43 protein-coding genes, 2 tRNA genes, 1 pseudogene and 1 riboswitch are annotated in these 49,855 nt (G+C 30.2%); of the genes and pseudogenes, 41 read left to right on the top strand and 5 right to left on the bottom strand.

Annotated features, from left to right (window positions below):
• Positions 1-191, bottom strand: a pseudogene (locus KQI42_RS18240) (CsxC family protein); the annotation flags it as partial.
• A 347-nt stretch (positions 192-538) separates the two neighbouring features.
• A riboswitch (cyclic di-AMP (ydaO/yuaA leader) is annotated at positions 539-666 on the top strand.
• A gap of 241 nt (positions 667-907) precedes the next feature.
• On the opposite strand from KQI42_RS18240, the gene KQI42_RS18245 reads away from it, so the two are divergent.
• From KQI42_RS18245 to KQI42_RS18270, 6 genes are all read left to right on the top strand, one after another.
• Positions 908-2,026 (top strand): NAD/NADP-dependent octopine/nopaline dehydrogenase family protein, encoded by a 1,119-nt coding sequence (locus KQI42_RS18245; RefSeq protein ID WP_216521854.1) that lies wholly within the window; start codon positions 908-910, stop codon positions 2,024-2,026.
• Positions 2,026-3,675, top strand: coding sequence for a cobalamin B12-binding domain-containing protein (locus KQI42_RS18250; protein ID WP_216521856.1), 1,650 nt, complete (start codon positions 2,026-2,028; stop codon positions 3,673-3,675). The genes KQI42_RS18245 and KQI42_RS18250 overlap by 1 nt, the downstream gene beginning before the upstream one ends.
• Positions 3,676-3,976: 301 nt before the next feature.
• Positions 3,977-4,369: a hypothetical protein gene (locus KQI42_RS18255; RefSeq protein ID WP_216521857.1), complete on the top strand. Its 393-nt coding sequence runs from the start codon at positions 3,977-3,979 to the stop codon at positions 4,367-4,369.
• Positions 4,370-4,497: 128 nt separating this feature from the next.
• Positions 4,498-5,838 (top strand): sigma-54 interaction domain-containing protein, encoded by a 1,341-nt coding sequence (locus tag KQI42_RS18260; RefSeq protein WP_216521859.1) that lies wholly within the window; start codon positions 4,498-4,500, stop codon positions 5,836-5,838.
• A 187-nt stretch (positions 5,839-6,025) separates the two neighbouring features.
• Positions 6,026-7,432, top strand: coding sequence for an amino acid permease (locus tag KQI42_RS18265; protein WP_216521861.1), 1,407 nt, complete (start codon positions 6,026-6,028; stop codon positions 7,430-7,432).
• 40 nt (positions 7,433-7,472) lie between these two features.
• Positions 7,473-9,131: a M20/M25/M40 family metallo-hydrolase gene (locus tag KQI42_RS18270; protein WP_216521863.1), complete on the top strand. Its 1,659-nt coding sequence runs from the start codon at positions 7,473-7,475 to the stop codon at positions 9,129-9,131.
• A 60-nt stretch (positions 9,132-9,191) separates the two neighbouring features.
• Here KQI42_RS18270 and fabZ read toward each other — a convergent pair whose 3' ends face one another.
• Positions 9,192-9,623 (bottom strand): 3-hydroxyacyl-ACP dehydratase FabZ, encoded by a 432-nt coding sequence (gene fabZ / locus KQI42_RS18275; RefSeq protein ID WP_216521864.1) that lies wholly within the window; start codon positions 9,621-9,623, stop codon positions 9,192-9,194.
• Between the two features lie 241 nt (positions 9,624-9,864).
• Between fabZ and KQI42_RS18280 the strand changes: the two genes are divergently transcribed.
• From KQI42_RS18280 to yihA, 23 genes are all read left to right on the top strand, one after another.
• Positions 9,865-10,866: a beta-ketoacyl-ACP synthase III gene (locus KQI42_RS18280; RefSeq protein ID WP_216521865.1), complete on the top strand. Its 1,002-nt coding sequence runs from the start codon at positions 9,865-9,867 to the stop codon at positions 10,864-10,866.
• Positions 10,867-10,869: 3 nt separating this feature from the next.
• Entirely contained in the window at positions 10,870-11,829 is a 960-nt protein-coding gene (gene fabK / locus KQI42_RS18285) for an enoyl-[acyl-carrier-protein] reductase FabK (RefSeq protein WP_216521866.1), read from the top strand.
• Positions 11,822-12,781 (top strand): ACP S-malonyltransferase, encoded by a 960-nt coding sequence (fabD, locus tag KQI42_RS18290; protein WP_216521867.1) that lies wholly within the window; start codon positions 11,822-11,824, stop codon positions 12,779-12,781. The genes fabK and fabD overlap by 8 nt, the downstream gene beginning before the upstream one ends.
• Positions 12,778-13,521 carry a 3-oxoacyl-[acyl-carrier-protein] reductase gene (gene fabG / locus KQI42_RS18295; protein ID WP_216521868.1) on the top strand — a complete coding sequence of 248 codons (744 nt, stop codon included), beginning with the start codon at positions 12,778-12,780 and terminating at the stop codon, positions 13,519-13,521. The genes fabD and fabG overlap by 4 nt, the downstream gene beginning before the upstream one ends.
• Before the next feature lie 20 nt (positions 13,522-13,541).
• Complete coding sequence (gene acpP / locus KQI42_RS18300) at positions 13,542-13,775, top strand: acyl carrier protein (RefSeq protein ID WP_216521869.1); 234 nt, start codon at positions 13,542-13,544, stop codon at positions 13,773-13,775.
• A gap of 25 nt (positions 13,776-13,800) precedes the next feature.
• Positions 13,801-15,039 (top strand): beta-ketoacyl-ACP synthase II, encoded by a 1,239-nt coding sequence (gene fabF, locus KQI42_RS18305; protein ID WP_216521871.1) that lies wholly within the window; start codon positions 13,801-13,803, stop codon positions 15,037-15,039.
• A gap of 112 nt (positions 15,040-15,151) precedes the next feature.
• A complete protein-coding gene (locus KQI42_RS18310) occupies positions 15,152-16,492 on the top strand; it encodes a CCA tRNA nucleotidyltransferase (RefSeq protein ID WP_216521873.1) in 1,341 nt (446 codons plus the stop codon).
• A gap of 83 nt (positions 16,493-16,575) precedes the next feature.
• Positions 16,576-17,928 carry a phosphoglucosamine mutase gene (gene glmM / locus KQI42_RS18315; RefSeq protein WP_216521874.1) on the top strand — a complete coding sequence of 451 codons (1,353 nt, stop codon included), beginning with the start codon at positions 16,576-16,578 and terminating at the stop codon, positions 17,926-17,928.
• A 30-nt stretch (positions 17,929-17,958) separates the two neighbouring features.
• Positions 17,959-18,795, top strand: a complete 837-nt coding sequence (locus tag KQI42_RS18320) for a DegV family protein (RefSeq protein ID WP_216521875.1) — start codon at positions 17,959-17,961, stop codon at positions 18,793-18,795.
• A gap of 20 nt (positions 18,796-18,815) precedes the next feature.
• Positions 18,816-19,826, top strand: coding sequence for a 2-hydroxyacid dehydrogenase (locus KQI42_RS18325; protein ID WP_216521876.1), 1,011 nt, complete (start codon positions 18,816-18,818; stop codon positions 19,824-19,826).
• Positions 19,826-20,929 (top strand): tRNA 2-thiouridine(34) synthase MnmA, encoded by a 1,104-nt coding sequence (gene mnmA / locus KQI42_RS18330; RefSeq protein WP_343231724.1) that lies wholly within the window; start codon positions 19,826-19,828, stop codon positions 20,927-20,929. The genes KQI42_RS18325 and mnmA overlap by 1 nt, the downstream gene beginning before the upstream one ends.
• Before the next feature lie 482 nt (positions 20,930-21,411).
• A complete protein-coding gene (locus KQI42_RS18335; protein WP_216521878.1) occupies positions 21,412-23,115 on the top strand; it encodes an ABC transporter substrate-binding protein in 1,704 nt (567 codons plus the stop codon).
• Positions 23,116-23,248: 133 nt separating this feature from the next.
• On the top strand, positions 23,249-24,211 hold the full coding sequence (locus KQI42_RS18340; protein WP_216521879.1) for an ABC transporter permease: 963 nt from the start codon (positions 23,249-23,251) through the stop codon (positions 24,209-24,211).
• Between the two features lie 18 nt (positions 24,212-24,229).
• The gene (gene opp4C, locus KQI42_RS18345; protein WP_216521881.1) at positions 24,230-25,156 is read left to right on the top strand and encodes an oligopeptide ABC transporter permease; all 927 of its coding nucleotides are present in this window, start codon (positions 24,230-24,232) and stop codon (positions 25,154-25,156) included.
• 13 nt (positions 25,157-25,169) lie between these two features.
• Positions 25,170-26,147 (top strand): ABC transporter ATP-binding protein, encoded by a 978-nt coding sequence (locus tag KQI42_RS18350; RefSeq protein WP_216521883.1) that lies wholly within the window; start codon positions 25,170-25,172, stop codon positions 26,145-26,147.
• The gene (locus tag KQI42_RS18355) at positions 26,147-27,118 is read left to right on the top strand and encodes an ABC transporter ATP-binding protein (protein WP_216521885.1); all 972 of its coding nucleotides are present in this window, start codon (positions 26,147-26,149) and stop codon (positions 27,116-27,118) included. Before KQI42_RS18350 ends, KQI42_RS18355 begins: the two co-directional genes overlap by 1 nt.
• On the top strand, positions 27,093-27,317 hold the full coding sequence (locus KQI42_RS18360; RefSeq protein ID WP_216521886.1) for a hypothetical protein: 225 nt from the start codon (positions 27,093-27,095) through the stop codon (positions 27,315-27,317). Before KQI42_RS18355 ends, KQI42_RS18360 begins: the two co-directional genes overlap by 26 nt.
• A 140-nt stretch (positions 27,318-27,457) precedes the next feature.
• Positions 27,458-27,541, top strand: a tRNA-Leu gene (locus tag KQI42_RS18365).
• A 236-nt stretch (positions 27,542-27,777) separates the two neighbouring features.
• Complete coding sequence (gene tig / locus KQI42_RS18370; protein WP_216521887.1) at positions 27,778-29,067, top strand: trigger factor; 1,290 nt, start codon at positions 27,778-27,780, stop codon at positions 29,065-29,067.
• Positions 29,068-29,089: 22 nt separating this feature from the next.
• On the top strand, positions 29,090-29,680 hold the full coding sequence (clpP, locus tag KQI42_RS18375; RefSeq protein WP_216521888.1) for an ATP-dependent Clp endopeptidase proteolytic subunit ClpP: 591 nt from the start codon (positions 29,090-29,092) through the stop codon (positions 29,678-29,680).
• Positions 29,681-29,693: 13 nt separating this feature from the next.
• Positions 29,694-30,974: an ATP-dependent Clp protease ATP-binding subunit ClpX gene (gene clpX / locus KQI42_RS18380; protein ID WP_216521889.1), complete on the top strand. Its 1,281-nt coding sequence runs from the start codon at positions 29,694-29,696 to the stop codon at positions 30,972-30,974.
• Positions 30,975-31,090: 116 nt separating this feature from the next.
• Positions 31,091-33,451, top strand: coding sequence for an endopeptidase La (gene lon / locus KQI42_RS18385; protein ID WP_216521891.1), 2,361 nt, complete (start codon positions 31,091-31,093; stop codon positions 33,449-33,451).
• On the top strand, positions 33,438-34,046 hold the full coding sequence (gene yihA, locus KQI42_RS18390) for a ribosome biogenesis GTP-binding protein YihA/YsxC (RefSeq protein WP_216521893.1): 609 nt from the start codon (positions 33,438-33,440) through the stop codon (positions 34,044-34,046). Before lon ends, yihA begins: the two co-directional genes overlap by 14 nt.
• A gap of 22 nt (positions 34,047-34,068) precedes the next feature.
• On the opposite strand, the gene rd is transcribed toward yihA, so the two are convergent.
• Positions 34,069-34,227: a rubredoxin gene (rd, locus tag KQI42_RS18395; RefSeq protein WP_216521895.1), complete on the bottom strand. Its 159-nt coding sequence runs from the start codon at positions 34,225-34,227 to the stop codon at positions 34,069-34,071.
• A gap of 194 nt (positions 34,228-34,421) precedes the next feature.
• On the opposite strand from rd, the gene KQI42_RS18400 reads away from it, so the two are divergent.
• From KQI42_RS18400 to KQI42_RS18430, 7 genes are all read left to right on the top strand, one after another.
• Positions 34,422-34,811, top strand: a complete 390-nt coding sequence (locus KQI42_RS18400) for an ATP-binding protein (RefSeq protein WP_216521896.1) — start codon at positions 34,422-34,424, stop codon at positions 34,809-34,811.
• An 11-nt stretch (positions 34,812-34,822) separates the two neighbouring features.
• Positions 34,823-36,907: a YcdB/YcdC domain-containing protein gene (locus KQI42_RS18405; RefSeq protein ID WP_216521897.1), complete on the top strand. Its 2,085-nt coding sequence runs from the start codon at positions 34,823-34,825 to the stop codon at positions 36,905-36,907.
• 123 nt (positions 36,908-37,030) lie between these two features.
• On the top strand, positions 37,031-38,857 hold the full coding sequence (gene typA, locus KQI42_RS18410; RefSeq protein WP_216521898.1) for a translational GTPase TypA: 1,827 nt from the start codon (positions 37,031-37,033) through the stop codon (positions 38,855-38,857).
• Positions 38,858-38,884: 27 nt separating this feature from the next.
• Positions 38,885-40,345: a cardiolipin synthase gene (gene cls / locus KQI42_RS18415; RefSeq protein ID WP_246566738.1), complete on the top strand. Its 1,461-nt coding sequence runs from the start codon at positions 38,885-38,887 to the stop codon at positions 40,343-40,345.
• A 46-nt stretch (positions 40,346-40,391) separates the two neighbouring features.
• Positions 40,392-41,249, top strand: a complete 858-nt coding sequence (locus KQI42_RS18420; protein WP_216521899.1) for a hypothetical protein — start codon at positions 40,392-40,394, stop codon at positions 41,247-41,249.
• A gap of 29 nt (positions 41,250-41,278) precedes the next feature.
• Positions 41,279-42,121, top strand: a complete 843-nt coding sequence (locus KQI42_RS18425; RefSeq protein WP_216521900.1) for an aminotransferase class IV — start codon at positions 41,279-41,281, stop codon at positions 42,119-42,121.
• 32 nt (positions 42,122-42,153) lie between these two features.
• Entirely contained in the window at positions 42,154-43,176 is a 1,023-nt protein-coding gene (locus KQI42_RS18430; RefSeq protein ID WP_216521902.1) for a lysylphosphatidylglycerol synthase transmembrane domain-containing protein, read from the top strand.
• Positions 43,177-43,212: 36 nt separating this feature from the next.
• Here the strand turns inward: KQI42_RS18430 and pepT are convergent, their stop codons facing one another.
• A complete protein-coding gene (pepT, locus tag KQI42_RS18435) occupies positions 43,213-44,445 on the bottom strand; it encodes a peptidase T (protein ID WP_216521904.1) in 1,233 nt (410 codons plus the stop codon).
• 1,480 nt (positions 44,446-45,925) lie between these two features.
• Here pepT and KQI42_RS18440 point away from each other — a divergent pair.
• Both KQI42_RS18440 and KQI42_RS18445 read left to right on the top strand, forming a co-directional pair.
• Entirely contained in the window at positions 45,926-46,141 is a 216-nt protein-coding gene (locus tag KQI42_RS18440; protein ID WP_216521906.1) for a hypothetical protein, read from the top strand.
• 100 nt (positions 46,142-46,241) lie between these two features.
• Entirely contained in the window at positions 46,242-46,427 is a 186-nt protein-coding gene (locus KQI42_RS18445; RefSeq protein WP_216521907.1) for an aspartyl-phosphate phosphatase Spo0E family protein, read from the top strand.
• Positions 46,428-46,448: 21 nt separating this feature from the next.
• Here KQI42_RS18445 and KQI42_RS18450 read toward each other — a convergent pair whose 3' ends face one another.
• Positions 46,449-47,213: a ZIP family metal transporter gene (locus KQI42_RS18450; protein WP_216521915.1), complete on the bottom strand. Its 765-nt coding sequence runs from the start codon at positions 47,211-47,213 to the stop codon at positions 46,449-46,451.
• A gap of 310 nt (positions 47,214-47,523) precedes the next feature.
• Here KQI42_RS18450 and KQI42_RS18455 point away from each other — a divergent pair, with 310 nt between their 5' ends.
• The 3 genes from KQI42_RS18455 (at position 47,524) to KQI42_RS18465 (ending at position 49,782) form a co-directional block, all read left to right on the top strand.
• Entirely contained in the window at positions 47,524-48,393 is an 870-nt protein-coding gene (locus KQI42_RS18455; protein WP_216521909.1) for a DegV family protein, read from the top strand.
• A gap of 179 nt (positions 48,394-48,572) precedes the next feature.
• Positions 48,573-49,628: an endonuclease/exonuclease/phosphatase family protein gene (locus tag KQI42_RS18460; protein WP_216521911.1), complete on the top strand. Its 1,056-nt coding sequence runs from the start codon at positions 48,573-48,575 to the stop codon at positions 49,626-49,628.
• A 78-nt stretch (positions 49,629-49,706) separates the two neighbouring features.
• Positions 49,707-49,782, top strand: a tRNA-Lys gene (locus KQI42_RS18465).
• The last annotated feature ends 73 nt before the right edge of the window (positions 49,783-49,855 follow it).

The raw sequence follows: 49,855 nt of genomic DNA on the forward strand, positions 1-49,855 counted from the left end.
CTTAACTGAGCTAAAACTACAGGTATCTTTGCTACAACACCATTTGTAATTCCAACTGGTGTTTCTGGGGAGTTTGGACAATCACCTAAGTTTCTACTATCAACATCAACGCAAGATGGTGGGCAATTCCCAAATCCATTATCGAAAACTTGAATATTATTAACATTACCAGTTTCATTTTGCATACCCATTTTTGTTTCCTCCTTTAATATTAGTTGTTTTGGCTGCTGATAACTCTGCTGTCCTTTTTCCTACTACATGATATTCTTATAGCCTAATTAGGTGATAATAATTTTTATATTAAGCTAAAATAGCTTATAAAGTGCTTTTTTAATAAATTCTTGTATCCTATAGTTAAATATGGTATAATATTCTTTACATACTGTTCTAAGAGTTTGCATTTCGTTAAGCTCTTTTTTAACTTATTTTTACATATCATTTATTCTCTAGTTAATTTTGTTGTATTATAAAAAATTATCATAAAATCAAATATATAGTCATATGACCTTAGATTAAATTATTTTCTATCTTTAAAATTATATATTAATCGCTGAATTCTCTTAGAAACGGGGGAACCAATTTTTTGGGGTGAATCCTTTTTGGGACGGGAAAATCCCTTTAACCCGAACCCGCCAGCTAACCTCGTAAGCGTTCTAAAGGGGGATTGATATTGTGCTGTTTTCAGGACTATGGAATCCCATAGTCTTTTCTTATTCAAAAAATCAAGTTGACATAAAACGGGATTAAATCTAGGTAGTATTCTAGTTCTATCTAAACTTAAAGTCATCTAATTACCCTGGAGTAACCAATTTAAAGATTATATAACTTTTAATTTTAGTTGTTGTAATTTGCATTTTTAGGGTTATTAGCCATGGGATAAAAAAGATCTTGAAAGGAGAAATTTTATATGATAAGAGATATAACTTATTGTGTTATAGGAGCAGGCAATGGTGGTATGGCTATGGCAGGATATTTAGCTAAAAGTGGATATAGGGTAAACTTACATAATAGAACCTTAAATAATATTATACCACTTATAAAAAAACCCATTATTAGCTTAACGGGTGAAGAAACAGGTTTTGGAATTTTAAATAAAGTGACCAATAATATGAAAGAGGCTATAGAAGGTTCTGATATTATAATGGTCACCATTCCTGCAATGGGGCATTATTCAATGGCTGTAGAAATGGCACCTTATTTAAGAAATGGTCAAATAATTGTACTTAATCCAGGAAGAACTGGAGGAGCTTTAGAGGTTTATGAAACCCTCAGAAAATACGGAAGTAGTAAAGATATTATTGTAGCGGAAGCTCAGACTTTCATATATGCTTGTAGAACTACATCTAGTAATAGTGCTCATATATTTAAAAGTAAAAAAGAAGTATCTTTAGCTGCTATTCCAGCTATAAAGACCCATTATGTAATAAATATTCTTAGAGAAGCATATCCTCAATTTGTTGCAGCAAAAGATGTAATGGAAACTAGTATAAATAATTATGGTGCAATATTTCATCCGGCTCCTACTTTATTAAATAGTGGACATATTGAGAGAGGGGCTCCTTTTGAATACTATACTGAAGGTATTACTCCATCTATAGGGGACTTTATAGAGAAGATGGATAATGAAAGGATGGAAGTAGGAAGGGCGCTTCAAGTAGAGACCATATCTGCTAAAGATTGGCTATATGAAACTTATGGTGCAAAGGGAGATAATCTATATGAAACAGTACAAAACAATCCAGCCTATAGGGGTCTTCAGGCACCAAAAGGACTATCAATTAGATATATATTTGAAGATGTTCCTTATAGTTTAATACCTATATCTTCTATAGGAGAAGAATTTGGTATAGAAACACCAGCTATAGATTCTATAATAAGAATTGCAGAATTAATAACGGGAAGAAACTTTTATGAAGAGGGAAGAACTCTAGAAAGACTTGGATTAAAAGATCTAACGGTATCAGAAATACACCAACTTGCTAAAAAAGGAACTATAGATAAAAACAGTAAGGAGGTTGTTGCTTAATGAAAAAAATAATAGCAGGTACTATTGGAAATTGTGTTCATGTAGCAGGAACGATGAATTTTTTAACTTTAGCAGATAATGAAGGTTATAAAACAGAATTTATAGGAATTGGTATAACTATTGATCAATTGTTAAGTGAAATAAAAGATAAAAAACCAGATATAGTAGCCTTAAGTTATAGGCTAACACCAGAACCATTAAATAGAATTATGGAAGAGTTAAAAGATAAAATAGAAAAAGAAAAAATATTTGATATTATATGGATATTTGGAGGCACAGAGCCCACATCCTTAGTGGCAGAAAAATGGGGAATTTTCACTAAGATATTTTATGGTTATGAGGATATTGATGAAGTTATAGCTTACTTAAAAGGGAAAAACTATTCTGAGGAAGAATCTTATCCAAAAGATTTAATATCAAGAATAAAATCTAAATATCCTTATCCTATATTAAGACATCATTTGGGATTACCTACGATAGATGAAACTATTGAGGCTATAAAGAAGGTAGCAGAAGCAAAAGTGTTAGACGTTATATCTATAGCTCCAGATCAAAATGCTCAAGAATTCTTTTTTGATCAACGAAATATGGATAAAAGGTTAAATGGAGCAGGTGGAGTGCCTTTAAGGACGAAAGAAGATTTCAAAAAATTATATGAGGCAGCTCAAAGAGGAAATTATCCACTACTTAGATCTTATAGTGGTACAAAAAATATAATAAAATTTGCTGAAGTTTTAAACGAGAATATTAATAACGCATGGTGCGCAATACCATTATTTTGGTATAGTGAATTGGATAAAAGAGGTCCTAGAACTTTAAAAGAAGCTATTATTGAAAATCAACAAGTAATGGCTTGGCATGGAGAAAGAAATATTCCAGTGGAAGTAAATGAAGCTCATCATTGGAGTTTAAGAGATGCTCATGATGCTATAGGGGTGGCAACGGCTTATATAGCAGCATATAATGCAAAGAAGATGGGAGTGAAAAATTATATAGCTCAGTATATGTTTAATGTACCTGCTTTTATATCTCCGGAAATGGATCTGGGAAAAATTTTAGCGAAAATTGAATTAGTAGAAAGTTTAGAAGATAATAATTTTAAAGTTTACCGTCAAGCTAGGGCAGGATTAACAAGTTTTCCAGCTAACTTGTATCAAGCAAAAGGTCAGTTAGCGGCATCAGCTTACTTAGCAATGGCAATAAAGCCACATATATATCATGTTGTTGGATATTGTGAAGCTCATCATGCAGCTAAAGCTGAAGATATAATTGAATCATGTATGATAGTAAGAGGAGTACTAAAAAATGAATTTCTAGGTTCTGTAGATATGACTAAAGATAAAAATGTTATAAATAGAAAGAATAAACTAATAGAGGAAGCTAATTTAATAATAGACAGTATCAAATCATTAACTTTAGATATTGAAGACCCATTAGGAGATCCAGATATATTAGTAGAAGCTGTTAAAATAGGAATCCTAGATGCACCTCATCTAATAGGCAGTAATATTGCGAAAGGGCAATTAAAGACTAGAGTAGTTAGTGGTGGATTGTATGCATATGATGAAAAGGAAGCAAGGATCATCTCGGAAAAAGAGAGGATAAAAAAGATTTTTAAAGAAGAAAACCTTCAATTAAGAAAAAGTTAGGAATGCATTTATCCTAACTTTTTCTTAGGAAAATACTTACAATTATATGTTGCACAATATATATATATATACTATAATAGATAAAAATAGGACTATGTTCCTATTTATAATGAAGCTTTTATTTTTATATAACATTTAAATATAAAAATAGATAAATAATAAATAACTAAATATTACCGGGGAAATATTTAGTTGTTTATGTCGAATAGGAGATGATTATTTCTAATAGGATATAGTAAATTACTTAGTAATATATTATATAAATATCATGTTGATTATCTAGAGATAGAGGTGCGTTATTGTGGGGAATAGCAAGTTATTAGTCTGTAGAGATACTGCGTTGTCATTTCTTAAAGGAAGAGATGCAGTACATTGTTTAGAGTTTATAATAGATATATATGATGGAGTTAGGTATACTCATGCTAGTGAAGAAGAAATAATGCAAAAACTAATGAGGATAATACATAACTTGGTAGATTCTGCAGGTCTATCTAATTTAATGGAAGAAGAACAGAAGAAAGTATTCGACGAGTTCATTATTAAGTTTTTAAATATTGAATTTGAAGATAATAAATATGTAATAAAAAATGAACATTTTTCTAAGTTATCTTTAGATGAATTTTATCAAGCTATTTTATGGACTAAGTGTTTCTTAGAGGATAATGGCGAAAATTTAGAAGCATCCTTTTTATAAATGGGATGTTTTTTTTATTCTGCAATTATTAGTAAATCTACGAAAACAATAAAAGAAGAAAAAAGTTGAAAAAATCTAAAAAATCAGTTATTATAAATGTATAAAAAAGATTGTTAGTGGGGGATATAATGTTTAAACAGGACAGTTGTAAAAACGTTGTCATTATTGATAATACTGGAGTAATCATTTATTTCACTATGAGTAATTTGCCTGTTTATGATTTGACACCAGAAGATGTTATGGGTGGAAAGCTTACTTCTCTATATAAAAATTTAGATAACAATAATAGTACTTTAATCGCTGCTACAAAAACAGGACAACCTACTATTAACTACAAACAAGGGTTAAAAACAAAACGAAACAATCTTGTTTATCAAGTAGGTTCTACATATCCAATTATGGATAGAGATAGAATAATCGGAGCAATTGAGTTTTCGGATTATTTTGATAAAAAAGGAAAATTGCCATATAAAGGTTGTTTTCAATCTAATATTATTTACAATAGAAATGGAACATGCTATACAATTGATGATATTATTACAAGAAATCAAGAAATGATTAAAATTAAGGAAAAAATTCATAGAGTATCCAAAACAGAATCAATTATTTTGATTCAAGGGAATACAGGAACAGGTAAAGAATTAATTGCACAATCTATTCATAACTGTAGTAATAGGAGAGAGGGACCATTCATATCACAAAATTGTGGAGCAATTCCAGAAAATCTATTAGAAGGTATCTTATTTGGTACAACAAAAGGTAGTTTTACAAGTGCTGAAAATAAAGAGGGACTTTTTGAGCTAGCACAAGGAGGGACACTATTTTTAGATGAGATAAATTCTTTAAGCCCTTTATCACAAGTAAAATTATTGAAAGCAATTGAAGAAAGAAGAATTAGAAGAATTGGCGGTTCACATGAAATACCTTTAGATATAAGAATTATAGTAGCCTTAAATGAAGATCCTAGAGTACTTATGGAACAAGGTAGGATGAGAGAAGATCTTTACTATAGAATTTCAGTTGTACAAATTATTTTACCTGAATTGATTGCTAGAAAAGACGATATAGAACTTTTATCAAATTACTATATAGAAATATATAATAAAAAATTAGGTTATAATGTAAAACCTATTTCAAAAGAATTACTCGATGTATTTGAACAGTATAATTGGCCTGGTAATGTGAGAGAGTTAAAAAACGTAATTGAAGGAGCTTTTAACAATATCACGAAAAATGAACTTACAATAGAGGATATTCCGAGCAGAATGCTTGAAAGTAAAAAACATGAAATTACAGATACCTTATACAATTTGAATTGTGATTTGAAAACATACCTAGAAGATCATGAAAGAAGTATTATTTTAGAAGCCTATAAAAATTATCAGAACAATTTGACCTTAACAGCAGCCTCTTTAAAAATTTCAAAACAACTATTGAAATACAAACTAAATAAATATACTAAACAATAGAGTGATAGTAAAAAATATTTTACGCAAATCATAAATGGTAAAATATTTTTTACTATTTTTAATGGGTAAAAATGTAAGATGTTGAAAAATGGCTATATTTGTAGATCGTTATTTTTGGCACGAACTTTGCTCTATAGTATGTTATAGATTTCAACAATATATAAAAATACTAAGGAGGTATTACATCGTGTCAAATCAACAGCCTAAGAAAGAGATGGACAATATTGTAGAAAAATCAGAAGGACTAAAACGTTCTATGAAGACCCATCAAATAATGATGCTGGGTATAGGTGGAACAATTGGAACAGGACTATTTTTAGGTTCAGGCTATGTACTACAACAAGCAGGGCCAGGAGGTACTTTATTAGCATATCTTTTTGGAGCAGTAATAATGTATTTGATGATGTTTTGTTTGGGAGAATTATTAGTTGAAATGCCAGTAGCAGGAACAGTACAAGCTTATGCAACAGAATTAATTAATCCTAGTATGGGATTTACAGTAGGATGGGTAAAATGGTTATCATACGCTATTACTATACCCTCACAACTTGTGGCTTCATCAATAATTATGAAAAATATTTTTCCTAATGTTAATTCAATAGTATGGATTATAGGCTTTACAATATTATTATTTATTTTAAATGCAGTACCTAGTGATAAATATGGTAAATCATCTTTCTGGTTTAGCAGTATAAAATTCATTTTAATTGTAGTATTTTTTATCTTAGGAGTAGGAATGATTACGGGAATAGTAGGAGGAAAAGCTGTTGGATTTAGTAATTTTACAAACGATGGAGGACTTTTTCCTAATGGTATGAGGGCAGTAGTAATGACTATGATGACAGCAGCTTTTGCCTATGGAGGAGCAGACATATTTGCAAGTGCAGCAAGTGAAAGTGAAAATCCCGAAAAAGACTTGCCACGTGCTATACATGCTACAATATGGGGATTAATAATAAGTTATATGGCCAGCTTAATAGTATTAATAGCTGTGTTGCCGTGGAGAAGTGCTGATTTAGCGGGAAGCCCCTTTGCATATGTATTTAAATTAGCAGGAATACAATCAGCAGAATTAATAATAAACATCGTAGTATTGACATCAGCTTTATCTTCAGCAAACGCTTTCATATACTCAAGTACAAGATCTTTATGGTCGATGGGTAATTACAACCAAGCACCAAAGTTTGTATCTAAAGTAAATAAAAATAAAGTTCCAATGAATGCTTTGATTTTTACTATGATTTTTGCAGTATGTGCTGTTGTATCAAGTATAGTAGCACCAGGAACAGTATATTTATTTTTAACCTCAATAATAGGTATAAGTAATATTTTTATTTATGTTCTTTATGCAGTATGCTTATTCTTATTTAGAAAAAGATATACGAAAAACGGTGGAGAAATATCTAACTTAAAATTCAAAACACCTTTATATCCAATAACACCAATAGTATTAATAGTATTATGTTTGACCGTATTTTTAGGAATGTTCTTTGATCCTACACAAAAGCTAGCATTAATATTAGGAATACCGACATATGCTGCGTTCTATATAGGATCAACAATATATAATAAATCAAAAAAGAGTAACTTATAAAATAAATTTAAGAATTATAAAAAATTTAGGAGGTAAAGATATGAATAACAAACTTGCGGCAAGAATAGAACAAATTGCTGTAGAATTAACAAATGAATTAAGTGTAGTAGATACTCCAGGAGAATTGGATTCAGTACAAAAAGTATATGATATCTTTTCTGAAATGGATTATTACAAGGAAAATCCACAGGATTTGAAATTTGTAGATGCAATTAATGATAAGCTTGGCAGAAAAAGTGTAGTTGCTGTATTAAGAGGAAGAAAAGGCAATAGCAAAAAAACTGTATTAATGATAGGTCACACAGATACAGTTGGTATTTCAGACTATGGAAGTTTAAAAGAATATGCCAATAAACCTTATGAATTAACAGAAAAGTTTAAGAAAATTTCTTCTTCACTGCCTGAAGAGGTAAGGAAAGATTTAGAGTCAGGTGATTATTTATTTGGCCGTGGTCTTTTCGATATGAAAACTGGTGATGCTATTATAATGGCTTTGATGGAAGAAATATCAAAGGATATTGGAAATTTTGAAGGAAATTTAATTTATGCTGCAGTTTGTGATGAAGAAGGAAACTCAGGAGGTATGTTATCTGTAGTGCCAGAATTAGTAAAAATGCAGGAAGAAGAAGGCTTTGATTATTTAGCACTTTTAGATACAGATTATATGACGTCTGAATTTGAAGGTGATGAAAATAAATATATCTATATTGGTACAGTCGGTAAGTTAATGCCGTCATTTTATGTAGTCGGGAAAGAAACTCATGTTGGAGAGTCATTTAAGGGTATAGATCCAAATCAAATTGCTTCTTCAATTACAAATAGAATCAATTTAAATGCAGATTTTTGTGACGTAGCAGAAGGAGAAGTCTCACTTCCTCCAATTACATTAAAGCAAAGAGATTTAAAGCCAGAATATTCAGTACAAATAGCTAAAACATCTACTTTATTTTTTAATTATGCAACTCATTGCAGTACACCGGATGAGGTATTAAAGAAGATGAAAGATGCAGCAAAGGAAGCTTTTCAATCTACTATTGATAATTTAAATATACAATATGAAAGATTTTGTGATCTAGCAGGAAGAAAATATGAAAAACTACCTTGGGAAGCAAGAGTATTATCTTATGAGGAATTATATGAAAAAGTAAGAGCGGAAATAGGTAGTAAATTAGATGAGAGAATGGCTGAATTTACAGAAGAAATGATGAAGGATGAATCTATAGATCAAAGAGAATTTTCACTTAAAATGGTAGAAGAAGTCCATAGTCTATGGTCAGATAGAGAACCAGTTGTTATAGTATATTTTACACCACCATATTATCCACATATCTATGTAGAAGGAAGTGCACCAAAGGAAAAAGCTTTGCTTGATGCAGTAGCAGATGCTATAAATACAACAGAGTCAGATTATAACTTAGTTTATAAAAAGTTTTTCCCATATATTTCAGATTTAAGTTATGGAGCAGCACCAAAAGATCCAAAGATTATAGCGGCATTAAAAGATAATATGCCAGGTTTTGGTATAAAATACGATTTACCTCTAGAAGATATGCAGAAACTTGATTTACCAGTACTTGATATAGGAAGTTTTGGAAAGGATGCACATAAATTTACAGAAAGAATAGAGAAAAAATATTCCTTTGAAGTAGCACCTGTATTAGTATATAAAACAGTTATGAATCTATTAAAGAATAACTAACTAAATTTTTGTTTGTTTAAAAAATTGGTGGATAGCCCATTAAGGCTTCCACCAGTTTTTCTATTCAATAGCAAATAAAAACTCTCCTTCTGCCGCTAATTCATTATCTACATAAGCTTTACCTTTGCCAATACCTATAGCTCCTCTTAGTTTTATTATTTCCACTTCAATTTTTAGAGTATCTCCAGGCACTACTTTTTTTCTGAAACGAAATTTATTAATTCCTGCAAAATAAGGGGTTTTACCTTTAAATTTTTCATCACCTAAGAGTATTACAGCCCCAACCTGAGCCATAGTTTCAATAATAATTACTCCAGGCATTACAGGCATATTAGGAAAATGTCCCTGGAAATAAGGTTCATTAACGGTTATATTTTTATATCCTGTACCTTTTATACCTATTTCACCTATTTCTACTTTATCTACAAAGAGAAAAGGATACCTATGGGGAATTATAGCTTTAATATCGTTAACATTTAGAAGCTTTTCCATTATTTCACCTCGTTTTCAACTTATTTGTATTGTTTTTAATAATTGACTATTTAATAATGTTAATATATACTAATTCTTAAAGTTTTTGAATTAGTATATTCTAATAATATACAAATTTTTATTATTTAGCAAATAATACAATAAAATGATATAATAGGCTGTGAATATTAATTTTAAAGGGGGTGATAATGGAAATAGCAGAAGATGACCTTCAAACACAATAAAAAATGGAGGTGGAAAATTGAATAATTATTCTGTAGGAATATCTGGTGTTGGTAGTTATGTTCCAGAAAAAGTTATTACTAACTTTGATTTAAGTAAGCTAGTAGATACTTCTGATGAATGGATTATTGAAAGAACAGGTATTAAAGAAAGAAGAGTTGTTGAAAAACATATTGCTACCTCTGATATAGCAACTTTAGCTGCTAAAAATGCACTAAAGGATGGAAATATCGCACCAGAAGAAATTGATCTCATTATAGTTGCAACAGTAACCCCTGACAATGCATTTCCTTCAACAGCTTGTATAGTTCAGAAAAATTTAGGTGCAACTAAAGCAGCAGCTTTTGATATAAATGTTGGCTGTTCTGGATTTATTTATGGCTTAGCAACAGGAGCGAATTTTATTAAAACCGGAGTTTATAAAAAAGTTTTAGTAATTGGGGGAGAAGTCTTATCCAAAATTATTAACTGGGAAGATAGAAATACCTGTGTATTATTTGGTGACGGCGCAGGAGCATGTATATTAGAAAGATGTGAAGATGGGTTTGGAATTCTTTCTTTTGAACTGGGAGCTGATGGTGCTAATGGCCAAGCTTTAATTCAGCCAGCTGGTGGCTCTAGATTACCAGCTAGTTATGAAACCGTTAAAAACAATCTTCATACTATTAAGATGGATGGGAAAGAGGTATTTAAATTTGCTGTAAGGGTTATGGAAAAAGCTTCTATAAATGCTTTAATTAAAGCTAATCTTTCTATGGAGGATTTAGATTTTTTAATTCCTCATCAAGCCAATATTAGAATTATAGATGCAGCAGCGAAGAGACTAAAGCTAGGAAAGGATAAGGTTTATGTAAATTTAAATAAATATGGAAACATGTCTTCAGCTTCTATTCCAGTATCATTAGATGAAGCCTTGGAAGAAAAAAGAATAAATAAAGGAGACATAGTACTATTAGTAGCCTTTGGTGCTGGTTTAACTTGGGGCTCGGTAGTTATGAAGTGGAATAAGGAGGGAAGATAAATTATGTTTCATACAAGAATATGTGAAATATTAAACATAAAGTATCCAATATTACAAGGAGGAATGGCTTGGGTAGCTACTCACGAATTAGCGGCGGCAGTTTCAGAAGCAGGAGGTTTGGGTATTATAGCTGCAGGTAATGCTCCAAAAGAGGTAGTGAGGGATGAAATAAGAAAGCTAAAGAATTTAACTGATAAACCTTTTGGTGTAAATATCATGCTGATGTCACCTTTTGCTGAAGATATTGTAGGTATAGTATGCGATGAAAAGGTTCCTGTTGTAACTACAGGTGCAGGAAATCCAGGAAAATTTATTAAAAAATTAAAAGAACATGACGTAAAAATCATACCTGTAGTACCTACTGTATCTTTAGCCATAAGACTTGAACGTGAAGGTGTAGATGCCTTAATTGTAGAAGGAACCGAAGCAGGAGGACATATAGGAGAGTTAACTACTTTTGCGTTAGTTCCTCAAGTAGTAGATTCAGTTAAAATTCCTGTTATAGCAGCAGGTGGAGTTGGTGATGGTAGAGGATTTTTAGCTGCTTTATCTTTGGGGGCAGAAGGAGTACAAATAGGAACTAGATTTGTATGTTCTACAGAAGCTAAAGTTCACTTAAACTATAAAGAAGCTATTATAAAGGCAAAAGATAGGGATGCACAAGTAACTGGAAGAAGCACTGGATACCCTGTTAGAGCTTTAAAGAATAGATTTACAAAGGAATACTTGGCCCTCGAAAAATCTGGAGTACCTTTTGAAGAATTAGAGGAATTAGGTGCAGGAAGATTAAAATTAGCCGTTGTAGAAGGAGATATAAATTATGGATCTTTAATGGCAGGACAAATATCTGGGTTAATTAAGGATATTAAGCCCTGTAAGGAGATTATTGAAGATATAATCATTTATGCAGTTAAAGAGTTAGACTTGTTATACTCTCTAAAGAGAGGTGACATTAATGAGTAAGCTAGCCTTTATATTTCCTGGGCAAGGTTCTCAGTATGTAGGAATGGGAAAAGACTTCTATGAAAATTTTGAAGAATCTAGAAAAATTTATGATGAAGCTAATGAAGCTTTAAAGATGGATTTAAAAAACCTTTGCTTTAATGGATCTGAAGGAGAGTTAAGAAAAACAGAAAATACTCAGCCAGCTATATTGGCTACTAGTATAGCTATGTTAAAAGCTATAGAAAGAGAAGGTATTGACTGTGAATATACAGCAGGTTTAAGTTTAGGAGAGTATAGTTCCTTAGTAATGAGTGAAAGTCTCGATTTTAAAGATGCTCTAAAAATTGTAAAGGAACGAGGAAAGTTTATGCAGGAAGCTGTTCCAGAAGGAATTGGTGGAATGGTTGCAATTTTAGGATTAGATAAAGAAAAATTAACTCCTGTATTAGAAAAATCTAAGGATTTTGGAATAGTAGAAGTAGCTAACTATAATAGTCCAGAGCAATTGGTTATTTCTGGAGAAAAAGAAGGATTAAAAATTGCTTGTAAAGAAGCACTAAAAGTAGGAGCCAAAAAAGCAATACCTTTGGCTGTTAGTGCACCTTTTCATACTAGTTTATTGATACCAGCAGGAGATAAATTAGAAAAAGAATTATCTCAAGTAGATATTAAAGGAGTAAATAAAAAAGTTGTATCTAATGTAGATGGAAAGCTAATAAATAACAAAGATGAAATAAAGAGTAAATTGGTAAATCAAGTTAGTCAATCTGTATTATGGCAGCAGTCTATTGAGTTTATGATAAATGAAGGAGTTAATGTTTTCGTTGAAGTAGGTCCAGGCAAAAGTTTAACAGGCTTTGTGAAGCGTATTGGAAAATCTATGGGTAAAGAAATAAAAGCACTTAATATAACTAGTGTGTTGACCTTTGAAGAAACTGTTAATCGTATTAAAAGGGGGGACCTAATATGAACTTAGAGAATAAAGTAGCCTTAATAACAGGTGGATCAAGAGGTATAGGAAAAGAAATTGCGTTAGAGTTATCAAAAAATGGGGTTAATATAGCTATTAGTTATATTAATAATGAAGAAATGGCAAGAACAGTTATAGAACAAGTAAGAAAAAATGGTGTTAAGGGGATAATGGTTAAGGCAAATGTATCAAAGGAAGAAGAAGTATTATATATGATTAAAACCATAGAAGAGGAACTAGGATCTATTGATATACTAGTAAATAATGCAGGTGTAACAAAAGATAATTTACTAATAAGAATGAAAACAGAAGAATGGGACGAAGTCATTGATGTTAATTTAAAAGGAACTTATCTTTGTACAAAAGCAGTAGCTAGATCAATGATGAAAAAAAGATATGGAAAAATAATTAATATTACTTCTATAGTAGGGATTACAGGGAATCCAGGACAAGGAAATTATAGTGCATCTAAAGCAGGAGTCATCGGTTTCACAAAATCTATGGCAAAAGAATTAGCTAGCCGTGGAATTAGAGTGAATGCTATTGCACCTGGTTTTGTAGAAACAGATATGACAGAGGTTTTAAAAGAAGATATAAAAGAAGAGATGTTAAAAACTATACCTTTGAAAAGGTTTGGAAATCCTAAAGATATTGCAAATTTAGCAGTATTTTTATCTAGTTGTAATTCTGATTATATTACAGGCCAAATAATAAGTGTAGACGGTGGAATGTCAATTTAAATTTAAGGGAGGATATAAAAATGATATTTGAAAAAGTAAGAAATATTATAACTGATCAGTTAGAGATTGATGATGTAGAGAGTATTACTATGGACACTTCTTTAATGAATGATTTAGAGGCAGATTCTTTGGATGCAGTAGAAATAATGATGGAATTAGAAGATGAATTTAACATAACCATACCTGATGAAGATGCGGAGAAATTTAAGAATATTGGAGATATAGTTAGATATATTAAAAATAAAATTTCTTAATACTCTATTATAGGGAGGCATACAATTGAAGAGGGTTGTAATAACTGGATTAGGTGCCATAACACCTATTGGAATAGGAAAAACAAATTATTGGAATTCCCTTCTGCAGGGAAAATCAGGTATTGGTTATATTAATCGTTTTGATACAGAAAACTATGAAGTAAAAATAGGAGCTGAAATCAAAGGTTTCAATCCATCAGATTTTATAGATAAAAGAGAAGCAAAAAGAATGGATAGATTTACTCAATATGCTGTAGCGGCTGCTAAGTTGGCGTTAGAAGACGGCTCAGTACCATTAAATAATTTAGATGTGGAGAAAGCAGGAGTTATTATAGGTTCTGGTATAGGAGGCATGGAAACCTTAGAGGAAGAACATAGTAAGTTAATAGAAAAAGGTCCGAGAAGAGTAAGTCCCTTTTTTATACCTATGATGATTTCAAATATGGCATCAGGCCAAATATCTATGATTTTTGGATTTAAAGGACCCACCATGGCTATATCTACAGCTTGTGCTTCAGGAACTCATGCTATAGGAGAAGCCTTTAAAATGATAAAGGAAGGCAAAATGGATATGATGATTGCTGGAGGAAGTGAAGCTACTATAACACCTATTTCATTAGCAGGTTTTTGTTCAATGAAAGCTCTTTCAACAAGAAATGATGATCCAATAAAAGCAAGTCGACCTTTTGATAGGGAAAGAGATGGATTTGTAATGGGAGAAGGAGCTGGTGTATTAATTTTAGAAGAATTAACTCATGCATTAAATCGGGGAGCAAATATATATGGAGAAATTGTTGGATATGGAGCTACATCAGATGCCTATCATATAACTCAGCCAGAACCTAATGGAAATGGGGCTAAAGATGCAATGAAATTAGCTTTGGAAGAAGGTAAAATACATTATAGTAAAGTAGACTATATAAATGCTCATGGTACAAGTACCTACTATAATGATAAGCTAGAAACTTTAGCCATAAAAAATTTATTTAAAGACCATGCTTATAACTTAAATATTAGTTCAACAAAATCTATGACAGGGCATTTATTAGGAGCTGCTGGTGGAATAGAGGCTATAGCTACTATATTAGCAATAAAAGAGGGTGTAATTCCTCCTACTATTAACTATGAAAATCCTGATCCTGAATGTGATTTAAACTATACACCAAATATAGCTATAAACAAAGATATAACTTATGCATTATCCAATTCTCTTGGATTTGGAGGACATAATGGTTCTATACTATTTAAGAAATATTTAGACTAAACATAGGCTTTGAAGGAATTCCTTCAAAGCCTTTTAATATATTGTATAAACTTGTTTGTCCTATACAAATACTATGTTATACTAAAATAATAAAGATATATGGAGTGATGATATGGCATATAATATTCCATCTTATGTAGAAACAATTATTAACTCACTAGAGAAAACTGGATATAATGCCTTCCTAGTAGGAGGAAGTATAAGAGATATTATTATTGGGAAAAAGCCTTCTGATTATGACATATCCACAGATGCTAAGCCTGACGAAATAAAGGAGGTTTTTAAAGAATTTAAAACCATAGAAGTAGGAAAAAAATTTGGAACTATAATTGTAGTACAAGAGGAAGGAGCAGTAGAAGTCACTACTTTTAGAAGAGAAGGAGAATATAAGGATGGAAGAAGACCAGAATTTGTATCTTTTTCCAAAGATATAAAAGAAGACTTAAATCGTAGAGATTTTACCATAAATGCTATGGCTTATAATGAAAAAACTGGAGTAATAGATCCTTTTGGTGGAAAAGGTAACTTAGAAAATAAAATTATTAAGACTGTAGGAAATCCTGAAAATAGATTTAGGGAAGACTATTTAAGGATAATTAGAGCTGTAAGATTTGCAGCCCAACTAAATTTTGATATAGATGAGGAGACTTATTTAGCTTGTAATAAATATAAAGATTTTCTATTAAATATTAGTATTGAAAGAGTTAGGGATGAACTTTTTAAAATTCTCCTATGTGAAAAACCTTCTAATGGAATAGAATTATTAAAAGACTTAGGAATATTAAAAATATTCTTACCTGAAATTATTCCAGCCATTGATTTTAATCAGCATAATCCCCATCATGATAAAGATGTTTATAATCATATTCTTTGTGTATTAGATAATACACCACCAGTTTTGCAAGTCAGAATAGGAGCTTTGTTTCATGACATAGGTAAACCTCACACCCTAACTATTGATAATGAAGGTGTAGGACATTTCTACGGTCATGATAAAGTAGGAGCAGAAATTGTATCAGAAGTTCTTCGAAGATGGAAATGTTCAAATGAATTAATAGAAAAGGTTTCAACTTTAGTGAGAGAACATATGACACAGCATGCCAATTACAAGGAAAAGGGCTTGAAAAAACTTATTGCCAGAGTAGGAGAAGATGAAATATTTAATCTTTTAGCCTTACAGAAGGCAGATAGAAGCTGCTCTAATGAAAAAGCAGATATTAGCTCTTTATTAGAGAGAGAAAACAAAATAAAGGATATATTATATAATAAGGAAGCTTATAATATAAATCAATTGGATTTGGATGGTAGAGATATTTTAGAGTTAGGGTATAAGGAAGGTAAGATAATAGGAGAGATTTTAGACTATTTATTAGAACAAGTTATGGAAAAGCCAGATTTAAATAAAAAAGATTTATTAATTAAAAATACTTTGAAGAAGTTCCCATTGAAATAAGATAAAAATGAAATAATTATTTGTGGATTAACCTTCAATATGCTATTATTAAGTTGTTAAACTTTGAAGTAGGAGGTTAGAAGATGGGAAGACTTTTTGGAACTGATGGAATAAGAGGAATTGCAAATAGAGACTTAACACCAGAGTTAGCTTTTCAGGTGGGAAGGGCTGGAGCTTATGTATTATCTAAAGGAAATAAAGGAAAAATTATTGTTGGAAAAGATACAAGAATATCAGGTGATATGCTTGAAGCAGCATTAACAGCTGGTATTTGCTCAATGGGAATAGATGTTGTAACTGTAGGTGTTGTTCCTACTCCTGCAGTAGCATATTTGACTAGAAAGTACGAAGGATTAGCAGGTGTAGTTATTTCTGCTTCTCATAATCCGGTTGAATATAATGGAATAAAATTTTTTAATAATGAAGGATTAAAACTATTAGATGAAATAGAAGAAGAGATTGAAGAAATTATTTTAAATAATAAAGAAATGGCTACTAGACCTATAAAAGGAGAAGTAGGTAAAGTTATTGTAGAACCAAAAGGTAGTAGAGATTATATAGATTATTTAAAGTCTACAGTTAATATTGATTTATCTGGCATAAAAATAGCTATGGATTGTGGTAATGGAGCATTATATAAAATAGCTCCTGAACTAATAAAAGAACTTAAAGGTGAACTAATAGTAATAAATAATGAGCCTAATGGAATCAATATAAATGTAGAATGTGGTTCTACAAATCCAGATATGATTCAAAAATTGGTTTTAGAAGAAAAAGCTGATATAGGGATATCTTTTGATGGTGATGGAGATAGAATTATTGCTGTTGATGATAAAGGGGATCTTCTTGATGGAGACCATATTTTAGCTATTTGTGGCACTCAATTAAATAAGGAAGGAAGATTGAGAAATAATACTATAGTGGGAACTATTATGACAAATATGGGACTAGATACATATTTAAAAAATAACGGTATGAATATAGTCAAAACTACTGTAGGAGATAGATATGTATTAGAAGAAATGGTTAAGAATGACTATGTATTGGGAGGAGAACAATCAGGTCATATTATATTTTTAGAATACAATACTACTGGTGACGGATTGGCTACAGGACTTCATTTATTAGAAGTTATGAAAGAGACAGGAAAGAGAATGTCAGAATTAAATAGTTTAATGACCAATTTTCCTCAAGTCTTAGTTAATGCTAAGGTTAAAGATGAACTAAAACATAAGTATATGGAAAATGAAGAAATAAAATCAGAAATTGAAAAGATAGAAGAAATGTTTCATGGGGAAGGTAGAGTGGTTATAAGACCATCGGGAACAGAGCCTTTAGTTAGAGTTATGATTGAAGCTAAAAATGGAGATAAGATTGAAGAAATAGCTTCTAATTTAGCTAAATATATTGAAGATAGAATAGGTATCAATTGTTAGGCAGTTAAAGAATATTATTGAGGTGATAAAATGGATTTCCGAATAGTTGCAGATAGTAGTTGTGATTTAAATGATGATTTAAGAAAGAAGGTTGATATCGGTATAGTTCCACTAAAGCTTGATGTTGATGATAAAACCTTTGTAGATGATAGCAAATTGAATGTTAAAGATTTATTAACTGCCATGAAAAACAGCTTAAATCCTATAAAAACATCTAGTCCCTCTCCTGGAGATTTTATTACTGAGTATGAAAAGGCAAAGAATGTTTTTGTAGTTACTTTATCTTCAGCTTTAAGTAGTACTTATAGTAATGCTATTTTAGCTAAAAATATAGTTCTAGAGCAAAACAGTAATAAATTTATACATGTATTTGACTCTTTAAGTGCAAGTATAGGTGAAACTTTAATTAGTTTGAAGATATTTGATATGATTCAAAAAAGTTATAGTAAATTTGATATAGTAGAAAAAGTTGAACAATATATTAAAGAAATGAAAACTTATTTTGTTCTTGAATCTTTAGACAATTTAATTAAAGCAGGCAGGATAAGTAAGGTTAAAGGACTTTTAGCCAATGCACTGTCTATAAAGCCTATTATGGGCTCTGATGGGGAAGGGGCTATTAAGTTAGTTGAAAAGGTAAGAGGAAGTAAAAGGGCTTATAAAAAACTGGTAGATGTAATAGGAGAGGAAGAGCAAAAATTTGAAGATAAAATACTAGGCATAGCACATTGTAATGCTTTAGGAAAAGCGGAAGAACTAAAAAGAGATATTGAAGATAAATACAATTTTAAAGAAATAATTATTGTAGAAATGGCAGGGCTTAGTACGGTTTATGCTAATGATGGAGGAATAGTAATTGCTTTTTAAGTAATTAAAGGAGGAGACAAATGAAAAAGATAAAGATTCTTTTAACTAGAGCATTATCTCCTGTAGAAATTGACTATATAAATAAAAATTTAGATGAAAATTATATATTAATATTACCTGAGAAATATACAGAGGAAGAATTATTAAAATATGTTGAAGATGTAGATATTTTGTTAGGAGATACTATTACAAAATCTATATTAGATAAGGGGACAAAAGTTAAATTAATTCAAGTTCCTTGGGCAGGAGTAGAAAGATTAGATTTTGATGTTCTTTCTAATTATAATATTCCAGTATGTAATTCTCACTCTAATGCTTTATGTGTAGCTGAATATGGTGTAGGATTATTATTAAGTATTGCTAAGAAGATTCCTTACCATGATAAATTATTAAGAGAAGGAAGTTGGAATAGGAACTATAATAAAGAAAATAATAGTGGGGTATCGCCTTATTCCTCTTATATAACTAACAAGACCATAGGATTTATTGGCTATGGAAATATTGCAAAAAATATGGCTAAGCTAATGAAAGGTTTTAATTGTAAATATATGGCTATAGTTAGTAATAAAGAAAGGCAGTATGAAGAGCTAGATTTTGTCGGTGATATAGAGAATTTAGATTATGTTTTGTCTAATTCAGATTATATTGTAGTAGCAGCAGCATTAACTAAGGAAACAAGGGGAATGTTAAATATAAATAACTTAACTAAGATGAAGAAAACTGGGTATATAATAAATATATCCAGAGGTAAAATAATAGATGAGGAAAGTTTATATTATGTATTAGAAAATAAATTAATTGCAGGTGCAGCTATAGATACCTGGTATAACTATCCAATGGATTCTAAGGAAGTGACTTATCCTTCTAAAAAATTTGATTTTCACAAGCTAGACAATATTATAATATCTCCTCATAGAGCGGCTCAAATAATTGGTGAAGTCCCATATTTAGATGATGCAATTTATAACATCAATGAATTTAGTAAAAATAAAAATTATATAAATAAACTGAATTTAGATAAAGGATATTAATAACAGATAGATTAGGTGATTTTATGAAGAAAAAAGTAGTACTTGGTATGAGTGGAGGGGTAGATAGTTCTGTAGCTGCCTATGTTTTACAGCAAGAAGGATATGAAGTCATAGGGGTTACTATGAGTGTTATTCCTCACGATGAAAGGTTTGATGAAAGAGAAGGTGGATGTTGCTCTATTTCTTCTGTATACGATGCAAAGAAAGTAGCAGAAGATTTAGGCATACCTCATTATGTAATGAATTTTCGTGAAGTTTTTGAAAGGAAAGTAATAGATTATTTTGTAGATGAATACCTAGAAGGTAGAACTCCCAATCCTTGTGTAGCTTGTAATAAGTTTATTAAATTTGATGAATTTTTAAAGAAAGCTTATGGGCTTGGAGCTGACTATGTGGCTACAGGGCATTATGCAACTATTGAAAAAGATACAGCTTCAGGAAGATATTTAATGAAAAGATCAGTAGATGTTAAAAAAGATCAAACTTATTTCCTATATGGTATGACTCAGTATCAATTAGAACATACTTTAATGCCTTTAGGAAGTTATACTAAGGATAAAGTTAGAGAAATTGCAGAAAAGATTGGTTTAGAAATTCATAATAAACCAGATAGTGAAGAAATATGCTTTATCCCTGATAACGATCATGGAAGATTTATTAAAGATAGAGCAGGCGATAAGGTAAAAGAGGGGAACTTTGTAGACAAAGAAGGAAATATTTTAGGAAAACATAAAGGTATTGTCTACTATACTATAGGACAGCGTAAAGGTTTAGGGATTTCTCTAGGGAGGAAGATGTTTGTACAAAAGATAATTCCAGAACAGAACCTAGTAGTTCTAGGAGATGAAGAAGATATATTTAAAAGAAAACTTTTCGCTAATGATTTAAATATAATTCCCTATGAAAATCTGCCAGAATCTTTAGAAGTTACTGCTAAAGTGAGATATTCGATGAAAGAATCCAAAGCTATATTAAATCCTTATAATGATGGTGTTATAGTAGAATTTGAAACTTCTCAAAGAGCTATAACCAAGGGACAATCTGTAGTATTTTATAATAAAGATATAGTTATTGGCGGTGGAACAATAAAAGAAATTTATTAAACTCTCCTTATGTTTGGAGAGTTTTTTAATATATAAAACTTAATTTTAAGTAATGTAAAAAAGTTTCTATAGTAAAAATGCTTTAAATAGAAGCTTTTTTACATTATAAGAAATCGCATGAAAAATATGGAATGGTTATATTGTGAATATAAAGAAAAAAGGCTTTAATAATTTATGTATAAATAGTATAATGGAAATTAAATATTTAGATAATTTTAGACAATTTTAGACAAAAAACGATAAAATGAATATTCAGATTTATATAGAATTATTAGAATAATGATTGTAGTGGTTAATTTATGAAAATTGTGTCCAAATGATAGACACGGCTTAAGACGTTGTAAATACTTGCTTTGAACGCTAATTTCAAGTTGTTTCCAAGTCTATAGTACCACGCCAATCCATTGACATTATTTATGTGGTAATGATATAATACATTATATTAATAAATAATAAGAATTTATTAAAGGGGGAGTATTTTAATGAAAAGAAAGTTATGTCTTATTCTTTCTCTAGTATTAGTATTGACAGCTTTAATGGCTGGATGTTCAAAAAATGAACAACCAGTTGACAGTGAAGGAGAGCAAGGAGAGAAACAAGAGGATGTATCAAATGCTAACAATCCGGCTGCTAAAAGAGATAGTGCATCTGATACTCTAGTAGTTGGTATGAGTGAAACCAAAGGTGACTTTATGCCAGTCTATTCTAGTACTACTTATGATGGCTATGTTGTGGATTTAATATTTGATCGATTATATAGTAATGATAAAGAAGGTAATCCTATTCCACAATTGGCAGAAAAATGGGAAACATCAGATGATCACTTAACTTATACTTTCTACTTAAGAAAAGATGTTAAGTTTTCAGATGATACTCCTTTAACAGCTAATGATGTTGAGTTTACTTATTTATCAATGTGTGATCCAAATTATGATGGAAGATATCTATCTTATGTATCAGGATTAAAGGGATATGAAGCATATCATGATGGAGATGCTGAAAAGGTTGAAGGAATTAAGGTTATAGATGATCATACAATATCCTTTACGTTTAATGAAGCTTTATCTACTAATTTTTGGTATACTGAGATCCCAGTTATGCCAAAACACATATATAACTTTGAAAAAGGTGATATTAAAACTTTAAAAGCTAAAATGCAAAAGCCTATAGGATCAGGTCCTTATAAACTTACTAAGTATGAAGAAAAACAATATATAGAGTTTGAAGCTAATGAAAATTATTTCTTAAATGCTCCAAAGGTTCCTAAACTTATATTAAAGTTTACTACTGCTGAAACTATGATGTCAGAGTTAGAAGCAGGGACTACAGATGTTCAATTACAAGTACCTCCAAGAAGTGAACATAAAGAAATCGTTGAAAATGCAGGTTTCTTAAATATAGTTGAATTCCCTGATAATGGATATGGTTATATGGGGATAAATCATAGAGATCCAAGACTTGCTGATAAAAATGTTCGTCAAGCATTAATGTATGGATTTAATAGACAACAATTTGCTGATGTTTACTATCAAGGATATGCTACTGCATGTAACGTTCCAATATCAACTGTATCATGGGCGTATACAGAAGATATAAATAAATACGAATACAATCCTGAAAAGGCTATTGAGTTATTAGAAGCATCTGGCTGGAAACCAGGAGCAGATGGAATTAGAGAAAAAGATGGTAAGAGATTAGATTTTGTATGGGATACTTATACAGAAAGTAAATACGTTGAAGCTTTAATTCCAATGTTAAAGGCTGACTGGGAAAAAATAGGTGTTAAAGTTGAAGCAAACTTAATGGATTTTAATGCTCTTGTGGAAAAAGTATATGAAAAAAGAGAATTTGATATGTATAATATGGCGTGGGATTTAAGTATTGACCCAGATGCATATGATTTATTCCATACTAGTGTAGATGTTCCATCAGGAAATAACGCTCCAGGATTTAGAAATGAAGAAAATGATAGGTTGTTAGAAGAGGGAAGAAGAGAATTCGACCAAGATAAGCGTGCTGAAATCTATAAAGAATGGGGTAAATTAGTAAATGATGAACTTCCTTACTTGTTCTTAACATCTAATTTACATTGGGATGTTGTAAATAATAGAGTTAAAAACTTTAATACATCACCGTTCCAAAAATTCAATAATAGAGAAGTGTTACTAGATATTGAATTACAATAATAGTAGCCTTAAAAAAAGTATATTATAGTAGAATTGATTATTAATATGTCACATAAACCCGGTTTTTCCGGGTTTATGTTGTATTAATGTGAACTTTATAGCATTAAATCAGTAATAGTTAAGGAGGGAAATCATGCTAAAGTATATAGTTAGGAGGATACTACACCTTATTCCAGTTATAATAGTAATTTCAGTTCTTATATTTGGAATAATACAATTAGCACCTGGAGATCCTGTAGGGGCAAATCTTGATCCAAAAGCTACAGCAGAACAAAGACAAGCAGAAAGAGAAAGGCTAGGCTTAAATGATCCTATTCATATTCAATATCTTAAATGGGCAGGTAGGAGTATAAAAGGAGATTTTGGTGATTCATATATATATAAAAGACCTGTAAAAGATGTAATACCTAAATTTATGTGGAATAGTTTTTTATTAAATATTGTAGTTTATTTATTTGCTTTTGCTATTTCTATACCGATAGGTATAATTTGTGCGACGAAACAATACTCTAAAGTAGATAATTTCTGGACCGTATTTTCAATAATTGGTATTTCTATGCCATCGTTCTTTTTTGGTTTATTATTGATATATTTCTTTTCAATCAAATTTAAAATTTTCCCTATTAATGGTATGGTGACACCTGGAAAAAATGCTATTGGTTTTGCTAGGGTAAAAGATATATTATATCACATGGTATTACCAGCAATAGTATTAACTATTGGAAGTATGGCTAGTTTAGTTAGATATACTAGAACAAGTACTTTGGAAGTAATCAATCAAGATTATATACGTACTGCTAGATCCAAAGGACTAGAAGAAAAAGTAGTAATATATAAACATGCTTTTAGAAATGCTCTAATTCCTATTGTAACCATTGTTGGATTCCAAATACCTGGACTTTTCTCAGGAGCAGTTATTCTAGAGAAGGTATTTATATGGCCGGGGATAGGAAATATTATGATGGATTCTATAACTATGAGGGACTACAATTTAATGATGGCACTTAATATGTTTTTTGCATTACTAACCTTACTTGGTAATCTATTTGCAGATATAGGTTACGCTCTTGTAGACCCAAGAATAAAAGTAGAATAGTGGAAGGAGGGCAAAAAAATGACTGAAAAAAGTAAAGAAATCAAACAAAAGAAAGTTAATAATACAGAAGAACAACAAGATATATTGACTCCTTGGAAATTAGTTAGAAGAAAGTTTAATAAAAATAAGATTGCCAAAGTTGGACTTGCAATATTTATAGTACTAGTTTTAGCTGCTCTCTTGGCACCCTATTTAACTCCTTATGATCCCTATGAAATGGACTTTACAAAGACAAATCAAAAACCTTCTAAACAACATTTATTAGGCACTGATGAATTAGGTAGAGATTATTTAACTAGAATTTTATATGGCGGAAGGGTTTCTATGAAAGTCGGTTTGTTTGCTGTTATAATAGAAATCATTGTAGGAGCACTTGTAGGAGGCGTAGCAGGCTTCTATGGTGGATGGATAGATAATGCTTTAATGAGACTAGTAGAAGTATTTATGTCTTTTCCATTTTTGCCTTTAGCTATTACTGTATCGGCAGTTGTTGGTGTCAGAGTTCCACCAGAGCAAAAAATGTATATAGTAATGCTTATAATTGGGCTATTAAGCTGGCCTGGTCTTGCTAGAATGGTAAGAGGACAAATATTATCCTTAAGAGAACAAGAATTTGTTCTAGCAGCTAAAGCTTTAGGAATAAGAGATAGTAAAATTATATGGAGACATTTAATACCAAATACTGTTGGATATATAATAGTAAGTGCTACTTTAGGTATGGCAGGAGCTATAATGAGTGAAGCGGCACTATCCTTCCTTGGTTTAGGAGTAACACCACCAGTACCTACTTGGGGTAACCTTGTTCAAAATGCAAGGGATATATATGTATTGAAGAACAGAATATGGTTATGGTTGCCACCAGGAATATGTATATTCTTAGCAGTTATGAGTATCAATTTATTCGGTGATGGACTTCGTGATGCTATAGACCCTAAATCAAGATAAAGGAGGATAGAAAATGGAGAAATTATTGGAAGTAAAAGGTTTGAAAACTTATTTTTATACAGATGATGGAGTTGTAAAAGCAGTAGATGGAGTAGACTTTACAGTTGAGCCTGGGAAAACTATAGGTATAGTAGGAGAGTCGGGTTGCGGAAAAAGTATCACTGCTATGTCTATCCTTCGGCTAATACCTAATCCACCTGGAAAGATTGTGGATGGGGAAATCTTATTTAATGGTAAGGATTTAACTAAAGTTTCTGATAAAGAAATGAGAAGCATTAGAGGTAATGATATATCTATGATATTTCAAGAACCAATGACGTCTTTAAATCCTGTATTTACAATAGGATTTCAAATTGCAGAAGTTTTAATGCTTCATCAAAAAATGTCAGAAGAAGAAGGCAGAAATAGGGCTATAGAAATGCTTAAATTAGTAGGTATACCTAGAGCTGAAAAAATAGTAGATGAATATCCTCACCAACTATCTGGAGGAATGAGACAAAGGGTAATGATTGCTATGGCTTTAGCTTGTCAGCCAAAGCTTTTGATAGCTGATGAACCTACTACAGCTTTAGATGTTACTATACAAGCTCAAATACTAGAAATAATGAATGATTTAAAGAATAAATTGAATACTTCCATAATGCTTATTACCCATGATCTAGGAGTAATTGCAGAAATGGCAGACCATGTTATAGTAATGTATGCAGGAAAAGTTGTAGAAGATGCACCTATTATAGAACTGTTTGAAAATCCTAGACATCCTTATACAATTGGTTTAATGGGTTCTATTCCTTCTTTAGTTGAAGAGGGAAAAAGGTTGGAGACTATACCTGGCTCTGTACCTAATCCATTGTATCTTCCAAAGGGATGCTATTTTAATCCTCGATGTAAATTTGCTACTGAAGAGTGTAAGAAAAGTCAGCCTGAATTAAGAGAAATTGGGACTAGACATAAGGTAGCATGCTTTAGAGCCGAGGAGGTGACTAGGTAATGAGTGAAAAAATACTAGAAGTTAATAATCTTAAAAAATATTTTCCTATATATCAAGGAGCTTTAAGAAAAAAAGTTGGAGATGTAAAAGCTGTAGATGGTGTTTCGCTTTTTATAAGAGAAGGAGAAACTTTAGGTATAGTAGGAGAATCTGGTTGTGGAAAGTCTACATTGGGAAGAACCTTGCTTAGACTATATGAAGCTACAGATGGTGAAGTATCATATAAGGGTAAAGACGTTCTCAATGCACCTAAGGATGAAATGAAAGCTCTAAGAAGGGAAATGCAAATAGTATTTCAAGATCCATATAGTTCACTGAACCCAAGAATGACAGTATCTTCTATAGTAGGGGAATCTTTAATAGAACATGGTCTATATAAGAAAGGGAAAGAATTAGATGAATATGTTGTAGAAGTTATTACAAAATGTGGACTAGCAAATTATCATATAAATAGATATCCTCATGAGTTTTCTGGTGGACAAAGACAACGTATAGGCATAGCGAGAGCTTTAGCTTTAAATCCATCTTTTATAGTAGCTGATGAGCCTGTATCAGCGTTAGACGTATCCATACAATCACAGATAATAAATCTATTAACAGATTTACAACATGATTTAGGGATTTCTTATATGTTTATATCCCATGATTTAGGGGTAGTTAGATATATAAGCCATAGGGTAGGAGTAATGTATCTTGGATCAATGGTAGAGTTGGCAAGTAAAAATGCTTTATTTGATAGTCCAAAGCATCCATATACTCAAGCTTTACTTTCAGCAATACCTAAACCAGATCCAAGAACTAAAAGAAATAGAATCCTTCTAGAAGGAGATATTCCAAGTCCTGCTAATCCACCATCAGGATGTAAGTTCCACACTCGTTGTATGTATGCGAAAGATATTTGTAAAGAGCAAGTCCCTGAGTTTAGAGATTTAGGAGGAGAACATTTTGTGGCGTGCCACTTTGCCGAATAAAAAAACTATTGGTGAGCATGAAAGAGAAATAAAACATGAAGTAGATAGAAAACATGAAGAAGACTCCTATGAATTTACTAGGAAGGATATACTTGCAATGATTATTGCAGCATATCAGATAATAATGCCCCTTGTACTTTTAGGAGGAGTATTATTTGGTTTGTTTACATTCTTGTTTTTAAAATTTTTCTTAAAATAAAATTTATTTAATCTATAAAGAGTTGCATAAAATGCAGCTCTTTATATTTTTAAATATTAGAAAAAATATTTAAAAATATTATTGACAAGAAATTTCAGAGTGCTATAATTAAATAGTAAGGAAATTACTCCTTAATTTATGCGGGAGTGGCGGAACTGGCAGACGCGCTAGACTTAGGATCTAGTGTCATTGACGTGGGGGTTCAAGTCCTCTCTCCCGCACCAGCATTAGACCAGTGGTTGTAACCATTGGTTTTTTTCATATGTTTTTTTAAAAAAATGTATTTTTCCATATTGAGGCAAAATTGACTAGATCAAACTATAATTATCTCTTATAATCTTCGTTCTACATACATTTTTACACAAATAATTGGATATTAATATTTGTTATGATATAATTTTATGATATAATAAATTAGCTTTAAAGTGGATAACTATATTGTTTAAGGAGGAAGTAATTAATGAATGTTGTTTTAGAAAAAAAAGAGAACAATAAGGCTACCTTTAATATTGAAGTTACTGAAGAAAACTTTGAAAAAGCCGTTCAAAAAGCATACTTAAAAAACAGAGGTAGATTTAATATTCCAGGATTTAGAAAGGGAAAAGTTCCTAGAAAAATAATCGAAATGAATTATGGCGAAGGAATATTCTATGAAGAAGCTTTAAATATAATTTTACCAGAAGCTTATGATAAAGCTATTGCGGATTTAAATCTTGAACCAGTTGATTCTCCAGAAGTAGATATTGAACAACTTGAAAAAGGAAAACCTGTAATGATAAAGGTTGAAGTTGTTATAAAACCAGAAGTAAACCTTGGAGATTATAAAAGTATAGAAATCGAAAAAATAGAGTATAATGTTACAGATGAAATTTTAGATAATGAATTGAAATCTATTCAAGAAATGAATGCAAGAATAATTGAAGCGGGAGATAGAGAAATTAAAGATGGAGATATTTTAACCATTGATTTTGAAGGATATGTAGATGGAGAACAATTCGAAGGAGGAACTGCTGAAAATCAACAATTAGAAATTGGATCCAATACATTTATTCCAGGATTTGAAGAACAACTAATAGGTAAAAGAAAGGGAGAAACTGTAGAAGTTAATGTTAAGTTCCCAGAAGATTACTTTGAAGAAAAACTAAAAAATAAAGATGCTGTATTTAAAGTAACTATTCATGAAGTAAAGGAAAAAGAATTACCTATATTAGATGATGAGTTTGCTAAAGACGTAAGTGATTTTGATACTTTAGATGAATATAAGGAAAGCATTAAAGAAAGACTAGAAAAAGATTTTAAAAATAAAGAAAAAATTGAAAAAGAAAATAAAATAATAGAAAAGACAATGGAAATATCAGAAGTTGATATACCAGAAGTTATGATAGACACTCAAGTTGAAAATGAAATTAGAGAATTTGATTATAGATTAAAAATGCAAGGTTTAAATTTAGATCAATATTTAACATTAACTAGTACTACTATGGATGATTTAAAAGATCAATTAAGACCAGTAGCTGAAAAAAGAGTTAAAGGTGATTTAGTACTAGATGCTATTGGAAAGGCTGAAAATTTAGTAGTAACAGAGGAAGATGTTGATGCAGAATTAGAAAAAATGGCTAAAGAGTATCAACAAGAAGATGTTAAAAGGTTTATAAGCGATATGAAAAGAGGAGATTTAGGATACCTTAAAACGGGTATAATGAGAGATAAGACTATAGAACTTCTTATGGTAAATGCCAAAATTAATTAAGCTTTGTTAGGAGGGGTAAGATATGGCTTTAGTACCTGTTGTTGTAGAACAGACTAGTAGAGGAGAAAGGTCTTACGATATCTACTCTATGTTATTAAAAGAAAGAATTATATTTCTAGGAGATGAAATTAATGATGTAACTGCAAATTTAGTAGTTGCTCAATTACTATTCTTAGAATCTGAGGATCCAGATAAAGATATACAACTTTATATAAACAGCCCAGGTGGATCTGTTAGTGCAGGATTTGCAATATATGATACTATGCAGTATATTAAACCTGATGTATCTACTACTTGTATGGGTATGGCTGCTAGTATGGGTGCTTTTTTACTTGCGGCAGGAGCAAAAGGCAAAAGATTTTCATTACCTAATGCTGATATTATGATCCATCAGCCTTTAGGTGGAGCTAGGGGTCAAGCTGAAGATATTAGAATTCATGCAGAAAAGATTATTCAAACTAGAGAGCTTATAAATAAAATATTAAGCGAAAGAACAGGTCAACCATTAGAAAAGATTTCAAGGGATACTGACAGAGATTTCTTTATGACAGCTGATGAAGCCCAAAAATATGGTATAATAGATGGAATAGTAAAATCCAAGAAAATAATTTAAGTGAGGTGTCACCATGGCTAAGTATGATGACAAACAGCTTCGCTGCTCTTTTTGTGGAAAGCCACAAGACCAAGTTAGGAGGCTTATTGCGGGTCCTAATGTATATATATGTAATGAATGTATAGAACTGTGTCAAGAGATTATTGATGAAGAGTTCATAGAAAGTTATGATTATGATATGCAGGAGTTACCAAAACCATCTAATATTAAAGATACTTTAGATGAATATGTTATAAAACAAGAAAGGGCAAAGAGAGCGTTAGCTGTAGCCGTATATAATCATTATAAAAGAATAAATAAAAAACCAACAAAAAATAGCGATATTGAATTGCAAAAAAGTAATATAGTAATGATAGGACCTACTGGGTCTGGTAAAACACTACTAGCTCAAACTTTAGCAAAGATATTAAATGTTCCTTTTGCTATAGCTGATGCTACGTCATTAACAGAAGCAGGTTATGTTGGAGAAGATGTAGAAAATATTATTTTGAAATTAATCCAAGCAGCTGATTATGATATAGAGAGAGCAGAAAAAGGTATAGTATATATAGATGAAATCGATAAAATAGCAAGAAAAACAGAAAATCCATCTATTACGAGAGATGTAAGTGGTGAAGGTGTTCAACAAGCACTTTTGAAAATTCTTGAAGGAACTATTGCTAATGTTCCTCCTCAAGGAGGAAGAAAACATCCACATCAAGAGTTTATTCAAGTAGACACCACTAATATATTATTCATCGTTGGTGGAGCATTTGATGGTGTAGATAAATTGATTCAAAATCGTATAGGTAAAAAAACTATGGGATTTGGAGCTGAAATTAGAAGCCAAGAAAAAGCAAAAATTGGTGAATTATTAAAAGAAATTCAGCCAGAGGATTTGCTAAAGTATGGCTTGATTCCAGAGTTTGTAGGTAGATTGCCTGTAATAGTAACTTTAGAAGAATTAGACGAAGAAACTCTTGTTAAAATTCTTACAGAGCCTAAAAATGCTCTTGTAAAACAATACAAAGAGTTATTTGCAATGGATGAAGTTGATTTAGAATTTGAAGAAGAAGCACTTCGTTTAATAGCTAAAAAGGCTATTGAAAGAAAAACAGGTGCTAGAGGTTTAAGAAGCATAATAGAAGAAACACTGCTAGATATAATGTATGAAATTCCTTCTAGGGATGATATAGAAAAATGTGTTATAACCAAAGAAACAATAGAAAACAAGGGAGAGCCTACTTTAGTACTTTCTGATAGAAAAAAGAAAAGTAGGTCAAAGAAAACAGACAATAAAGAATCTGCATCTTAAAAGGCTCACAATTGTGAGCTTTTTCTTTATCTTTATTTAAATAAAAATATTTGGTAATATAGAATATAGTTATTAAAAAAGAAATTTAAAAACCTTTTATATAGGGAGGGATTAACATGAAAGAAATTCCATATGTAATTGAGAAAAAAACCCTGCCGTTTATACCTTTAAGGGGAATATCTATTTTTCCTCATATGGTTATCCATTTTGACGTTGGAAGAGAAAAATCAATTAATGCTTTAGAAAAAGCTATGGTTGAAGACTCTTATATTCTTTTATGTACTCAAAAGGATGCTAAAATAGATGAACCTAAAATAGAAGATTTTTACCATGTAGGAACTGTTGCTAAGGTAAAGCAAATGCTTAAATTACCTGGAGGAAGTATCAGAGTCTTAGTTGAAGGTATTAATAGAGGCAAAATTATAGAAGTAGTACAAGAAGAACCTCATTTTGAAGCAGAAGTTGAAGAATTAACCTATGACCCAGATTTAATTGAAAAAGATAAAGATATAGAAGCAGCTATGAGGTTGGTCATAAGTGACTTTGAAGAGTATACAACATTAAACAATAGAATTTCTTCTGATGTACTTTTAACTATATCAGATATCGAAGATCCAGGAAGATTGGCAGATGTAATAGTATCTTATATTTTTTTAAAAATAGAAGATGACCAAAGGATACTGGAGACTTTTGATTTCTATGAGAGATTAGAAGTGCTACATATTATCTTACAAGAGGAAATAGAACTATTAAGAATTGAAGATAAAATAAACCAAAGAGTTAAAAAACAGATTACCAAAGTTCAAAAAGAGTACTATTTGAAAGAACAAATGAAAGCTATACAAAAAGAATTAGGTGAAGAAGATGAAATTTTAGAAGAAGCTGAAGAATATAGAGTAAAGCTTGAAAAAATTAAGATGCCTAAGGAAGTAAAAGAAAAAGCTTTTAAGGAAGTAGACAGACTTTATAAAGTATCCCCTCATTCGGCTGAAACTGGTGTTATAAGAACCTATTTAGATTGGATAATAGATTTGCCTTGGGATAAACAAACGAAAGATAAAGTAGATATAAAAAGGGCTAGGGATATATTAAATGAGGATCATGAAGGATTGGTTGATGTTAAAGAAAGGATTCTAGAGTTCATAGCCATAAGAAAATTAGCTAATAATATGAGAGGACCTATATTATGTTTAGTTGGACCACCAGGAGTAGGGAAAACTTCTATCGCTAGATCTATTGCCAAATCATTAAATAGAAATTTTGTTAGAATGTCTTTAGGTGGTGTGAGAGATGAGGCAGAAATTAGGGGTCATAGAAGGACTTATGTTGGAGCTATGCCTGGACGTATAATTAGTTCTATTAAAAAAGCAGGTAGTAAAAACCCAGTATTCTTGTTTGACGAAATAGATAAGCTGAGTAGTGACTTTAGAGGAGATCCTGCCAGTGGATTATTAGAGGTTTTAGATCCAGAGCAAAACACCACTTTTACAGATCACTTTTTAGAAGTTCCTTTTGATTTATCAAAAGTTCTCTTTATTACAACAGCAAATACTACAGCTTCTATTCCAGGTCCATTATTAGATAGAATGGAAATAATACGTATTAGTGGATATACAGAAGAAGAGAAGTTACAAATTATAATAAATCATTTACTTCCTAAACAATTAAAAGAACATGGTTTAAAGGAAAAAAATTTAATAATATCTGAAAGTTGTCTAAGAGATATTATTAATAATTATACTAAAGAAGCTGGAGTTAGAAATTTAGAGAGAAATATTGCCAATATCTGTCGGAAAGTCGCAAAGAGAATTGTAGAAGAAAACGTTGAAACAGTTAGAATTAATAGCGGAAATTTATATAAGTATCTTGGTATAGAAAGATATCGATTAGATACATTAGTAGAAGAGAATCAAGTTGGAGTGGCTACAGGATTAGCGTGGACGGCATATGGCGGTGAAACATTGTCAGTAGAAGTTAATTCTATGAAGGGAAATGGAAAATTGCAGCTAACAGGTCAATTGGGAGACGTTATGAAAGAATCTGCTATGGCTGGTATTAGTTATGTACGTGCCAATTCAGAGATTTTAAATATAGATAGTAATTTCTATAAGGAAATGGATATTCATATCCATGTTCCAGAAGGTGCAATACCAAAAGATGGACCCTCTGCAGGAATTACTATGGCTACAGCCGTAATATCAGCTCTATCTAAGATACCAATTGATAGGGAAGTTGCTATGACGGGAGAAATAACTTTAAGAGGAAGGGTTCTTCCTGTTGGAGGAATAAAGGAAAAGGTATTAGCTGCTAATAGAATGGGAATAAAGAAAGTGTTGCTTCCAATAGAGAATAAGAAAGATTTAGAAGAAATTCCGGATAAGATAAGAAAGAAGATGGATTTTGTCCTAGTTAAAAAGATGGAAGAAGTCTTAGAACATGCATTAATTAAAAAGGATGATAAAGATGAAAATAATTAAATCTGATCTACATGCTATTGCTGTAGGACCAAAACAGTATCCTCAAGATGAGTTACCTGAAATAGCTTTTGCAGGTAGATCCAATGTAGGGAAATCTTCTTTTATCAATTCAATGTTAAACAGAGTAAATTTAGCTAGAACTAGTGGTAAACCAGGAAAAACTAGAACCATCAACTTTTATATTATAAACGATGAGTTTAGATTTGTAGATTTACCTGGATATGGATATGCTCAAGTTTCTAAAACAGAGAAAGAAAAATGGGGACATATAATAGAAGAATATTTAAAAAATAGAAAAAATCTAAAAGAAATAGCCTTAATAGTCGATATTCGACATGAGCCTACATCTCAAGATGTAATGATGTATAATTGGATAAAATCTTTTGGATACTCTGGAATTGTCATAGCTACAAAGGCAGATAAGATTTCCAAGGGTCAATGGCAGAAAAATATAAAACAAATAAGAAATAAATTAGGAGTTGAAAGTTCTAATTTAATATTACCCTATTCTTCTGAAAAAAAAATAAATGTAGAAAAAACATGGGAGATTTTTGAAGAAATTTTGGATTTAAATAAAGACCAGCAATCCCTTTAGATTGCTGGTCTTTTAAGTACTATTATTCTTTAGAAAATAAATCCTTTGTTGCCCCACAAACTGGACATACCCAATCCTCTGGTAAATCTTCAAAAGGGGTTCCTGGTGCTATCCCACTATCTGGATCTCCTTCAGCTGGATCATAAACATAGCCACATGGTTCACATACATATCTATCCATGGTAATTCTCCTTTCTTTTTTACTAATCAATCTCATTATTACCCAAAAATATTATTTATTAAACTATAAAACTAATTTTATTGTATAATATTTCATAGGAACTTGTTTAGTATAGATTAAAGGCATATTAATGTGGGTAAAATAACTATATAAAAATTATATTTTAAATATTATATTAAATGGAAGTGATGTAATTGGCTTTTAAGTATAGTGGTTCTATATGCAGCGATTTAGATAAAATCAGAGTCTTTATCGATGAAATACTAGATAAACTAAATAGTATAATAAAAGACCAAGATACAATGTTTGATTTAAAATTAATTTTAAATGAACTTGTTATAAATGGTGTATTTCATGGGAATGAGTGTAATAATAATAAGTGTGTAAGATTATATTTGGAGGTGATTGACAATATTGTTAGAATTGAAGTAGAAGACGAAGGAAAAGGTATAGACTATGATATTTCTTCATATAATTCTGCTGAATTAAAATGCTGTGGAAGAGGTCTTATTATAGTAAATGGACTTTCAGATGAATTTTATGTAAAGAAAAATAAAGTAATAGCTGTTAAGCGTATTAATTAGGGGGGTTTTTTATGAGAAAACATTTGGCTATTTTTATGGTTTCAATACTAATGTTTACAAGTTTAGTTCCAATAAATGTTTATGGAGAAAAAGGATTTGATAAAAAATTAGAGGAAGCTATTCTTAAAGTGAAAAAGGTTTTTAATATTTCTAATGAATATGATAGTTTTGATTCTTCAGTTAGTACCTACGGCAAGACGACTAATTTCTATTTAAATTGGAAGGATTCCAAAGGAAAGTTGGGAGATATTAATATAAATACTGATGAAGAAGGTAATATCACTAGTTATAATAAAAATTATTCTACTTATCAAGAACCTAAGACTAGATTAGCTAAGTTTTCTAGAGAAGAAGGATTAAAAATAGCTTTAGATTTTATCAATAAAGTAGATTCTAAAGTTGCAAAGGAAGTAAAACATAAAGACATTAAAGAACCTATGTATTCGTCAGCAATAGAATATGGATATGAATTTACTCGTTATATAAATAATATTCCTTATCCAGAAAATAATATAAGAATATACGTTAATAAGGATACAGGAGAAGTCACAAATTATTATACTAACTGGGATAGAAAATTGAATTTTCCAGATAATAAAGATATAATTTCTATTGATAAAGCCAAAGAATCATACAAAAAAGAGATAGGATTAAAGCCGATGTATAAGCAATCTTATCAAATAGACTCTAAGACTTATTATCTATCTTATTCAACCTTTATGACAACAAAGGCAATAGATGCAAAAACTGGAAAACCAATAGTAATAAGTAACTACAGACCTTTATATGATACAGCAAATATGGAAAAGGAAATGAGTCCTTCTGATGGATTGACTCCAGAAGAAAAAGGATCTATAGAAAAAATAGCAGGAATTTTAGATATTAAAGATATTGAGAAGAAAGCAAGAGAAATATTAAAGATAGATGATACTTATAAACTACAAAGTAAAAGTCTTTATTCTAATTGGAAAAGTCCAGGAGACTATATATGGTCTTTATATTTTAATAAACCTTTAGATAAAAATCAAACTCAAACAGCAGACATATCTTTAGATGGAAAAACTGGTGAATTAATTAGTTTTTACAAATATAAACCTTATAATGAAAATACAAAACCTAAAGTTAATAAGGACACTAGCTTAACCTTAGCTAAAGATTATATAAAGAAGATAAGTCCAGATAAGATAAGTAAAATAGAATACCTACCAAATGAATTTACAAAGGACAACGATTCAGCTTATCATTTTGAATTTATAAGAAAAATGGATAATGTTTATATAGAAAATGATAAGATCAGTGTAGGAGTTGATGCAGTAACTGGAGAAGTTAATTCTTATAATTTGGATTGGTACAAAGGAAAACTACCTTCTAAAGAAAATATTATTTCTCTAGACAAAGCATATGATATTTTATTTAATGATATCGGATATGAATTAATGTATGTAGCTGTTTATGATTATGAAAAACCTGAAGATGAAAATAAAGAAATTAAATTAGTTTATGCTATTAATCAAGAAAAACCTTTAAATATTAGTGCTATAAATGGGGAAATATTAGATTCTAATGGCAAGCCTTATAAAGAAACAACAATTTCAGATTATAAAGATATTGATAAAAGCTATGCAAAAGATAAAATAAAGACTTTAGCACAGTACGGAATATCTTTACCAGGTGATGAGTTTAAACCAGTGGAAAATATTAAACAAAAAGATTTCTTATATCTATTGTATAAATCCTTATCTCCTTATAAAGAAATAGAAAATAATTATGACAATCTATATAAGGATTTAATTTCCATGGGAATAGTTAGAGAAGGTGAAAAGAATCCAGAAAGAATTGTTACTAAAGAAGAAGGCGTTAAATTTATAATAAGAGTAATGGGATATGATAAGATTGCTAATACTTCTGAAATCTTTAAAGATATTTTTAAGGATGAAAAAGATATTAGCAAAGAGCTTAAAGGATATATGTCTGTAGCTTATGGACTAAAGATTATAGAAATAGACGGAACAGATACAGGAAATATTAAACCAAAATATGAATTAAAGCGTGAAGATGCTGCAACTATGATTTATAACTATATGTTTATGGAATAGTAATGGCAGGGCACAAGTCCCTGCTATTTTTATTCTTCTTCTTTGACTTTTACTAAATGTATGATAAAATTAATTTTGTTAAAGATATAAGGTAATAATTTTAAATATGAAAGGATCTGTTTTATGAATATTAAAAGAAATGATGTAAGAAATATTGCTATAATTGCTCACGTAGATCATGGAAAAACCACTCTAGTTGATAGCCTTTTAAAACAAAGTGGAGTCTTTAGAGCAAACCAAGTAGTAGAGGATAGAATTATGGACTCTAATGATATAGAAAGAGAACGAGGAATTACAATATTATCTAAAAATACCGCAGTATATTATAAGGACACTAAGATAAATATAATAGATACACCAGGTCATGCTGATTTTGGTGGAGAGGTAGAACGAGTATTAAAAATGGTAAATGGAGTAGTACTTTTAGTAGATGCCTTTGAAGGCCCTATGCCTCAAACTAAATTTGTATTAAAAAAAGCTTTTGAGCTAGAACTTCCTGTTATAGTGTGTATTAATAAAATTGATAGACCAGAGGCACGACCTAATGAAGTAATAGATGAAATATTAGATTTATTTATTGAACTTGGTGCAAGTGAAAATAATTTAGACTGTCCTTTTGTATTTACTTCATCTAAGCAAGGTACAGCAACTCTTAACATTGAAGAGAAAAAAGAAGACATGATAGATTTATTTGAAACTATAATGGAGTATATTCCAGCTCCTAAAGGAGATGAAGAAGGACCTTTACAAGTTCTTATTTCCACTATTGATTATAATGAATATGTGGGAAGAATAGGTATAGGTAAGGTTGAAAGAGGTAAGATTAACACTAATCAGGAAGCTATAATAGTAAATATAAATGAACCAGATAAAGTAGAAAAAGTAAAAATTACAAAAGTTTATGAATTTGAAGGATTAAATAGAGTAGAAGTGGAAGAAGCAAGGGTAGGAAGTCTTATAGCCGTAACAGGAGTAGAGGATATTCATATAGGTGATACAATATGTCCTGTAGATTTTCCTGAAGCTTTACCTTTTGTTAAGATATCAGAACCTACTATAGCTATGACTTTTTCTGTTAATAATAGTCCTTTTGCAGGAAGAGAGGGAAAGTTTGTTACATCAAGACAAATAAGAAATAGGCTTTTCAAAGAGCTACAAACAGATGTTAGTTTAAGAGTAGAAGAAACTGATTCCACAGATGCTTTTAAGGTGTCTGGTAGGGGCGAACTTCATTTATCTGTGCTAATAGAAACTATGAGAAGAGAAGGTTATGAATTCCAAATATCTAAGCCAGAAGTATTATATAAATATGAAAATGGTAAAAAGTTTGAACCTATAGAAAATGTAACTATTGACGTACTAAATGAATATATTGGATCAGTGATAGAAAAATTAGGGCAAAGAAAAGGAGAACTTGTAAGCATGGCTGAATCCAATGGAGGATATGCAAGGCTTATATTTTCCATACCTGCTAGAGGTCTTATAGGATATAGACAAGAGTTTATGACAGATACAAAGGGTAATGGTATATTAAACTCCGTATTTGACGGATATGCGCCTTTTAAAGGAGATATTCCAAAGAGAAAAGATGGTTCTATAATATCCTTTGAAACAGGAGAAGCCACTACCTATGGTCTCCATTCAGCTCAAGAAAGAGGAGTGCTATTTGTAGGTGCAGGGACTCCGGTTTATGAAGGAATGGTAGTAGGTTCAAATCCTAAAGGATTAGATATTGAAGTTAATGTGTGTAGAAAAAAACAGCAATCTAATGTTAGAGCATCTGGATCTGATGAAGCTTTAAGACTATCTTCACCTAGAGATATGTCCCTAGAAGAGGCTTTAGAATTTATTGAAGATGATGAACTTATAGAAGTTACTCCTATTATGTTTAGAATAAGAAAAAAAATATTAGATAGTAACAAAAGATATAAATCTAAAAAGAATAGTTAACACGTTAATAATTAAATTAAAGGTGATATGATGGAGTATATAGTAGAAGGTTATTTATGGGTATTTAAGAATATCTTATGGCTAAATATTTTGTTTGGTGTTCTATTAGTATTTTTTGAAAGAAGGAATCCAACTTCTACTTGGCTATGGTTAATGGCACTAACATTTTTACCTGGTATTGGATTTATACTCTATTTATTCATAGGTCAGGATTTAAGTAAGAAAAAAATGTTTAGATTAAAAGAAGAAGAAGATAGATGTTTTCGAAATATTGTTTTAGTTCAAGAAAAAGAAATGATGAAAGACGAATATAATTTTTCCAATCCAAATTTTATTAAACATGAAGATCTTATTAAAATGCATCTTATGAATAGCGAATCTTTTTTTTCTGAAGATAATCATGTAGATTTATATTTTTCAGGAGAAGAAAAGTTTGAAGCTTTGCTTGAAAGTATGTCTAATGCAAAAAAATATATTCATATGCAATATTATATATTTAAGAGTGATAATATAGGTATGAAAATAATAAATATGCTGACTAAAAAAGCTAGAGAAGGAGTAGAAGTAAAAGTGCTCTTTGATGGAATGGGAGGCAGAAAGCTTGCTAAAAATTGTTTTAATGATTTAAAAGCTGCAGGTGGAGAGGTTGCTGTGTTTTTCCCTCCTTTTGTTCCGTTAATTAGTTTAAGAATAAATTATAGAAATCATAGGAAGATATGTATAATAGATGGTGAAGAAGCATATGTTGGTGGATTTAATATTGGTGACGAATATTTAGGGCTATCTAAAAAATTTGGTTATTGGAGAGATACTCATATTAAAATTAGAGGTAGTGCTATAGCTGGACTTCAATGGCGATTCTTTTTAGATTGGAGATTTGCTACTAATAAAGATACAGGAAATTGTGATGTATATTTATCAGAAAATAAATATACGGGACATATGGGAATTCAGATTGTAAGTAGTGGTCCAGATTCTAAATGGCCTAGCATTAAAGATGGATATTTAAAGATGATAAGCAATGCTAAAGAGAAGGTATATATTCAAACACCTTATTTTATACCAGATGATAGTATTTTTGAAGCATTAAAATTAGCAGGATTGTCAGGACTAGATGTAAGAGTTATGATTCCATGCAAACCGGACCATCCTTTTGTTTACTGGGCAAGTATGAGTTATATCGGAGAGCTTTTACTAGCAGGAGTTAAGTTTTATACTTATGAACGAGGATTTTTGCACAGTAAGGTTGTTTTAATGGATGATTTTGTTTCATCTGTAGGAACAGCGAATTTAGATATTAGAAGTTTTAAATTAAATTTTGAAGTTAATGCATTTATTTATGATGAAAATATTAATTTAGGTATGACAGAACAATTTATAGAGGATTTAAATTACTGTAAAGAAATAACTATAGAAGAATACAATAAAAGATCAAAAATTGTAAAAATAAAAGAATCCTTTTCAAGACTCCTTTCTCCTATTTTATAACATAAAAAAACTGCCTCTGGAAACAATATTTATGAGGTGATTTAAGATGAAAAATAGGAGAACTTTTTTTATATATTTAGTTACTATAATATTTTTGGTAGGATGCAAATCACAAAGGAATACAGGAGTTAAGTTTCAGCAGCAAGAGAGAGCACCTCAAAACCTAGTAGGTGTTAGTAAAGCTCTTGATAATATACTTAAAAGTATAGAGAAAGTTGAAAAGGCTCTTGAGGCACCAGAAACAGTAATAAAGATGGACAAAAAGAATGAAGAAAAATCCTCCGAAGGAACTTCGACCAGTAGTGAAACTGATAAAAAAAATAAAGAAAACCAAGAGAGCAAAAAAGGAGAAACTGGCAGTAAATCTTCTAACATAGATGAAATATTACTAGAAGAGTGGAAGAAAGTAGATAAAGAATTAGAAAATGCTCATCGACTGTGGAATGCATTTGAAGTTGAAGGTATGAAAAAAGGTGTCACTAAAGAAAGAGCAGATAAGTTTGAAGAAAGCTTAAATTTTTTTACGACAGCTATAGAAAAAAGGAATATTATTGATATTTATGATTATGGAAGTCAGTCTATGTCTAATCTTGGTCCAATGTATGATTTATATAGAGATGAAATAAAGGGAGAAATAAGTCGTATAAAGTATGCTGCTCATCAATGTTATTTAAGAGCTTCTCAAGGAAGAATTGAAGAATCTTTAACTTTATTAAATGGTACAGAAGAATATATAAATATAATGAGGCAAAAGATAGGAACAGATAACGTTAAAATAAAAGCTTTAGATAAAGTGGTCTTATCTATAGGAGATATGAGGAGCTCACTAAAGGAGAACAGTATTAAACTTTTTAGAATAAAAAAAGATATTATAATAAAAAACCTTGAAGACTTAGAAAAGTAAGAGTATATTAAAAGAAAAGGGGGATATTAATGAAAGCTGAAGCTATTAAAGAATATTACATTATAAATGGAGAGTTAAGAGATACTAATGATTTGGAAATATTTAGCAAAATTGAGAAACCACCTATTTATGAAGTTATCAGAGTTATAAAAAGAGTACCTTTATTTTTAGAGGATCATTTGGAAAGAATGTTTCAATCAGCTAATATAATTAATTACTCCATAGAGAGATCAGAAGCAGAAATTACAAGGGATATAAGAGAATTAATACACAAAAATCAAATAGACAATTTAAATATAAAGCTTATATCTACAGATGTGGAGAGAAATGGTAAAGTATTTTTAGCTTATTTTATTGAAAGCTTTTATCCTCCAGAAGAATATTATAGAGAGGGTATACGTACCATACTATTTCACTATGAACGAGAAAATCCTAATGCTAAAGTATTAATTTCCTCTTTTAAAGAACAGGTAGCTAAAGAATTAAAAGAAAAGGGTGCTTTTGAAGCCTTGTTAGTAAACAAGCATGGATATATACCTGAAGGAAGTAGATCTAATATGTTTTTTGTGAAAGGTGATAAGGTGTATACTGCCCCTAAAGGAGATGTACTTTTAGGAATTACGAGAAAACATATATTGAGTATTTGTAATAAACTTAATATTAAAGTAATAGAAGAGAATATTCATGTAGAAGACTTAAATTCATTGGATGGAGGATTTATGTCAGGAACTTCTGTTAATGTACTTCCTATAACTACAATTGATAATATAAAAATTGACTCTATTAATAATAAAATCATAAAAGAAATAAATAATACTTATGTAAGAGAAATAGAAAAATATATTAACAGCTATAATGGAAAATGGATATAAGTTAATATTAAAATAGAATGGTAGTGATAAAAATGAATGTAAAGAAGTTAAATCATATTTTCATTTTATTAATAATTTGTTTAACTCTTTATCTCGTAGTATACAGTAATAGTTTTGGAGATTTAACTAAAGTAATTAGGGAAACTAAAATAAGATATTTAGAAATAGCCTTAGTAATGATGATACTAGATTGGTTCTTTGACGGATTAGTACTTAATAATATAACAAAAACGGTTCATGGCAAGATTAATTATTTTAAGTCTTTGAAAATTGCAGTTATTGGCCAGTATTATAGTGCAATAACGCCTTTTTCAACTGGAGGACAACCAGTTCAGGTTTACTTAATGTCTAAAGATTCAATCTCTGTACCTAAAGGTTCTACTATACTATTTAATAAATTTATTATTTATCAAATGGCAGTAACATTTTATTCTTTAGTGATGTTTATATTTAAAATAGGATTTGTTTTAAGTGATGCTAAAGCAGCAGTACCCTTTGTAATAATAGGATTTATACTAAACTTAATAGTATTAATTGGTATAATACTATTATTCTATAGACCTAATTGGGTTAGACCTATTATATTATTTGGATACAAGTTAGTTCATAAAATAGGACTTGTTAAAAATTTAGATGAATTAACAGACAGACTTGATAAATCCATGGCTGAATATAATGAGAGTATTGAGAAGATAAAAGAGAATAAAAAGGAAAGTTTAAAATTATTGGTACTTACTCTTATTCAGTTAACTTGTTATTTTAGTATAACGTATTTTATTTATCTAGCATTAGGATTGGATGAGGCTTCATTTTTAGATATAGTTGCTATTCAATCTTTAGTGCATATGGCTGCTTCATATATACCTACTCCTGGAACTGCTGGTGCTTCAGAGGGAGGATATTATTTACTATTTAAACCTTTATTTACTAAGAATTTACTTGCCTATTCTATGCTGTTATGGAGGGCTATCAGTTATTATTTTAGACTAGTTGTTACTGGAATAGTAACTTTAATGGATATGATAATTAGAAGAAGAAAAAGTGCTGTGATATAGTGAGAATTTCTATAAATCATCAAAAATGCCCTTAGATTAGTCTAAGGACATTTTTTGTGCTAATTCTATAATTTTTAGAACAACTTCTACAGATTTTTCCATAGCAAATGTAGGTATGTATTCAAATTTACCATGGTAATTATGACCACCTGTGAAGATATTTGGACAAGGAAGTCCCATATAGGAAAGTCTGGCTCCATCAGTACCCCCTCTAATTGGAGTAATTAATGGTTGTATTCCTAAATCCTCCATAGCCTTTTTAGCAATATCTACTATATGCATAACAGGTTCAATTTTTTCTTTCATATTATAATAAGAATCTGTAATTTCTAAAGTAATTACATTATTATACTTATAGTTTAATAAGTTCACAATTTCAGTTAAAGTACTTTTTTTCCTTTCAAACTTATCTTTGCAATGATCTCTTATAATATAGGTAAAACTAGTTTCCTCTACAGAGCCATTAAAGTCAGCAAGATGATAAAAACCTTCATATCCTTCTGTATACTCTGGTCTCTCATTAACAGGTAGCATAGAATTAAGTTCCATACCAATTAACATAGAATTAGTCATTTTATTTTTTGCAGTTCCTGGATGAACATTTCTACCTTGTATAAATATTTTAGCTGTAGCGGCATTAAAATTCTCATATTCTAGTTCACCTATAGGACCTCCATCTAAAGTATATGCAAAATCTGCATTAAATTTTTCTACATCGAAATAATCTGCACCTCTACCAATCTCCTCATCTGGAGTAAAACCTATCTTTATAGTTCCATGAGGAATAAAGGGATTTTCTATTAGATATTCTATAGCTGTAATTATTTCAGCTATGCCTGCCTTATCATCAGCACCTAAAAGAGTAGTTCCGTCAGTAGTGATTAAATCCATACCAATATAATTTTTTATTTCAGGAAAATCTTTTGTCGACAAAATTATATTTTTTTCTTCATTAAGTAGAATATCTTCACCATCATAATTACTAATAATTTTAGGATTTACATTTTTTCCAGACATATCTGGGCTAGTGTCCATATGGGCAACAAAGCCTATAGTAGGTGTATTTTTATTAATATTTGAAGGAAGTGTAGCCATTACATAACCTCGTTGATCTACTGATACATCTTTAAGACCGATTTCCATTAATTCTTTTCCTAAAATTTTAGCAAATTCTAATTGATTATTGGTGCTAGGAACAGTATTAGAACTATCATCAGAAGTAGTTTCATATTTGACATAACGTAAAAATCTATCTATTACTTTAGACATATATTTACCTCCCATCTTTAATATATATATATTATATTATACAATATAATATATAATTATTTTAAAATTTCTGTCGAAAAATCTAAGAAATTAACTTCAACTTTACTATTTTCTCCAATAACCTTAGGTAATGGAAGAAAATAAGAGATTATTTAGAATAAAGGTTAATAATCTATATGAAAAATATTTATTATATTGATATAATTGTCAATGGACAAAGCAAGGGGGATTAACAAATGAAAAAGAAAAAGTATATCTTTTTATTGATGTTTATTATTATGAATTTGGCAATATTTAATATTGTAATAGCTTAAAATCAAGGTGAAATTATAGGATCGCATAGGACAAGCCTAACTATTAAAGACAATTTATATTAAAAGATTCAAGAGTTTGCATTAGAAAATAAAGAGCTAAGTAAGAGAATAGACGATGGAATTAAACTTTCCTGTAGAAGCAATAGACAAAGTGGATTATTCGGAATAGAAAAACTATTAGACATAGGGAAGTTGTTTACCTTAAAGAAAACAAAATAATCATTGATAAACAAAAGATAATATTACAATGTAGAAAATATTACAAAGCACTCATTTAAAGGGTGAGTACATATTATTATTTTTACATCCAAATATAGAGAAATTAGATAAGAATAAAGAGACTAAAATATTTGGTGAAGTTAGATAACATGTCTTAAAGTAAGGTCTGCTAAAGAAAATATAAGATTAGTAAAAAAGATAGAATTGAAAAGTGTAACCTTTTAGATCAAAAAGATTTGAGATTGAATAAAATAAGTATTGTTTTAATCCAAAAGGGAAACTAAATACTGCTTTATATCACACTGTGAAAAGTACACTAGACATATGGGGAGACGAATCCATCCATATATGAGAGATGCTATAATGCCCACTTGGTTTTCCATAGTTAATTCTGATGGAGATATTGAGAACAAAGGAAATCTTAAGTATGTAAAATATATATGTGAAAAAGGTTATAAAGTTTAGGTTTTAATTAGCAGTAGTTTTGATAAGGATCTTACTAAAAGCTTTTCATCTAGTAAAGAGGGAAAAATAAATTCTATCAGTTAGATACTAGTATACGCAGGTCTATATGATTTGGATTGAATAAATATTAACTTTGAAAATGTTTATTATAAAAATAGGATTTGTTAACTAGTTTTATAAAGGAGTTAACTTAAGAATTAAAGAAGTAAAATTTAATAATTTCAATTGACATGACGTGTTTATCTAATGGTTTGATACGATTTAAGTTTTATGATAGAAAAAGTTTATGTAAAATAGTTGACTGTGGATTATGCTGAAACAGCTAAAGAAAGTAAGTCAAGTAGATATGTTGACTCTATTAACTAGGTGAAAAAGGAATAAAAAATACAATAAATAGTGGCATACTAATATGTAAAATTTTATTAGGAATTTCTTTTTATACTAGGGAATGACAAGAATCTAAAGATAAAAAAGGTAAGGTTATGATAAATTTTAAGGCTCTATCTATGAAGGAAAGAATGGATAATTTTAAATGCAAACTTGTTTGGTTAGTAGAATGTGAACAAAATTATGTTGAATACATGAATAATCGAAGTGAGTATATGGTATGGATAGAAGATGAAAATTTTATTGAGTTGAAATCTTTTTTAGCACACAAATATGGCTTGAAAGGGGTTAGCTTTTGGAGAAAAGACTAAGTATATGGATTACTATAAATAAAATAGTAGACAGAGAAATGGTAGTCAAAAAAGCTAATAATTAATTTTATTATTAAGGATTAGGAAGGGAAAGAGAGAGATGAGTGAGTTTGAAATTTTGGAGCAATTAAAAAAAGAGATAGAAGAAAAGAGAATTAGATTAAATAGACTTGTGAATGGGGAAATAAATAAAGAGGAAGTTTTACGATTTAGTGAGGAGTTAGACTGTTTAATAAGTCAATATTGTGGTTTGGAACTTGTTGCAATCAGTGAAAAGAGCAGATAAGAAGTATCTGCTCTTTTTACTTTAACCTAAAGTTACGTCGAGAATCATCATTACTACAAAACCAATCATAATCCCATAAGTAGCTTCTCTTTCATGTCCACCTCTATGAGTTTCAGGAATGATTTCATCACTTATAACAAACAACATTGCTCCTGCTGCAAAGGCTAGAGTAAATGGGAGAATTGGTTGAAAAAATTTAACCATCCATAACCCTAAAAATCCACCTATAGGTTCTACTAAACCAGTAAGCAGGGCTATTAAGAAAGCCTTTTTTGAACTATAGTTTTCTCTAACTAAAGCTAGAGCTACAGCTAAACCTTCGGGCATGTTTTGGAGGCCTATTCCTATAGCTAATATTAGTCCATTGTTTATGTTATTATCTCCGAAACCTACTCCTACAGCTAATCCTTCGGGGAAATTATGTATGGTAATAGCTATGATAAATAACCAAATCCTTTTTAGAGATGCATTAATACCTTCCTGTCTATTGTCCAATAGGTGAACATGAGGTGAATATTTATCTGTTAAATCTAAAAAGATTCCACCAACTAAAATACCAGCACTTGTTATTAAAACTCCACTAAGTCCACCACCTGCATATTCTATACTGGGTATAATTAGAGAAAATGAAGTGGCGGCCAACATTACTCCTGCTGCAAAACCTAATAAAGCGTCTAACATCTTCTGTGAAATATTTTTCGTGAAAAAAATGGGTATAGCTCCTATTCCTGTCATTAACCCTGCTCCTATACTAGCTAACATTCCTACTAAAAAAGTATTTTCCATGATTGTCATAAATTTTTCCTCCTTTAGTGCCTATAAATTATATATACCCATTTTTTAAATATTTAATATTTCTATCCAAAAATGGGGAGAAGGATTAGAGTAGTTATTAAAAATATTAAAATGCCAATTATCCAATAAAAAGTTTTTTTACGTACGAATAGAAGTTTCATTAATACCACCCCTTAAAATTAATGGTAATATAATCTATTTATTCAACTAAGAATATATGACGGTATTTTAAAGATTAAGTTTTATTTATAACATACTAGTGGTATATTATAATAAAAGGAATAAATAAGGAGATGATATTATGGGAGTAAAAATACTAAGTGATAGTGCTTGTGACTTACCAGAGGAGATAATTAATGAGTATAATATAGATATATTACCTATAATTGTAATAAAAGACGAAAAAGAATATCTGGATAAAGTTACAATAGATCCAAATAAAATATATGAGGATATGCTAAAAGGAGAATCTTATAAAACAGCTCAAATACCACTTTATGTGTTTGAGGATAAGTTTAAGGAATACAGTAAAAGTGAAGATAGTATTATATACATAGCTTTTTCATCTGGTTTATCTGGAACTTATCAGACATCCTTAGTAGTTAGGGAAACAGTTAAAGAAGAATATCCAGATTTAGATTTAGAAATTGTTGATTCAAAATCTGCATCTATGGGATTTGGTTTACTAGTATATAAGGCAGCTAAAATGGCTAAAGAAGGTAAGACTAAAGACGAAATACTTAAAATGTTAGATTTCTACGTGGATCATATTGAACATATATTTACAGTAGATGACATTGAGTATTTATTTAGAGGGGGTAGAGTATCTAGAACTCAGGCCTTTGTAGGAAGCTTATTAAATATTAAGCCTATATTAGATGTCCAAGAAGGAAAATTAGTGCCTATAGAGAAGGTTAGAGGAAGAAATAAAGTATTTAAAACTATGCTGGAGATAATAGACAAAAGATCTGAAAATGCAGATTTGCAACATCAAATTATAGGAATTAGTCATGGTGGAGATATAGAAGCAGCAATGAAGATAAAGGCGATGATAGAAGAAAAGTTTGGATGCACTGATTTTGTTATAAATATTATTGGTTCTGCTATCGGAGCTCATTCAGGTCCAGGAACTTTGGCTTTATTCTTTTTAAATGAAAATTATGATAGTTAAAAAGGCCCTAGGCCTTTTTTATATTATAAGTTTAAGATAAGAATTTTGGGGTAATGAATAAATTATTGCTAAAAGTTGGCCTTATATTAATTGAACTAATTAATTTTCATGTATCTCTAATTATAAAGAGGTTATTTCGGAGTAAATTAAGAGAAATTTAGAAATAAAGAGGGGATAATATGGTTACTGCCAGAAAAGTAGGAATAATAATATTGATTATAGCTATATTATTTGGTTTATTTTTATTAATAATTACCATAACCAATTATAAACCTGAAGAAATTACTGAAATTATTATTAATAATAATCAAGGGAAAATAATTGACTCTAGTATTCCCTTAACTTGTACTAGCTTTAATATTGGTTATGGAGGGTTAGATGAGAATCAGAACTTCTTTGCAGATGGTGGTTCAAATTCAAGGGCTGCCAGTAGAGAAAAGGTAGTAGGGAATTTAAATGATATTATAGAATTATTAGATACAATTAACTCTGATTTCCTCCTATTGCAAGAGGTAGACTTTGATTCCAGCAGAAGTTATAAAATAGACCAGGTTAAATATTTTCAAGAAAAGTATCCAAATTATAGTTCTGTTTTTGGTATTAATTATAAAGTAGCTTGGGTTCCTGTACCCATTTTAAAACCTATGGGAAAGGCTTATTCAGGAATCTTAACTTTATCTAAATATCATGCTATAGATGCATTTAGAGTACAGTTACCTGGTACTGAAAAATGGCCTATTCAGCTATTTGAATTAGATAGATGTTTTATAGAAACTAGATTTCCTGTAAATAATGGAAAGGAGCTAGTTTTATTAAATAGTCATTTATCTGCCTTTGACAAGGGTGGAGTAATCAGACAGCAGCAACTTAACTATTTAAAGTCTTATATTGAGAACGAATATTTTAAGGGTAACTATATTATTGTAGGTGGAGACTGGAATCATAATTTACCCGATACTGATCCATATAGTTTTAATTCTACAGAAGAATGGCCTTTTTGGTTAGAAAATCTTCCTCAAGATTTTAAACCAAGGGGATTTAGCTGGGCAATAGATAAAGAAGTTCCAACGGTAAGGACCCTAGCTGAAGAGTATACTGATGGATATAATTTTTTAGCTGTTATAGACGGGTTTTTAATATCAGATAATGTTGAAGTGTTAGAAACTTATGCGATAGATAATAATTTTAGAAACAGTGATCACAATCCTGTAACTATAGAATTTTTATTAAAATAAATAAAAGATAATTTTTTTTAAAAACATGTAGACAAATCAACATTATCATAGTATAATAAATAATGTTGATTGAGTTTTGCACCTTTAGCTCAGTTGGCAGAGCAACTGACTCTTAATCAGTGGGTCCAGGGTTCGAATCCCTGAAGGTGCACCATTAAAGTCCTTGTAGCTACTCGGTTACAAGGTTTTTTTATATTTAGAATTAGTTTACATAATGTCGAATTGGG

The sequence above is a fragment of the Tissierella simiarum genome, assembly GCF_018917865.1.
In the GTDB taxonomy this organism is placed as follows: Bacteria; Bacillota; Clostridia; order Tissierellales; family Tissierellaceae; genus Tissierella_C; species Tissierella_C simiarum.

Bases quoted from the DNA above. Each gene is read 5' to 3' on its own strand.
- fabG (WP_216521868.1), top strand. From the start codon at position 12,778: ATGAACTTAGAGAATAAAGTAGCCTTAATAACAGGTGGATCAAGAGGT.
- KQI42_RS18260 (WP_216521859.1), top strand. From the start codon at position 4,498: ATGTTTAAACAGGACAGTTGTAAAAACGTTGTCATTATTGATAATACT.
- KQI42_RS18340 (WP_216521879.1), top strand. From the start codon at position 23,249: ATGCTAAAGTATATAGTTAGGAGGATACTACACCTTATTCCAGTTATA.
- KQI42_RS18310 (WP_216521873.1), top strand. From the start codon at position 15,152: ATGGCATATAATATTCCATCTTATGTAGAAACAATTATTAACTCACTA.
- KQI42_RS18270 (WP_216521863.1), top strand. From the start codon at position 7,473: ATGAATAACAAACTTGCGGCAAGAATAGAACAAATTGCTGTAGAATTA.
- KQI42_RS18405 (WP_216521897.1), top strand. From the start codon at position 34,823: ATGAGAAAACATTTGGCTATTTTTATGGTTTCAATACTAATGTTTACA.
- KQI42_RS18445 (WP_216521907.1), top strand. From the start codon at position 46,242: ATGAGTGAGTTTGAAATTTTGGAGCAATTAAAAAAAGAGATAGAAGAA.
- KQI42_RS18350 (WP_216521883.1), top strand. From the start codon at position 25,170: ATGGAGAAATTATTGGAAGTAAAAGGTTTGAAAACTTATTTTTATACA.
- rd (WP_216521895.1), bottom strand. From the start codon at position 34,227: ATGGATAGATATGTATGTGAACCATGTGGCTATGTTTATGATCCAGCT.
- KQI42_RS18420 (WP_216521899.1), top strand. From the start codon at position 40,392: ATGAAAAATAGGAGAACTTTTTTTATATATTTAGTTACTATAATATTT.
- cls (WP_246566738.1), top strand. From the start codon at position 38,885: ATGATGGAGTATATAGTAGAAGGTTATTTATGGGTATTTAAGAATATC.
- yihA (WP_216521893.1), top strand. From the start codon at position 33,438: ATGAAAATAATTAAATCTGATCTACATGCTATTGCTGTAGGACCAAAA.
- lon (WP_216521891.1), top strand. From the start codon at position 31,091: ATGAAAGAAATTCCATATGTAATTGAGAAAAAAACCCTGCCGTTTATA.
- KQI42_RS18250 (WP_216521856.1), top strand. From the start codon at position 2,026: ATGAAAAAAATAATAGCAGGTACTATTGGAAATTGTGTTCATGTAGCA.
- KQI42_RS18320 (WP_216521875.1), top strand. From the start codon at position 17,959: ATGGATTTCCGAATAGTTGCAGATAGTAGTTGTGATTTAAATGATGAT.
- KQI42_RS18455 (WP_216521909.1), top strand. From the start codon at position 47,524: ATGGGAGTAAAAATACTAAGTGATAGTGCTTGTGACTTACCAGAGGAG.
- KQI42_RS18335 (WP_216521878.1), top strand. From the start codon at position 21,412: ATGAAAAGAAAGTTATGTCTTATTCTTTCTCTAGTATTAGTATTGACA.
- fabD (WP_216521867.1), top strand. From the start codon at position 11,822: ATGAGTAAGCTAGCCTTTATATTTCCTGGGCAAGGTTCTCAGTATGTA.
- pepT (WP_216521904.1), bottom strand. From the start codon at position 44,445: ATGTCTAAAGTAATAGATAGATTTTTACGTTATGTCAAATATGAAACT.
- KQI42_RS18460 (WP_216521911.1), top strand. From the start codon at position 48,573: ATGGTTACTGCCAGAAAAGTAGGAATAATAATATTGATTATAGCTATA.
- acpP (WP_216521869.1), top strand. From the start codon at position 13,542: ATGATATTTGAAAAAGTAAGAAATATTATAACTGATCAGTTAGAGATT.
- KQI42_RS18440 (WP_216521906.1), top strand. From the start codon at position 45,926: ATGATAAATTTTAAGGCTCTATCTATGAAGGAAAGAATGGATAATTTT.
- fabZ (WP_216521864.1), bottom strand. From the start codon at position 9,623: ATGGAAAAGCTTCTAAATGTTAACGATATTAAAGCTATAATTCCCCAT.
- opp4C (WP_216521881.1), top strand. From the start codon at position 24,230: ATGACTGAAAAAAGTAAAGAAATCAAACAAAAGAAAGTTAATAATACA.
- fabK (WP_216521866.1), top strand. From the start codon at position 10,870: ATGTTTCATACAAGAATATGTGAAATATTAAACATAAAGTATCCAATA.
- tig (WP_216521887.1), top strand. From the start codon at position 27,778: ATGAATGTTGTTTTAGAAAAAAAAGAGAACAATAAGGCTACCTTTAAT.
- typA (WP_216521898.1), top strand. From the start codon at position 37,031: ATGAATATTAAAAGAAATGATGTAAGAAATATTGCTATAATTGCTCAC.
- glmM (WP_216521874.1), top strand. From the start codon at position 16,576: ATGGGAAGACTTTTTGGAACTGATGGAATAAGAGGAATTGCAAATAGA.
- KQI42_RS18355 (WP_216521885.1), top strand. From the start codon at position 26,147: ATGAGTGAAAAAATACTAGAAGTTAATAATCTTAAAAAATATTTTCCT.
- KQI42_RS18430 (WP_216521902.1), top strand. From the start codon at position 42,154: ATGAATGTAAAGAAGTTAAATCATATTTTCATTTTATTAATAATTTGT.
- KQI42_RS18245 (WP_216521854.1), top strand. From the start codon at position 908: ATGATAAGAGATATAACTTATTGTGTTATAGGAGCAGGCAATGGTGGT.
- clpP (WP_216521888.1), top strand. From the start codon at position 29,090: ATGGCTTTAGTACCTGTTGTTGTAGAACAGACTAGTAGAGGAGAAAGG.
- clpX (WP_216521889.1), top strand. From the start codon at position 29,694: ATGGCTAAGTATGATGACAAACAGCTTCGCTGCTCTTTTTGTGGAAAG.
- KQI42_RS18450 (WP_216521915.1), bottom strand. From the start codon at position 47,213: ATGGAAAATACTTTTTTAGTAGGAATGTTAGCTAGTATAGGAGCAGGG.
- KQI42_RS18325 (WP_216521876.1), top strand. From the start codon at position 18,816: ATGAAAAAGATAAAGATTCTTTTAACTAGAGCATTATCTCCTGTAGAA.
- KQI42_RS18425 (WP_216521900.1), top strand. From the start codon at position 41,279: ATGAAAGCTGAAGCTATTAAAGAATATTACATTATAAATGGAGAGTTA.